This is a genomic window from Pseudonocardia phyllosphaerae, assembly GCF_046546475.1.
Classification (GTDB): domain Bacteria; phylum Actinomycetota; class Actinomycetes; order Mycobacteriales; family Pseudonocardiaceae; genus Pseudonocardia; species Pseudonocardia phyllosphaerae.
Genome location: NZ_JBKGXS010000001.1, coordinates 566,919 through 623,918 on the forward strand (window position 1 = coordinate 566,919; position 57,000 = coordinate 623,918).

A 57,000-nucleotide genomic window follows, 5' to 3' on the forward strand; every position below is an offset into this window, starting at 1 on the left:
GCTGGTCGCCGGGTGCGGCGTCGGCAAGGACGCCGTCGACGGCTCCGGCGGGCAGGAGTTCCGCTTCGTCGCCCCCGGCGGCCAGACCCGGATCCTCTACGACCCGCCGTCGAGCCGGCAGCCGATCTCCGACCTGCGCGGGGAGAGCCTGCTGCGGCCCGGGCAGCAGATCGGCCTGGCCGACTACCCCGGGAAGATCGTCGTGCTGAACATCTGGGGTTCCTGGTGCGGGCCGTGCCGCACCGAGGCCCCGGAGCTGCAGGCCGTGGCGAAGGCGGCCGCGAAGGACGCTGCGGTGCTGGGCATCGACGTCCGTGACGACCGCCAGGCCGCCACCGACTTCGTCACCGACCGCAACCTCGGCTACGACTCCATCTACGACGCCCCGGGCCGCACCCTGGCGCGCCTCGACGGCTATCCGCGCAACATCGTCCCGTCGACGATCGTGCTCGACCGCAGCCACCGGGTGGCGGCGGTGTTCCTGCTCCCGGTGGGCAGCTCGGACCTGCTCCCGCTGGTCCAGCGCCTGGCCCACGAGGCCCCGGCCCCCGATCAGGGCTGACGGCCCTTCTACCCTGGGAAACGATGGACGCCACGACCACCCTCGCGATGAGCGGCCCGCTGCTGCTCGCGGTGGCCGTGTCGGTGCTGGCGGGGCTGGTCAGCTTCGCCTCGCCGTGCGTCGTCCCGCTGGTGCCCGGCTACCTGGCCTATCTCGCCGGGCTGGTCGGGGCGCAGTCCCCGCCGGTCACGCCGATCGAGGCCCGCGAACGCGCCGCCGCGCGCCGCGCCCCGGCCGCCGCCGGCGCCGCGGCCTCCGACGTCCCGGCCCCCAACTCTCAGGTCCCGGACGCCCCCGCCCCGGACGTCCCCGCCCCGGCCGCTCCGGCACGGCGGGACGGTCGCTGGCGGGTCGCCGGGGCCGCGCTGCTGTTCGTCGCGGGCTTCACCGTCGTCTTCGGCGCGATCATGATCGGCGTCGTCCGGCTCTCCGACCTCCTGATCGACAACGAGACGCTGCTGCAGCGCATCGGCGGCGTCGTCATGATCGTCATGGGGCTGGCGTTCGCCGGTCTCGTCCCCGCCCTGCAGCGCGAGTACCGGCTGCACTGGACGCCGCGGGCCGGGCTGGCCGGTGCGCCGCTGCTCGGCGCGGTGTTCGGTCTGGGCTGGGTGCCCTGCATCGGCCCGACGCTGGCCGGGGTCGTCGCCGTCGCCGCCGGGACCGGGGGCGGCTCGCTGCGCGGCATCGTGCTGATCGTCGCCTACTGCGCCGGCCTGGGGATCCCGTTCGTCGTGATCGCCCTCGGTGCCGCCCGCGTCGTCGCGGCCCTGGGGTTCCTGCGCCGCCACACCCGCGCCGTCCAGCTCACCGGCGGGCTGCTGCTCGTCGTCGTCGGCGTCCTGCTCGTGTCCGGGCTGTGGAGCGAGATGCTGGTGAAGCTGCAGGTCGCCGCCGCCGGATTCACCCCGCCGATCTGATGTCCCGCCGATGAGCACCTCCCCACCCACCGCGCCGCCGCTGCCGCCCGAGACCGCCCCCGGCGGCGAGCCGCCCGCGGGCAGGCCCGGCCCCGTCCGGTCCGCGACGGCCTTCCTGCGTAACACCTGGCGCGGCCTCACGAGCATGCGCACCGCCCTGGTGCTCCTGTTCCTGCTGGCCCTGGCCGCGCTGCCCGGCGCGCTGATCCCGCAGCGCTCGCTCAACCAGCGCCTGGTCGACCAGTACTTCACCGACCACCCGTGGGCGGCCCCGGTCGTCGACGCGCTCGGTGGGTTCGAGGTGTTCGCGAGCCCCTGGTTCGCCGCGATCTACCTGCTGCTGATGATCTCGCTGGTCGGGTGCGTGCTGCCCCGCTCCGCGGAGTACTGGCGCGGGATGCGGGCGGCCCCGGTGCGCACGCCGCGCAACCTGGCCCGACTGCCGCACCACGCGTCGGGCACGCTCGCCGCACCACCCGAGCAGGTGCTGGACCGGGCCCGTGGCCTGCTGAAGGGCTGGCGGAAGGCCGAACGCGGTGGCGGCGAGGACGGCCCCGGCGACACGATCTCCGCCGAGCGCGGCTACCTGCGCGAGACCGGCAACCTGGTCTTCCACCTCAGCCTGATCGCGATCCTGGTCGGGCTGGCCGCCGGGAAGCTCTACGGCTACCAGGGCGACGTCATCGTCCGCGCCGACGGCGAGCAGTTCTGCAACAGCTCCATCCTCGGCTACGACTCGTTCCGCCCCGGGCTGCGCGTCGACGGCACCGACCTCGCCGAGTTCTGCGTGAAGGTCGACCGCTTCGACGGGACGTGGCTGCCGAACGGGCAGCCGTCGTCGTTCGCCTCGCAGATCGGCTTCCAGACCGCCGCCGACGTGCACGACGGCGCCACCGCATGGCGGCCCTACGAGCTGTCGGTGAACCATCCGCTGCGCACCGACGGCGACCGCGTCTACCTCACCGGCTACGGCTACGCGCCGCAGTTCACCGTGACCTGGCCGGACGGGCAGAAGCGCACCGGTGACATCCAGTGGCGCCCGGTGGACCAGAGCGGCACCCAGCTCGCCGAGGGCGCCACCAAGTTCGAACGGCCCGGCGTCGCGGACCCGGACGCCCGCCGGACCAGCCAGATCGCGGTCACCGGCACGTTCGCCCCGACCGGCGCGATCGACCCGCAGGGCACCCTGGTGTCGGTGCACCCCGACCTGCGCGCGCCGACCGCCGACGTGAACGTCATGCTGGGTGACCTGGGCATCGACGACGGCCGCGGACAGTCGATCTACTCGGTGGACCAGCGCAAGATCGACGACGGCGAGCTCCGCTCGGTCGCGAAGGCACGCCTGGGCATCGGGGACACCACGAGGCTCCCGGACGGCACGACCGTCCGGTTCGACGGCGTCACCCCCTGGGTGAACCTGCTGGTCGGCCACGACCCGGCCCAGGGCTGGGTGCTCGCCTCGGCGATCGTCATGCTGGCGGGGCTCACCCTGTCGCTGACGGTCAAGCGCCGCCGGTTCTGGGTCCGGGTCCGCCCGGACGGGACCGGGGGCAGCCATGTCGAGGTGGGAGGCCTGGCCCGGACCGACCGGGCCGGCTACGGCGAGGAGTTCGACCGGCTCTCCGGCGAGCTGCTCGAGACGACGAAGAAGGACGGTTGAGGGCGATGCTCGTCGATCCGGTGATGGCGCTGTGGAGCGACCGGCTCTTCCAGGCCGCGCTCGTGGTGCTGCTGATCGCGCTGGTGTTCGGTGCGCTGGAGTACGCGGCGGCCCGGGTCGCACGCGTCATGCCGGCCGCCGCGCCGGAACCGGCCGCGGTCGGCGCTTCCGGCGGCGCGGTCCCGGACGGGCCCGACACCGTGGAGGAGCCGCCGGAGACCGGCGACCGGCCGAAGCGCGCCCGCCCGGACCGCTACGGCCGGATCGGCGTCTCGCTGATGGTCCTGGCCGCGCTGCTGCACCTCGGCTCGATCGTGTTCCGCGGCCTCGCCGCGTACCGGTGGCCGCTGGGCAACATGTACGAGTTCTGCTCGGCGCTGTCGCTGATGGCCGTCGTCGGCTGGCTGGTGCTGGTGCGCAAGCACCCGTCGCTGCGCCCGGCCGGGGTGTTCGTGCTGACCCCGGTCGTGCTGCTGATGTTCCTCACCGGGACCGTGCTGTACCTGCAGGCCGCGCCGGTGCTGCCCGCGCTGCAGTCCTACTGGATCACCATTCACGTGACCACGATCACCATCGGGTCCGGTCTGCTGCTCATCCCGGGGGTCGCGAGCGTGCTGTTCATGCTCGCCCGCAACGGGAAGCCGGCCTCGTTCGCGGCGAAGCTGCCCTCGGCGGAGTCGCTCGACCGGTTGGCGTACCGGGTGACGGTGTTCGCGTTCCCGCTCTACACGTTCGGGATCATCACCGGTGCCGTGTGGGCCGAGGCGGCCTGGAACTCGTTCTGGAGCTGGGACCCCAAGGAGACGGTCGCGTTCGTCGCGTGGGTGCTCTACGCCGCCTACCTGCACGCACGCGCCACCTCGGGCTGGCGGACCTCGCGCGCGGCGTGGATCAACATCGCCGCGTTCGTCACGATCGTGTTCAACCTGTTCTTCATCAACATGGTCGTCTCGGGGATGCACTCCTACGCGGGTCTGTGACTCGTCTCGACCAGTGCGACGAGCCCGGCTAACGTCGTAGCACGTGAGCGACAACGGGACCGGCGAGCAGCCCGACGGATCGGTCGGCCGCTACGTGCGTGAGCGCTGGGGTGCGGCGGACGCGTCCGGACGGTCCTCAGGGCGCCGCCGCAGGGGCCAGGACACCGACGGACCGGCCGCGTCCACCGCGTCCACCGGCTCCGGGGCGACGCCGGAGGGCAGCGGCACCCGGCCGCCGTCCGCGGCGGAGCGGGCGGCCGCGGCCCCCGCACCCGGGCGGGCCGGGATCGGCACCGCCACCCCGCCGTCGGGATCGGCGTGGGGTGACGAGTGGGGCAGCGAGGTCCCCGAGGTCGACGACGAGCTGGTCGACGAGATCGACCCCTGCACGCCGCCGCGCGGCATCGACCTCTCGGCGGTGCAGCAGTCCCCGGACGCGGCAGCCACGGACCCCGCCGGTTCCGGGCAGAGCCACGATCAGGGTCGTGAGCAGAGCCGTGAGCACGGCCCCGGCCACGAGAACGGCTCCCGCCGCGAGAACGGTGCCGGCCGTGAGAACAGTGCCGGCCGTGAGAACGGTGCCGGCCACGAGAACGGCCCGGGTGCCCGGGTCGCCGAGCCGCCGGCGCCGCGCGCTGCGGGCCCGGGTGAGAAGCCGTCCCGCGCCGGCACGGGGGACGTCGGGCCGGACGACACCGGCCTCTACCACCCCGGCGGCTCCGCGGAGCCGTGGTGGAACACCTCCGTCCCCGACGACGACACCGGCGTCCTCTGGCGGCGCCCCGAGGCCGGTCCGGCCCCGGAGGACGCCCCGGCCTGGGCCGGTCCGCCCCGCAACGGGCGCCCGCGCGCACAGAACGGCGCCCCGCAGCAGGACACCCCGTCGGACTCGCACACTCCGGCGGACGGGCACACCCCGGAGCAGGGCGGACCGGTGAACGGCGCCGTGCCGCAGGACACCTCCGGGCACGGTCCCGCCCCGTACGACCCCGCCCCGTACGACCCGGCCCGGGACGACTCGTCGAGGCAGGATTCCGCCGGGCACGACCAGGCCCTGGGCGCCGGCGGCGTGTCCGCGGGTGCGGCGACGACCCTGGGCGCCGCAGCCGGTGGTGGCGCGGTCGCCGCGGGAGCGGCAGCACGCGGGACCGGTGACCCCGCGGGGCCCGACGCCCCTGCCCCGGAGGCCGCGGACCAGGCACCGGAGCAGTCTCCGCGCACCCGTCGTTCCGGCTGGAACACCGACGGCACCCCGCGTACACCTCCGGCGCCGCGCCCGCGCCGCACGACGCCGCCGGAGGCCCCGGAACCCCGATCCGCCCAGCACCGCCGCGGCGACGACCCGCACGCCCACGGCCTGGACCTCGCACGGTCCCGGCACCCGCACAACGCCCGCCGCGTCCCGCAGAGCGGCTGGCGCCGGTTCGTCTACGTGCTCACCCGCGGTCTGTGGAACCCGGGCGAGAGTCCCGCCGAGCTGCACCTGCGGGAGCTGGAGACGCGGGTCAAGCGGCCGCTGCCGACGTCGTACAAGATCGCGATGCTGAGCCTCAAGGGTGGCGTCGGGAAGACGACCGTCACCGCCACCCTGGGCGCGACGTTCGCCGCGCACCGGGGTGACCGGGTCGTCGCGGTCGACGCGAACCCCGACCGTGGCACGCTGAGCCAGAAGATCCCGCTGGAGACCACGGCGACCGTGCGTCACCTGCTGCGCGACGCTCCGCAGGTCCGCCGCTACACCGACGTCCGCGCCTACACCTCGCAGGGCGCGTCCAGGCTCGAGGTGCTGGCCAGCGAGCAGGACCCGGCCGTGTCAGAGGCGTTCAGCGAGGAGGACTACCGGCAGGCCCTCGACCTGCTCGAACACTTCTACAGCCTGGTGCTCACCGACTGCGGCACCGGCCTGATGCACTCCGCGATGTACGGGGTGCTGGGGCTGGCCGACCAGATCGTGATCGTCTCGTCGGGCTCGATCGACGGGGCGCGCAGCGCGTCGGCGACGCTGGACTGGCTGGACGCGCACGGCTACACGGCGCTGGTGCGCAACGCCGTCGTCGTCATCAACTCGGTGTTCCGGCGAGCCGGCGGCGGGGTCGACCTGGACCGCGTCGCGGAGCACTTCGCCGGGCGCTGCCGGGCGGTCGTGCGGGTGCCGTTCGACCCGCACCTGGAGGAGGGGGCGGAGATCGACCTCGACAGCCTCGAAGAGCCGACCCGTGCCGCGCTGCTGGAGCTGGCCGCGTCGGTGGCGGACGGGTTCCCGGTCTGAGGAGACCCGCCGGGCCGGGTGTCAGCCGCGCGGCTCCGGCGGCTCGTCCTGGTTGCGGACCCGCTCGCCGAGCTCGCGCAGGAACTCCGGGTCGTCGTCCGGGCCGGTGGCGCGGGGGCGCTCGGCGCGCTGACCCGAGGTGGGCCACGGGAGGTCCGGGCGGTACGAGGAGGCCTCCGAGGACATCTGCTCGGTCCGCAGCGTGCGAACCAGCAGTACGGCGACGACGGCGGCACCCACCAGCAAGATCAAGAACAACATCAGGCCACCTCCGCGGCCCAGACTAGCGAAGGTCACCCGTCGGGCGGGTGACGAACGGCCCGTCCCGCACGATCGTGGCGGTGACGGGCCGTCGGTGCGGCGCCGTACGACGACGCCGCGAGAGCGGTACCGAGGGTGGGCTCAGCGCATCTCGGGGGAGGCCTCGCTGGTCAGGTCGGCGAGCAGGCCGCGGACCTCGGACTCGCGGAACCGGCGGTGCCCGCCCGGGGTGCGGATGGAGCCGATCCGGCCGGCCGACGCCCAGCGGGTGACGGTCTTCGGGTCGACCCGGAACAGCGTGGCCACCTCGCCCGGGGTCAGCAGTCGCTCGGGGGCCTGCGTCGGAGCTGCCATTGGTGGTCCTCCAGGAAGTGCAGCGCGGTGGTGCCGGTGCCGCGCGGAGCGGTTGTCGCGCGGGGCGGTGCATCGCTCCGCGTTCCGGGCCATCGTGACACCACAGACCCCAGGTACTCGAACGGTTGTCCGGAGGTAAAGGGTTCTTAAAGGGCAAAACCGGCGAGCTGGCCGAACCGGACAACCGGGGAGGCATCGGGGCGATCTCGCGGCGCCGACCTGCAGATCTTCGACCGTACGCCGGGTGGCCTGCTCCGACCGTAGCAACGTCGCAGTGCTCCGGGGTGCGGCCCGCGGCCGCGTGTCCCGTCCGAAGGTAAAGGCTCCTGGGTGACGGGCCGCCGGTCCGGACGGCCCGCGCGCACCGGTCCGTACCCTGGTGGCATGTCCGCTCCGACCCCGCCGCAGGCTGCGGCCCGTGCCCGCTCGCGTGAGCCCGGGCTCGCCGCAGCGGTCGCGCTCTACACCCTGGCCCGGGTCGCGCTGGTCGCGGTCATCGCGCTCGTCCTGGTGCTCGCCGGGGTGCCGGCGCTGGTCGCGCTGCTCGTCGCGCTCGTCGTCGCGTTGCCGCTGTCGATGGTGCTCTTCCGCGGCCTGCGGGCGCGGATGGAGACGGCCGTCGCACAGGCCACGGCCCGGCGCTCGGCCGAGCGGGCGTCGCTGCGGGCCCAGCTGCGTGGCGACGCCGAGCCATCGGCCGGCACGTCGCCCGATGGTGCGGCCGGCTCCTCGGGTGAAGGTTCCGCGCCCGCCTCAGCCGAGGGCGAGACCGACGCCGGTGAGCACCGACCAGGCCAGTAGCAGCAGGCCGGTGTCGCGCAGGACCGGGATCAGTGCCGGGCCCTCCGCGCCGCCGAGCACGGTCCGCACCGGACGGACTGCCACCGGGATCGCGAGCAGGGCCAGCAGCGCCCCGATCCGGTCGAACGAGGCCCCCACCGCCAGCACGAACGGCACCGCCGCGAGCAGCAGGTAGAGCGTGCGGGTGCCGCGCTCGCCCAGCCGTACGGCCAGGGTCCGCTTCCCGACGACGCGGTCGCCGGGGATGTCGCGCAGGTTGTTCGCGACGAGCACGGCGCAGCACAGGAGCCCGACGCCGACCGCGCCGGCGACCGCCTCGGCATCGACCGTCCCGGCCTGGGTGAGCATCGTGCCGAGTACGGCGACGGGGCCGAAGAACACGAACACCGCGACCTCGCCGAGGCCGGCGTAGCCGTAGGGGCGTGCGCCGCCGGTGTAGTACCAGGCACCGACGATGCAGACCGCGCCGACGGCGATCAGCCACCACTGCCCGGACAGTGCCGTCAGTACGAGCCCGGCGACGGCGGCGACCCCGAAGCAGCCGAACGCGGCGTACTTCACCAGCGACGGCGACGCGGCGCGGGAGCCGACCAGTCGCTGCGGCCCGACGCGGTCGTCGTCGGTGCCGCGGATGCCGTCGGAGTAGTCGTTCGCGAAGTTGACGCCGATCACCAGCGCGACCGCGACGACGAGCGCGAGCAGTGCGGCTCCGGGGGCGACGACGCCGGCGCCGATCGCGGCGCCGGTTCCGACGAGTACGGGTGAGATCGCGGTGGGGAGGGTGCGCGGACGCGCCCCCTCGACCCACTCCGCCAGGGTGGCCACGCCCTCGAATCTAGCTCGCGGGGCGGTGTGTCCGGGCACACGCCGCCGCACCAGGTGCGACGACGTGTGCCCGGCTCGGGGGCGAAATGGGTGGTCAGGAGGCGCTGGACTGGGCGCGCTGCGCCGAACCCGGCTGGATCCGCGGGGCCGCCTGCTGCTCGCCGGCGGGGGTGTTCGCGGGGGACTGCGCGGGGCTCGTCGCGGGTGCCGGAGCAGCCGTCGCCGGAGCCGGTGCCGGAGCCGGAGTGGCGGAAGCCGCCGGGGCCGGAGTGGCGGAAGTCGCCGGGGCCGGGGCGGCCGCACCGCAGGCCGGCAGGTCGGCGGGCAGCTCGCGGACCGCGGAGGCCCGGACGTACTGCTTGTCGCCGATCTGTACGTAGCGCTGCGCCCCGGTGCCCTGCACGCACTCCAGCGGCACGTCCGCGGAGTCCGCCGCCATCCCGACGACCGATGCCCCGGTCCTCGGTGCGGACAGGATCGGCACGTCCGGCGAGCCCTCGGCGCGAATCGCCGACAGCCGCCGGCTCCCCGTCCAGAGGTAGTCGACCTGGACCTGGGAGTTGTTCTTCAGCCCCAGCGCGTCCCAGAAGATCCCGTCACCGAGGTCGATGCCGGCCGGGTTGGCGGGCTTGCGGCCGAACTGGTCGCGGCCGCCGTTGTGCCCGTCGCGGTAGGCGGCGGAGGCCTGCGGCATGCCCTGCGGCAGGTCGGCGAAGCGCTCGCGCGTGCGGCCCGCGTTCCAGTAGTCGTCCTGGGTGTTCCACGGCCCGATGTCCCAGACCGGGGCGAACGCGCAGCGTCCGTTCGGGGCGCAGATCTTGACCGAGTAGTCGCTCTTGCCGTCGGCGGAGAGCGCGCGGCGCGAGGGCAGCGCGACGAAGCGGTCCCGATCGGTGATCCGGTGTCCGTTGGCGGTGGTGCCGCCGACGAGGCCCTCGCGGGTGGCGAAGACCGAGAAGCTTCGTGACGCCGACTCGGTGTCGGGCACCGCCTCGGCCAGCGAGGCGGGGGCGGCGCTCAGCGTCACCGAGTGCACCGTCGGCGCGGGGCCGCCGGTCGAGGTCAGCACCAGCCGGCCCTGCACCTCGCGCGACGCGACGGGCAGCTCGGCCCGCGCCGGGCTCGCCGGGCCGGTGGAGGCCGCGGGGATCCACTCGGTCCAGGCACCGTCGGCGCGGCGGCCGCGGACGTCGACCGTGGCGGTGGAGCCGGGCGGCAGGTCGGCGTCGAGCGTGGAGTCGATCTCGCGGGTCGGTGCGTCGAGGTCGCGGGCGGGCAGCGTCAGCAGGCCGGTCGGCACGACGTTGGACGGGTCGGCCGAGCTCTCGGTGTCCCCGTTGGCGTCCGAGGCCGGCGCGCCGTGCGCGGTGCCCCGGTCGAACCGGGCGGAGCCGTCACCGACGACGATCCCGGTCCCCTCGCCCTTCGCCAGGTCCGGCTGCCAGGTGGTGTCCGGCTCGGCGGCACCCGCCACCGGAACCACCGCGGCCGCACAGAGTGCACCGGTCGCGGCCAGCAGGCCGATGCCCCGCAGACCGGCCCGCGTCATCCTGCGCATCTCCACAACCCCCGCGCTCGCTGTGACTCGTGTGACGACTGCGATTCAGGAGAACCGTGTGTCGGCAGTGGCAGAAGCACACTCGATGTACGGGCGGGGCGCAACGCACGCAGCGTGAACCGACCCCATGGTGTGTACGTCCGGTTCACCGCTCCGAGTGGTGACGGGTGAGGTCAGGTGACGTAGTCGTCGCGCAGAGCGACGAACCGCAGCTCAGGACGACGCTCGGTGACCGTTCGCGGCGGGCTCGCGGACCTTTGCGAGCAGCTCCGTGACCGCGGTCCGGTCCGGCTTCCCGATACCCCGCTCGGGCACCGCGTCGGCCCGGTGCAGCAGCCGCGGGACGGCGGCGCGGCCGCACGCGGAGCGGACGGCGTCGCGCAGGGTCTCCTCGGGGGCATCCCCGACGACCAGCGCGGCGACGATCTGGCCCCACTCGTCGTCGGGCAGGCCGACGGCGCAGGCCCCGCGCACGCCGGGCACGGCCAGCAGGGCCCGCTCCACCGCGGCCGGGGCGACCTTCTCCCCGCCGGTGTTGACGACGTCGTCGGCCCGGCCGAGCACGGTCAGCGTCCCGTCCGCGGAGACCGCGCCCAGGTCGCTGGTGCGGAAGCCGTCGGCGGTGAACGCTTCGGCCGTCGCCGCCGGGTCGCCCAGGTAGCCGGCTGCGACGACAGGGCCGCCGAGCACGATCCGGCCCGCTGCGGGGTCGTCGCCGTCGAGGGTGACGGTGACGCCGTCGAGCGGGACGCCGTCGTAGACGCAGCCGCCGCAGGTCTCGCTCATGCCGTAGGTGGTGACGATCCGGATCCCGGCGTCGAGGGCGCGGGCGTGCAGGCCGGGGTCGAGCGCGGCGCCGCCGACCAGGACGCCGTCGTAGCCGGCCAGCGCGTACAGCGGTGCGCTGCCGTGGTCGAGGATCCGGGCGAGCTGGGTCGGGACGAGGCTGGTGTAGCGGCGCTCGCCGTGCGCGAGCCGTCCGGTGGCGCGGGCGAAGCCCTCGGGCCGGAAGCCCTCGCGGACGTCCTGCACGACCGGTGGGCGTCCGGCCAGCAGCGAGCGCAGGATCACCTGGACGCCCGCGACGTGCTCGGCCGGCAGCGGCAGCACCCACGTCCCCGGCCCGCCGAGCCGGTCCTCGGTCGCCCGGGCCGACGCCCGCAGCGCGTCCGCGGTCAGCCCGACGTGCTTGGGCTCCCCGGTCGACCCCGAGGTGGCGACGACGACGGCCAGACCCTCCGGCAACCCGTCTGCCGCGGCTCGGACGACCGGCTCGGGCAGCGGCGGTTCGGCGTCGGGGTCGGGGCCGGTGATCCCGTCCGGGGCGGCGGTGCCGTCGGCGACCCGCACCGGGACGACGGCGGGGCCCCCGTCCAGAGCGGCCTCCAGGGCCGTGACCAGCTTCGCCACCGACTCGAGTGAGCCGTCCACCCCGACCGTCCGCACGCCGTCCTGCATGGGGATCAGCCTGCCACCCGCGCGGTGACCACTCACGCCGCGCCTGCCCGCACGAGCCCGGCCGTGCGTCGCGTGATCACGAATCGGGTGGGATCCCGGCCAACGGTGGCCGCATCCCTTCCAGAATCGTGATCACCCGCGTTCCGCGGAACGCGCTGCGGGGACGAGGCCCGGCGATGCCTCAGCGGGTGAGACGTTCCCGCCGCTCCGGGCTGCTCGCAGGTGGTGGCCGTGACCGCAAGTCGACACGGCGCATTCATCAGATGTGTCGAATGCGGGACGGGATCGGCAACGGCGTCGCCGCGCTGAGCGACAGTCCTCGTGAGAGCGGCGGCGCACGGCCGGCGTTCCACGGCGACGTGAGGAGTTCCCCATGACTGCGCCGACCACCGCGTCCACCGGGACCGCCGACGACACCACCCCCGCCCTGCGGGCCGTCCCCGAGATCACCGACGCGCCCGAGGTGCCGGCCCAGCGCACCCACCGCGGCGCCGTCCGGGGCCACCGCGCCGCCGCCGGTGAGCTGGCCGCGCTCGCATTCCAGCCGGTCGTGGCGCTGGTCCCGGTCTCGCGCCGGGTCGGCGCGGCGCCGGTCCCGCAGCCGCGTCCCGCACAGGACTGAGCCCGCCGCCGCGCGGCGAACCCTCGCCGCGCGGCGACCGCTCAGTGCTGGCGGGCGGCTCAGTAGTGCCAGGGAAAGGGCGACCAGTCCGGCTCGCGCTTCTCCAGGAACGAGTCCTTGCCCTCGATGGCCTCGTCGGTCATGTACGCCAGCCGTGTCGCCTCACCGGCGAACAGCTGCTGGCCGACCAGGCCGTCGTCGATCAGGTTGAACGCGTACTTCAGCATCCGCTGCGCCTGCGGCGACTTGCCGTTGATCTCCCGCGCCCACTGCAGCGCGACGTTCTCCAGCTCCGCGTGCGGCACGACCTCGTTCACCGCGCCCATGTGGTGCATCTGCTCGGCCGTGTAGGTCCGGCCCAGGAAGAAGATCTCCCGGGCGAACTTCTGCCCGACCTGGCGCGCCAGGTAGGCCGAGCCGAAACCGCCGTCGAACGAGCCCACGTCGGCGTCGGTCTGCTTGAACCGCGCGTGCTCGGCCGAGGCAAGCGTCAGGTCCGCGACGGCGTGCAGCGAGTGCCCGCCCCCGGCCGCCCACCCGTTCACCACGGCGATCACGACCTTCGGCATGAAGCGGATCAGCCGCTGGCACTCCAGGATGTGCAGCCGACCCGCGCGGCCCTTCTCCACGGTCTCGGCGGTCTCCCCGGACGCGTACTGGTAGCCCGTGCGCCCGCGGATCCGCTGGTCACCGCCGGAGCAGAACGAGCGCTTGCCGTCCTTCGGCGACGGCCCGTTGCCGGTCAGCAGGACGGCGCCCACGTCGGCGGTGGTCCGGGCGTGCTCCAGTGCGGTGAACAGCTCGTCGACGGTGCCGGGGCGGAACGCGTTGAGCACCTCGGGGCGGTCGAACGCGATCCGCACGGCGCCGGTGTCGACGGCGCGGTGGTAGGTGATGTCGGTGAAGTCGAACCCCTCCACCGGCTTCCACGCGTCGGGGTCGAAGATCTCGGAGACGGCCATGTGCCGACCCTAGAGTCCGGGCTCACCGACGCTCACCGCGTGGTGTCCCGGTCACACATCCATCCTGGTACGGACCGCGACCGTGGGGGGCGCCGGTATCCCGGGGTAGCGTCGAGCCCGCCCCGAGCTGCCGATAAGGAGTACGTGTGAGCACGGACAGCGCTGCGCGCCCCACCACCTCGAGCGCCACCGCGTACCGGGCCCTGGAGAACGACCTGCGTGCCGCGATCGGCGGCGAGGTCCGGTTCGACGCGGGCAGCCGCGCGATGTGGTCCGCGGACGCGTCGAACTACCGGGGGATCCCGATCGGTGTGATCGCCCCGCGCGACGCCGGCGACGTCGAGGCCGCCGTGGCGGTCTGCCGTGCCCACGACGTGCCGGTGCTCCCGCTCGGCTCGCGGACCTCGATCGCGGGGCAGTCGGTGAACACTGCCGTCGCGTTCGACCTCAAGACCCACATGGACGGGATCCTCGAGATCGACCCGGACGCGCGCACCGCGACCGTCCAGCCCGGCGCGGTCTGCGACGCCGTCCGCAACGCAGGCAAGCCGCACGGCCTCACGTTCGGCCCGGACCCGTCGACGCACAACCGCTGCACGATCGGCGGGATGATCGGCAACAACGCCTGCGGCTCGCACTCGGTGGCCTGGGGCAAGACCGTCGACAACGTCCGCTCGCTCGACGTCCTCACCTACCGCGGCGAGCGGCTCACCCTCGGCGGCGACGGCACCGAGACCGGCACCATCCCGGACGCGCTGCGCGCACTCGGCACCCGGCTCGCGCCGGACGTCGAGCGCGGCTTCCCGGACCTGACCCGCCGCGTCTCCGGCTACAACCTCGACCAGCTGCTCCCCGGGAACGTGAACCTGGCGAAGGCGCTGGTCGGCACCGAGGGCACCTGCGCCACGATCCTCTCGGCGACGGTCGACCTGGTCGAGTCCCCGCCGGCCCGCGCGCTGGCCGTGCTCGGCTTCCCGGACGCCTACCACGCCGCGGACAACGTGATGATCGTCCGCGAGCACTCGCCGCTGACCATCGAGGGCATGGACGCCGGCCTGATCGCGTCGCTGAGGGCGTTGCGCCCCAACGAGACCGCCAGCCGGATGCTGCCCGAGGGCAAGGGCTGGCTCTACATCGAGACCGGCGGCGCCGACCGCGGCGAGGCCGAGGCCGCCGCGCAGGCCGTCGCCGACGCGATGAAGGCCTACACCACCGGCGCCGTCGTCGTCTCCGAGCCGAAGGAGATGGCCGCGCTCTGGAAGATCCGCGAGGAGGGTGCAGGCCTGCTCACCCGGTCCCCGGAGGGCGGCGAGGCCTGGCCGGGCTGGGAGGACGCCGCCGTCCCGCCGGAGCGCTTCGGCGCCTACCTGCGCGAGTTCGACAAGGTGCTGGAGCGCCACGGCCGCAAGGGCATCTACTACGGCCACTTCGGCGACGGCTGCCTGCACGTCCGGATCGACTTCGACCTGCTCAGCAAGGCCGGGGTGCAGAACTTCCGGGACTTCATGACCGACGCCGCCGACGTCGTCGTCGAGCACGGCGGGTCGCTGTCCGGTGAGCACGGCGACGGCCAGGCCCGCGCCGAGCTGCTCCCGCGGATGTACCCGCCGGAGATCATCGCCGGGTTCGAGCGGTTCAAGGAGATCTGGGACCCGGACGACCGGATGAACCCCGGCCGCGTCGTCAACCCGGCGACGATGGACGAGAACCTGCGCGTCCAGCTGGGCATGCCCACCATGCCCGACGAGCCGATCCTCGCCTTCGGCCACGACCGTGGCTCCTTCCACCGCGCCACCCGCCGCTGCCTCGGCGTCGGCAAGTGCGCGGTCGACACCGGCTCGGGCGTCATGTGCCCCAGCTGGAACGTCACCCAGGAGGAGAAGTACTCCACCCGCGGCCGCGCCCGGCTGCTGTTCGAGATGGCCAACGGCGAGGTCATCACCGACGGCTGGCAGTCCGACGAGGTCGCCGAGTCGCTGGATCTGTGCCTGTCCTGCAAGGGATGCAAGTCCGACTGCCCGGTCGGCGTGGACATGGCGGCGTACAAGACCGAGTTTCTGGCGCACCGGTTCAAGAACAAGCTGCGCCCGCGCAACCACTACTCGATGGGTGCGCTGCCGCGCTGGATGCGGATCGTCGGGGCGCTGCCCGCCGTCGCCGTCGACGGGATCAACAAGCTCTCGCAGGTGCCGCTGCTGGCGAAGGTCGCCAAGAAGGCCGGCGGCATCGACCCGCAGCGCGCCATCCCGCCGATCGCGCGGGAGACCTACACGTCCCGGGCCAAGCGCGGCGAGATGACCTCCGCGGTGCCGGACCTGGGCATCGCGCCCGGCAGCCGCGGCAGGCTGATGCTGTGGACCGACACGTTCACCGACCACTTCGACCCGGACATCGCCGCCGACGCCGTCGCCGTGCTCACCGCGCTCGGCTACCGCGTCGAGCTGCCGCCCGGCAACGTCTGCTGCGGCCTGACCTGGGTCTCGACCGGTCAGGTCACCGCGGCCCGGCGGGTGCTGGCGCGCAGCCTCAACCGGATCGGCCCCGCGCTCGACGCCGGCGTCCCCGTCGTCGGGCTGGAACCGTCCTGCACCGCCGCACTGCGTTCCGACGCCGCCGAGCTGCTGCCCGACGACCCACGGGTGAAGCTGCTGTCCCAGCAGGTGTCGACGTTCGCCGAGCTGCTCGCCCGGCACACCGACGAGCTGGCCGTCGCCGCCGGTTCGGGCAACGGCGAGGTGCTCGTCCAGGTGCACTGCCACCAGCACGCCGAGCTGGGCAGCGAGCCCGACCGGGCGGTGCTCTCGGCGCTGGGCGTCGACGCGACCGTGCTCGATTCGGGCTGCTGCGGCCTGGCCGGCAACTTCGGCTTCGAGGACGGGCACTACGACGTCTCGATGGCGTGCGCCGAGCGGGCCCTGCTGCCCGCGCTGCGTTCCGCGGAACCGGCCGTCGACCTGCTGGCCGACGGCTACTCCTGCCGCACCCAGGTGCGTCAGGCGGGGGAGCGGGAGCCGGTGCACCTGGCGCAGATCGCGGTCAGGGCGTTGCGCGGAACACCGGCACGCATGCCGGGCCGCACGGCCGGGTAGACGATCGGCATGGCTGTTCCGACTATCAAGCTGAACGACGGCCGCGAGATCCCGCAGCTCGGGTTCGGCGTCTTCCAGATCGACAACGCGACCACCGCCGAGAAGGTGAAGGCCGCGCTGGACATCGGCTACCGGCACATCGACACCGCGCAGATGTACGGCAACGAGGAGGGCGTCGGCCAGGCGATCGCCGACTCGGGCATCCCGCGTGACGAGCTCTGGATCACCACGAAGCTGAACAACGACAGCCACGGCCGGAAGTCGGCTGTCGAGAAGCTCGACGAGAGCCTCCAGAAGCTCGGCCTCGACCACGTGGACCTCTACCTGATCCACTGGCCGAAGCCGCAGGACGACCGCTACGTCGAGACCTGGCAGGGCTTCGAGGACGCGCGGTCCGCGGGCAAGACGCTGTCCATCGGCGTCTCGAACTTCCAGGTCCCGCACCTCGAGCGGCTGGCGAAGGAGACCGACACGGTCCCCGTCGTCAACCAGGTCGAGTTCCACCCGCAGCTGGTGCAGCGCGAGCTGCGCGACTACCTGCGGCAGCACGACATCGCCGTCGAGGCCTGGAGCCCGATCGGCCAGGGCAAGGGGCTGTTGGAGAACTCCCAGCTCACCGAGCTGGCCGAGAAGGTCGGCCGCTCCCCGGCCCAGGTCGTGCTGCGCTGGCACATCCAGCTCGGGAACATCGTCTTCCCGAAGTCGAACAACCCGGAGCGGATGAAGGAGAACTTCGAGCTGTTCGACTTCACCCTCTCCGACGACGACATGGCCGCCGTCGAGAAGCTGCACACCGGCGAGCGGATCGGGCCGGACCCGGACACCTTCGGCTGAGGTCACCCGCACCGGCTCGACGGCCCGGCACCCACGCGGTGCCGGGCCGTCGTCGTGCAGCGCGGTCGCCGCAGGCAACTGCTCGCAGGCAGGAGTCGTCCGCCCGAGCTGTCACGCCGGGTAGGGAGCCTCCGTGCGTCCCCGGGCCAGCGCCACCGCCCACCAGTGCAGCAGGTCGAGGACGTTCTTCGCCGCGATCTGCGCAGCGGCCTCCGTGGGGCGCCCGTCGTCCCAGTGCAGCGGATAGTCGGCGAACGCCAGTCGGTCCCGAATCGGCACCGCATGCAGCTCGACCAGCACGTTCTCCAGGTGCAGCACGGCGTGCCTGCCACCGCTGCCACCGCCGTAGGACGCGAACGTGACCGGTTTCGCCGCCCACTGGGTGTAGTGCCAGTCGATCGCGGCCTTCAGGGACGCCGGGTAGCTGTGGTTGTACTCCGGCGTGACGAGCAGGACGGCGTCGGCCGCATCGAGCGCGCGGGTCAATGAAGTCATCCCGGGTGGACGCGGGTAGCTCGCGGCGTCCTTCGGTGAAGCCGCGGGCAGGACGAGTGGGACGTCGACGTCGGCCAGGTCGACCAGCTCGACGTCGAAACCGCCGTGCTCGCGGGCCCGCTCGGCGACCCACGACCCGGCGACATGGCCGAACCGGCCGTCTCGGACGCTGCCGACGAGGACGAGCAGAGTGGGAGCGCGGTCGGCCCCGGCTCCGGTGCTCACGATCTCGGTGTTCACCGATTCTGTGGTCATGGGATCGACGCTGGCGCGTACGGACGCGCCGGGGGAGACCATGCGCAGGATGGCCCCGGCGGGGCCACCCTCCGGGCGCCGCACCCTCGTACGCTCGGGGCGTGTCCGGTTCGCCGCTCGGTGACTTCCTGCGGTCGCGGCGCGACGGCGCCCGGCCGGAGAACTTCGGGCTGCCGGTCGGACCGCGCCGCCGGGCACCTGGCCTGCGACGCAGCGAGCTCGCCGTGCTGGCCGGGATGAGCGTCGAGTACCTGGTGCGCATCGAGCAGGGCCGCGATCGGAACCCGTCCGTGCCGGTGATCAACGCTCTGGCCGACGCCCTACGTCTCGACGACGCCGACCGTGACTACCTACGACGGCTCGCGAAGATCACCGAGGGCAGCGAGTGCATTGGGTTGCCGCCGCGCCGCGACGACGTTCGCGCCGGGGTGTGGAGCATGCTCGCGCTGCTCGAACCCGGCCTCGCTCTTGTGCTCGATCCGCTCGGTGCGGTCCTGGCGCACACGTCGTCGTTCGCGACGCTGGCGGCTCCATCCGGACTGCTCGACAGTGACCGCCCCGATCTCACCCGATACGTGCTGGCCGACCCGCGCGCCCGCGACGTGTTCCCGGATCGGGATCGCGTTGCTGACGAGCGCGTGGCGGAACTCTGGCTCGGGGCCACGTCCGCGCAGCTCGACCTGCTGCGCACCGACCTGCCGCCCGCGGCGCGCACGGACCTCGCGGGACGGCTGGGCCGCCACCCCCGCCGGGCCGGCGGGATGCTGCGCTGGCGACGCCCGGAGGGCGTCCTGCATCTGGACCGGGAGACCCTGGAGATCCGCGCCGATGCGGGGCAGCAGCTCCTCGTCCTCCTGCCCGCCGACGACGCGACCGCGGAGCTGCTTCGGCAGATCCTGGGCGGACGGCCGCTGCGTGCCGTGCCAGGGTCGCTGTGATGCAGGACACTCAGCGGATTCCGGGAGGGTACGGCGGTCATCCGCCCCCGTGCCGTCCCACGACCCGGGGAGCCGGGTCGACGAATCACCGCAGGTCCGTACGGTGGGAACCGATGTTGGCCATCACCGAGAACGCCGCCGAGGCGATCAAGTCCCTGACCACCGACGCCGAGCTGCCCGAGCAGGGCGGCCTGCGCATCACCGCGCCCGACCCGGAGCAGGGCCTGGAGCTGGCGCTCGCGCAGAGCGCCGACGGCCAGGACACCGTGCTGCGTGGCGAGGGCGTCGCCGTCTTCCTGGAGCCGTCCGCGGCCCAGATGCTCGACGACAAGGTGCTCGACGTGCAGCCCGTCCAGACCGAGGAGGGCGAGCAGGAGCTGCGCTTCGCCATCGTCGCCCAGGACGACGCGGTCGAGCCCGAGCAGGCCTGACACAGCCCGCACCACGAGTTCCGCGGCCCCGGTACGGATCCCGTACCGGGGCCGACGCACGTTCAGGCCTCGTGCACCGCGCCGTCGCGGACCTCCCAGCGTCGCGTCGCGCGCACCGTGTCGAGCATCCGGCGGTCGTGGGTCACGAGCAGCACGGTCCCGCCGAACGCGTCGACGGCCTGCTCCAGCTGCTCGATCGCGGGCAGGTCCAGGTGGTTGGTCGGCTCGTCGAGCACGAGCAGGTTCACGCCGCGGGCCTGCAGCAGCGCCAGCGCCGCCCGGGTTCGTTCACCCGGGGACAGCGACGCCGCCGTCCGCAGCACCTGGTCCGCGCCGAGCGAGAACTTCGCGAGCAGCGTGCGGACCTCGGACTCCGGCCAGTCGGGCACCTGCTCACCGAACGCGCGCAGCAGCGTCGCCTCGCCGAGGAACGCCCCGCGGGCCTGGTCGATCTCCCCGACCAGCACCCCGGACCCGAGCCCACCGGCCCCGGACTCCGGGTCGAGCCGGCCGAGCAGTCCGGCGAGCAGCGTGGACTTCCCGGCCCCGTTCGCCCCGGTGACCACGACGCGGTCTGCCCACTGCACCTGCACCGTCACCGGGCCGAGCACGAAGTCCCCGCGGCGCAGCACGGCCGCGTCGAGCCCGGCGACCACGGTCCCGGAGCGAGGCGCGGCGGCGATCTCCATCCGCAGCTCCCACTCCTTGCGGGGCTCCTCCACGACGTCGAGCCGCTCGATCGCCCGCTCGGTCTGCCGGGCCTTCGCCGCCTGCTTCTCGCTGGACTCCGCGCGCTGGGCGCGCACGTTCTTGTCCGGGTCCTTCGTCTTCCGCCGCGCGTTCCGGACGCCCTGGGCCATCCAGTTCCGCTGCATCACCGCGCGGTCCTTGAGCGAGCCGAGCTTGTCGGCGTACTCCTCGTAGGCCTCGCGGGCGTGCCGCCGGGCCGTGGCGCGCTCGGTCAGGTAGGCGTCGTAGCCGCCGTCGTAGACGCCGATGCACTGCTGCACCAGGTCCAGCTCGACGACCCGGTTCACCGTGCGCGCCAGGAACTCCCGGTCGTGGCTGACCAGCACCACCGGGGTGCCCGCGCGCCCGGCACCGGTGACGAAGCGCTCCAGGCGGGCGAGCCCGTCGAGGTCCAGGTCGTTGGTCGGCTCGTCGAGCAGCAGCAGGTCGTAGCGCGACAGCAGCAGCGCGGCCAGGTTCGCCCGGGCCGCCTGCCCGCCGGAGAGCCCGGTCATCGCCGCGTCCGGGCCCGCGCCGAGGCCGACCTCGTGCAGCACCTCGCCGGAGCGCTCGTCGAGGTCGGCGCCGCCGAGGGCGAGCCAGCGGTCCAGGGCGGCGGCGTAGCGGTCGTCGGCGCCGGGCCCGCCGGTCGCCAGGGCCTCGGCGGCGTCGTCCATCGCGGTCTGCGCGGCGGCGACGCCGGTGCGCCGGGCCAGGAACCCGGCGACGGTCTCGCCGGGCCGGCGGTCGGGCTCCTGCGGCAGGTACCCGACGGTCGCGTCCGGCGGGGCCAGGGTCAGCCTGCCCTGCTCGGGCGTGCGCCCACCGGCCAGCAGCGCGAGCAGGGTGGACTTGCCGGCGCCGTTGGCGCCGACCAGCCCGATGACGTCCCCGGGCGCGACGACGAGGTCGAGGCCGGAGAACAGCGGGCGGTCACCGTGGCCCGCGGCCAGGTCCGTGACGTGCAGGGTCGCGCTCATCTCGCGCGTCACGCTACCCGGGCGCGGCCACCGGTTTCCGTCCGCTCAGCCCCGTACGGCCGGGTCGGCGTCGAGGCGCCGGGTGCGGGTCTCGGAGTAGGTGGCGACGGCGATGATCGTCAGCACCGAGGACGCGGCGATGTAGGCCGCGATCGCGTACCCGGTACCGGTCGCGACCAGCAGCGACGCCGCGATCAGCGGTGCGAGGCCGCCCGCGAACACCGACGCCAGCTGGTAGCCGATCGAGATGCCGGAGTAGCGGACCTTGGTGCCGAACAGCTCGGACAGGAACGCGGCCTGCGGCCCGTACATCGCGCCGTGCAGCACCAGCCCGATCGTCACCGCGATCGCCGACAGCGCGAAGCTGCGGGTGTCGAGCAGGAAGAAGAACGCGAACGCCCAGATCCCGACGCCGGCGGCGCCGAACAGGTACACCGGCTTGCGCCCGACGCGGTCGGAGATCGCGCCCCACAGCGGCGTCGTCACCAGGTGGACCGCGGCGCCGATCAGCACCGCACCCAGCACGAACGACGTCGGCAGCCCCAGCTGCGTCTTCACGTACGTCGAGACGACGATCGTGAAGATGTAGTACGAGACGTTCTCGGCGAACCGGGCGCCCATCGCGGTGAGGACCTCACGCGGGTAGGAGCGCAGCACCTCCAGGATCGGGGCGCTCTCGCGTTCCCCGGCCGCGGCGCGGGCGGCCGCCTTCGCCTGCGCGTCGCGGAACACCGGGGACTCCTCGACGGCGAGCCGCACGTAGAGCCCGATCAGTACCAGCACCGCCGAGAGCAGGAACGGGATCCGCCAGCCCCAGCTCTGGAACGCGTCCTCCGGCTGGACCAGCGCCATGACCGCCAGCAGGCCGTTCGCCAGCAGCTGCCCGGCCGGGGCGCCTGCCTGCGGCCAGCTCGCCCAGAAGCCGCGGTGCTCGGGGCTGCCGTGCTCGGACACGATCAGCACCGCGCCGCCCCACTCGCCGCCGAGCGCGAAGCCCTGGATCACCCGCAGCAGCACCAGCAGCAGCGGGGCGAGCACCCCGATCGAGGCGTAGGACGGCAGCAGTCCGATCGCGAACGTGGACAGGCCCATCATCAGCAGCGACGCGACCAGCAGCTTCTTGCGGCCGATCAGGTCGCCGTAGTGACCGAAGAACAACCCGCCCAACGGCCGGGCGACGAACCCGACGGCGAACGTGCCCAGCGACAGCAGGGTGCCCGCGGCCGGGTCGGAGCCGGGGAAGAACGTCACCGGGAACACCAGGGTCGCGGCGACGCCGTAGAGGAAGTAGTCGTACCACTCCACGGTCGTGCCGAGCATGCTCCCGGCGACGACCTTCGCGATCGGTGTGTGCGGGCGTTCGGACGCCGACGACGCCGGCCGGGTGTCGCCCGGGCCGGTGTGGATCTCGGACACGCTGTCTCCCCCGGGACGGTGCTCGCGCGGCGGTGCGCGGCGCGAGCACCGTACGACGGGAGATGCCCGGTTTCACCCGTCTGTGACGGGATTTCGGGATCGGCCTCAGGCGTCCGGCGCGGTGTCCAGTGCCGGGTAGTCGGTGTAGCCCTCGGCGCCCCCGCCGTAGAACAGCTCCTGGCGCGGGTCGTTCAGCTCCGCGCCCTGCTCCCAGCGGGCGACCAGGTCCGGGTTGGCCAGGAACGGGCGGCCGACGGCCACCGCGTCGGCGACACCGTCGGCGACCAGGCGCTCCAGGGCGTCCCGGTCGGACTCGAGCCCGAACCCGGTGTTGAGCACGAAGGTGTTGGGCCACAGCGCCCGCAGCTTCCCGACGATCGGGTCGGTCGGCTCGGCGATGACGTGCAGGTAGGCCAGGTCCAGCTCCGCGAGCTGCGCGACCAGCGACTCGTAGACCGAGAGGTCGTCCTCGCTGATGTCGTTGAACGGGTGCCCGGGGGAGATCCGGATGCCGGTGCGGCCCGCGCCGATCGCCGCCGCGGTGGCCTGCGCGACCTCGACGACCAGCCGCGCCCGGTTCTCCGGGGAGCCGCCGTAGCCGTCGGTGCGGTGGTTGACGCCGTCGGCGAGGAACTGGTGCAGCAGGTAGCCGTTGGCGGCGTGCAGCTCGACGCCGTCGAGGCCGGCGTCGACGGCCAGGCGGGCGGCGTCGGCGTACTCGGTGACGATCCCGGGCAGCTCGCCGGTCTCCAGGGCGCGCGGCTCGGAGTGGTCCTGCAGCCCGGCCGCGGTGAAGATCTGGCCCGCGGCGCGCACCGCGGACGGCGCGACCGGGGCGACGCCGCCGTTGTTGTCGGTGTGCGAGATCCGGCCGGCGTGCATCAGCTGCACGACGATCTTCCCGTCGTTGCCGTGCACGGCGTCGGCGATCCGCGCCCAGCCGGCACGGTGGGAGTCGGCGTACACGCCGGGGGTGTTCGGGTAGGCCTGGCCGGCCGCGGAGGGCTGGCTGCCCTCGGCGACGATCATCCCGGCGCCGGTGCGCTGGGCGTAGTAGGTGGCCTGCAGCTCGTTCGGGGTGCCGTCGGCGTCGGCGCGGTTGCGGGTCAGCGGCGCCATCCAGACGCGGTTGCGCAGCGACCAGTCACCGACGGTCTCCGGCTCGAGGAGCGGGCTGTCGGCGGAGAGCGGAGTGGACACGGGACGGCCTTTCCCTCGGGTACGGGTACGTCACCTTTCAACGATCATGGCCGCGGGCCTCATCCCGGCCGCGGGTTGACGCGCGTCACGCCCGCCGGGTCCGTGGGCGGATCCCGTCCGGCGCGCCATATCGTCGGCGGGATGAACGGCTCCACCGCCCAGGCCCGCGTGATCGTCGACGAGCTCGTCCGCTCCGGCGTGACCGACGCCGTGCTGTGCCCGGGCTCGCGCAACGCGCCGCTGGCGTTCGCCCTGGCCCGGGCGGAGTCGCTCGGGCTGCTGCGCCTGCACGTCCGGATCGACGAGCGCACCGGCGCCTTCCTCGCGCTCGGTCTCGCGCTGGCCTCCGGGCGCCCGGTGCCGGTCGCGGTCACCTCGGGGACCGCGGTGGCGAATCTGCACCCGGCGGTGCTGGAGGCCTCGCATGCCGGGGTCGCGCTGCTTGCGCTCACCGCGGACCGGCCGCCGGAGCTCGTCGGGACCGGGGCCAGCCAGACGATCGCGCAGGCCGGGCTGTTCGGCGGCGCGGTGCGCGCCGCGGCGACCGCCGCGGTGCCGACCGACACCTCCGCGGCGTCGGTCGCGCGCTGGCGCTCCACGGTGGCCCGGGTGCTGGCCGCCGCGACCGGCACCGGGGGCGGCGCGCCGGGCCCGGTGCAGCTGGACCTGCCCTACGCCGACCCGCTGGTCCCCGACGACGCCCCGGCCGGCCCGCAGGTCACCGACGAGCAGGCGGGTCCCGGCCTGCTCGGCGACCTGCCCGCCGGGCGCGACGGCGGCGGTGCCTGGACCGCGGTGCCCCGCCCGGTCCGCGCGCTGCCGCCGCTGCCGCTGGACCCGGCCGCGCCCACCCTGGTGGTCGCCGGGTCGGGTGGTCCGGAGCCGGACCCCGGGCTGCTCGGCGGGGCGCCGCTGGCGGCCGAGCCGTCGTCGGCGTGGTGGCCGTACGCGACCCGCACCGCGCCGTGGCTGCTCGACCGGCCGGAGCTGCGGCCCACCCAGGTCGTGGTGCTGGGCAGGCCCACGCTGCACCGCGCGGTGAGCAGGCTGCTGGCCGACCCGGCCGTCGCCGTGTACGCCGACCCTGGCCCGGACGGCGCCCCGTGGACCGACGTCGCCGGCACCGTCCGCGCCGTCGGGGCGCTGCCCGCGCTCAGCCCGCCGGAGGCGTGGAGCCGGGCCTGGGCGGACGCCGACCGCACCCTCGGCGCGGCCCTGGACACCGCGCTGGACACCCCGGACGGTCCCGCGGCCGGGGCGCCGGGGCTGCGGCTGGCCCGCGAGGTCGTGGCCGCCCAGCCCGACGGCGCGCAGCTGGTGCTCGGCTCGTCGAACCCGGTCCGCGACGTCGCCCTCGCCGCGGCCCCGCGGGCCGGGCTGACCGTGCGGTCCAACCGCGGCGTCGCCGGGATCGACGGGACGGTGTCCACCGCCACCGGCGCCGCGCTCGCCCACTCCGGCGGCCCGACGGTGCTGCTGCTCGGCGACCTGACCCTGCTGCACGACACGACGGGCCTGGTCACCGGTCCGGCCGAGGCGCGGCCGGACCTCACCGTCGTCGTGCTCGACGACGACGGCGGCGGCATCTTCAGCCTGCTCGAACAGGGTGGCCCGGCGCACGCGCACGCCTTCGAGCGGATCTTCGGCACGCCCACCGGTGTCGACCTCGCGGGCCTGGCCCGGGCCGCGGGCTGGACCGTCACCGACTGGTCCGGCGACCCCGCCGAGCTGGCCGCCCGCCCCGGCTCCGGACGACGCCTGGTGCGCGTCGCGGCCACCCGCTCCGGCCTGCGCGACGCGCACGCGGCCCTGCGGGACGCCCTGCGGGACGCCTGAGCAGCAGGCGGGGAGGCGCGCTACCCGGCGAGGGCGTCGCGGACCGCGCGCATCTTGGCGGCGGCCTCGCACACCTCGGCGTCCGGATCGGAGTCGGCGACGATCCCGCCGCCGGCGAACAGCCGGGCGGTGTGCCCGGTCAGCTCCGCGCAGCGCAGCGCGATGCCCATCTCGCCGCCACCCTCGGCGTCGACCCAGCCGACCGGGCCTGCGTAGCGGCCGCGGTCCATGCCCTCGATCTCGGCGATCATCGCCATCGCGTCCGGGGTCGGGGTCCCGCCGACGGCGGCCGTCGGGTGCACCGCCTCCAGCAGCGTGAGCAGCGACACCGGGCGCTGCGGGTCGAGGCGGGCGCGGACGTCGCTCGCCAGGTGCGACACGTTCGGCAGGGTGAGCACCTGCGGGGCCTCGGGCACCTGCAGCTCCGCGACCAGCGGGCGCAGCGACGCGGCCAGGGAGTCCACGGCGTAGGCGTGCTCGCGGCGGTCCTTGGCCGAGGCGATCAGCGCCCCGCCGACGTCGTCGCCGGTGGTGGCGGGCCACATCGTCCCGGCCAGCACCCGGGACTCGAGGGTGCGCCCGTGCAGCCGCAGCAACAGCTCCGGGGTGGCGCCCACCAGCCCGTCGACGGCGAAGCTCCAGCACGTGGGGTAGCGCGTGGACAGACCGCGCAGCAGGAAGCGGGCGTCGAGCGGGGTGTCGGCGTGCGCGAGCAGGTCGTGCGCCAGCACCACCTTGTCCAGCTCGCCGGCCTGCATCCGCTCGACGGCCTCGGCGACGACCCCGCGGTAGCGGGTCGCGGACACCTCGTTGTCGGAGTAGCGCAGCCGCCCGCCCGGCCGGACCGGTGACGGGGCGGGCAGCGGGGCGTCGTCGAACTCGGTTCCCGGCGGCACGATCTCGGTGACCCAGGCCCGGTCCCCGCGGCGGCCCACGACCACCCGCGGGACGACGAGCGCGGACCCCGGCGAACCGGGGTCGAAGGTGAAGGAGCCGAACGCGACAGCGCCGGTGCCGGGCAGCCGGACGTCGTCGGTGACCGCGGAACCGGCGACCACCGCCCGCCACCAGGTGTCGGCGTCGGCGAACCGGGACCGGCCCGACCCGGTGAACCGGGCCGCGCATCCCCAGCCGACCAGACCGTCGCCCTCACGGACCCAGCTGAGCTCGCCGGCTCCGCCGGGCAGCACGTCCAGCAGGGGACCGTCGAGCTGCAGCGGCCGGGTGCGCACGCGTAAAGCGGTTGTGGGTGGAGCGAGGGTCACGTATCGAGGGTAGGCAACGCTTCCACGACGGTGTGCAGCGCCGGGGGAGGCACCGGCCACACCGGGTGTGGCCCATCGCTCCTACACTTCCGGCGTGACCACTCCGACCGGCGACGTGCTGACCGAGTCCCGGGCCGCGGCCGGGCGGGTGTTCGCCACGTTGCGCCGCCGGGTCCCCGAGATCGTGATCGGGATCGGCGTGGTCTGGACGCTGCTCTGCCTCATCGCCCTCGGTGCCGCCGCGCTGGACGACAACTCGATCTCCTCGCACCGGGTGACCACCTCGGCGACGGTGCTGGAGGGGTCCGACTACTGGCGCTCGGTGGTCCGTTTCGTCGACTCCGAGGGCCGCATGCAGACCCCCGGCAACGGCGTGTTCTACCCCAGCGGACTCACCCCGGGACAGAACATCTACGTCGACTACGACGAGACGAACCCGTCCAAGGTGCGCGTCTCCGGCCGGTCCGCGCTGGGCGGGATCCTGCCGACGGCCGGGGCGATCGTCGCAGGCTGGGTCGTGCTCGCGCCGCTCGCGGTGTACCTGCGCCGCCGCCGCGCCCGCCGCGGCTGAGCAACGTCCCCGGCGCCCGAGCAACGCCCGCGGCGCCCGGGAGCCGTCAGCCGCGCCAGAGCGCGCACACCTCCGCGGCCACCTCCGGTGCCGCGACGACCAGCCCGCCGGCGGGCATCGGCTCGCTGCGGCCGTCGCGGCCGAACACCAGCGCCCCGGCCTCGGCGGCCAGGCAGAGCGCCCCTGCGACGTCCCACTCGTGGTAGTGCTCCAGCACGGCCGCGACCGCGTGCCCCAGCGCGACCTGGGTGATCGCCAGCGCCGCCGAGCCCAGCACCCGGACCCCGGCGTGCGCCTCGCGGCAGCGCGCCACCACGCCGTCGCCGGGGTCCTCGGCGCACACCAGCGACCCGGCCAGCCGCGGGGCGGTGCGGGCCGGGACCGACAGGCCGTTGGCCCGGAAGCCGCGCCCGCGGGCGGCGGCGTAGATCTGGCCCCGGCCCGGGTCGGCGACGACGCCGACGGCGGGCCCGTAGGCGTCGACCAGCGCCAGGCTGTAGGCGCACCAGGGCAGGCCCGCCACGTAGTTCGCGGTCCCGTCGACCGGGTCGACGACCCAGCGCATCGGGGCCTCGCCCGCACCGGTGTCCGCGCCGAACTCCTCGCCGACGACCGGGAAGCCGGGGAACTCCGTGGCCAGCACCCGGCGGGTGTGCCGCTCCAGGGTCCGGTCGGTGTCGGTGACCCAGTCGAACGGGTTCGCCTTGACCGAGCGCCCGGCGGCGTCCCCGAGCTCGCGCCCGAGCGTCGCGGTGATCACCTCGGCGGCGTCGTTGGCGAGCCGGCCGGCCGTCTCGAGAGCACGGGAGAGCAGTGCCGAATCCACTGGGGCGGAATCCACCGGGGACCCCTGTCGGGAGGTGTGCGGGACGGCCGTCATGCACACCGAGTCTCGTGACCCCGGGTGTCCCGTCCGCGACCGCGAGATGACCACCGCGTACCGCCGCGGACAACTCGGACGACCAGGTGGGACGGGGTACCCGATGTTCGCCCACGGTTCTGCGTCCGATCATGCCGCGGACCCGGACCGGCGTTGCGCCGCAGCCACGGTGCAGCAGTGCGCGTCGCAATCGTCTCGGAATGTTTCCTGCCGGTGGTCAACGGAGTCACCAACTCGGTCCTGCGGGTGTGCGAGCACCTGCGGGCCGCCGGGCACGACGTGTGCGTCGTGGCCCCGGGAACGGGCGAGTCGACCGAGTACGAGGGCATCCCGGTGATCCGGATCCCGGCCGTCGAGCTCCCCGTCGTCAACTCGATGCCCGTCGGCGTGCCCAGCCGCCGGATCCTGCGCGCGCTGCGCGCCTTCCGCCCGGACGTCGTCCATCTCGCGGCGCCGTTCGTGGTCGGGGCGCGCGGGCTCGCCGCGGCCCGGAGGCTCGGCATCCCGACGGTCGCGATCTACCAGACCGACGTCGCCGGGTTCGCCTCCTCCTACGGCCTCGGCCTGACCGCGCGGGCGGCCTGGCGCTGGACCTGCCGGCTGCACGGTCTCGCCGACCGCACGCTCGCGCCGTCGAGCTGGGCGACCGGCGCGCTGCGCAGCCGGGGCGTGCCGCGGGTGCACCAGTGGGCCCGCGGCGTCGACACCCGGCGGTTCACCCCCTCCAAGCGCGACGAGGCCCTGCGCGCCGAGCTCGCCCCCGGCGGCGAGCGGCTGATCGGCTTCGTCGGCCGGCTCGCCCCGGAGAAGCAGGTCGACCGGCTCGCGACGCTGGCCGGGCTGCCCGGCACCCGCCTGGTGGTCGTCGGCGACGGCCCGAGCGCGGAGAGCCTGCGCGCCAGGGTGCCCTCGGCGGCGTTCCTCGGGCACCGCGGCGGCGAGGAGCTGTCCCGGATCTACGCCTCGCTGGACGTGTTCGTGCACACCGGCCAGGCCGAGACGTTCTGCCAGGCGGTGCAGGAGGCGCTGGCCTCCGGGGTCCCGGTCGTCGCACCGGACGCCGGCGGCCCGCGGGACCTGGTCCTGCCCGGGCGCACCGGCTACCTGGTCGCGCCGCGTCCCGACGGCGGCCTGCCCGGCGACCCGGCCACCGACGCCGCCGACGCCGACCTGGTGGAGGCCGTGCGCGCGCTGTGCGAGCCGGTGCGCAACCGCGCCTTCGGCCTCGCCGCCCGCCAGTCGGTGCTGCGCCGTACCTGGACCGCGGTCGGCGACGAGCTGCTGGCCCACTACAACGACGTCGTCCGCACCGGGCCCGCGGACCGGACCGCCGCCTGAGGTCCGGCCCGGCTAACCTCGACGGGTGTCCCGCGCCGAGCTCGACAAGGATCCGCACGACGTCGCCCGCATGTTCGACGGCGTCGCCCGGCGCTACGACCTGACGAACACGGCGCTGTCCGGCGGGCAGGACCGCTACTGGCGGATCCAGACCCGCAAGGCGCTCGCGCTGCAGCCGGGGGAGAAGGTCCTCGACCTCGCCGCCGGGACCGCGGTCTCCACCGTCGAGCTGGCCAAGGACGGCGCCTGGTGCGTCGCCGGGGACTTCTCGCTGGGCATGCTGCGTGCCGGTGCCCGCCGCGGCGTCCCCAAGGTCGCCTCGGACGCCTTGGCCCTGCCCTTCGCCGACGGCGTGTTCGACGCCGTGACGATCTCCTTCGGCCTGCGCAACGTGGCTGACACCGTCGCCGGCCTGCGCGAGATGGCGCGGGTGACCCGCCCGGGAGGCCGTCTGGTCGTCTGCGAGTTCTCCACGCCCACCTGGGCGCCGTTCCGGGCGCTGTACCAGGACGTCGTGCTGGCCCACGCGCTGCCGGCGATCGCGCGGACGGTCTCGTCGAACCCCGAGGCCTACCTGTACCTGGCGGAGTCCATCCGGGACTGGCCGGACCAGGCCGCGCTGTCGCAGAAGATCGCCGACGCCGGCTGGGAGCGCGTTGCCTGGCGCAACCTCACCTTCGGCGCCGTCGCGCTGCACCGGGCCTACAAGCCCTTCTGATCCCACACCCGTTGCGCCGCAGCGGATCCGGCGGCATCGCCCGATCCGCCGACGCGAAACGGTGACCTGCGTCCTACACTCGTGGGGCGTTCGTGAAGTTTTTCACAAGCGTGACCCACGACATGCACGGGCGAGGTTCGCGACCAGCGACGATGCCGTCCGGGTGTGACCTGGGCCCTCGCCGAGGTAAGGCTCGCCTGGGTCGTTCGTCACACCCCGGGCGACATAGGGTCGGTTGCGACAGCCTGTCGATCACCACCAACGACGGTGGCCGCGCGATCACAGAGGTGACGGATGCTCGACTCCTACCTTCCGCTCGTCCTGCTGTTCGCCCTGGCTGCGCTGTTCGCGGTGGGCTCCGTCGCCGCGGCCCCGCTGGTGGGCCCGCGGCGGTTCAACCGGGCGAAGCTGGACTCCTACGAGTGCGGCATCGAGCCGTCGCCGCAGCCGATCGTCGGCGGCGGGCGCGTCCCGGTCGCGTACTACCTCACGGCGATGTTGTTCATCCTGTTCGACATCGAGCTGGTGTTCATGTACCCGTACGCCGTCGTCGCCGACGCCGTCGGTGTCTTCGGGTTCGTGGCCATCACGCTCTACATCGCCACGATCGCCTTCGCGTACGCCTACGAATGGCGTCGCGGCGGGCTCGAGTGGAGCTGAGGCTTTCATGGGACTCGAGGAGAACCTGCCCAGCGGTGTGCTGCTGACCAGCGTGGAGAAGCTGGTCAACTGGACCCGGAAGTCGTCGCTCTGGCCGGCCACCTTCGGGCTGGCCTGCTGCGCCATCGAGATGATGACCACCGGCGCCCCGCGCTACGACCTCGCCCGGTTCGGCATGGAGGTCTTCCGGGCCTCGCCGCGCCAGGCCGACCTGATGATCGTCGCGGGCCGGGTGAGCAACAAGATGGCCCCGGTCCTGCGCCAGATCTACGACCAGATGCCCGAGCCGCGCTGGGTGCTCGCCATGGGCGTGTGCGCCAGCTCCGGCGGGATGTTCAACAACTACGCGATCGTCCAGGGCGTCGACCACGTCGTTCCGGTCGACATGTACCTGCCCGGCTGCCCGCCGCGGCCGGAGATGCTGATCGACGCGATCCTCAAGATCCACGCCAAGATCTCCGACGAGCCGCTCGGCCCGAAGCGGGCCGCGGAGCTGGCCGAGTCCGGGCACCGGACGCCGATGGTGCCGTCGTCGGTCAAGTTCGCGCCGAAGCACAAGCAGCTCGACGCGCTGAAGAACACCCCGACCGCGGACGTCCCGAACTACCTGGAGCCCGGTGCACAGCCCAAGCCGGCGATGAACGCGCTGGTCGCCGCCGAGGACGTCCACTCCGCCGCCGAGGACGAGACCGGAGCCCGCCGCGCGTCGGACGACCTGCCCTCACTGGCCGACGCCGCCAGGGGAGGTGATTCCCGATGACCCCGCCGAGCAAGTCCACCGGCCCCACGGAGCCGACCGGTACCTCCAAGGACGACGCCGAGCCCACCGGCGGCGCGCACTCGTCGTCGCAGGAGAGCGGAGCCGCGCTGGAGCAGCAGGAGGCCGGGGGCGGCGGCGACGCGCTGTCCGGCACCCGCCCGGCCGCGAAGATCACCGAGACCCGCAGCCGGTCCGGCATGTTCGGCGTGCGCGGCACCGGCGACACCTCCGGCTACGGCGGCCTGCGGCTGCCCGGGCACGCCCCGGCCCCGGCCGAGCGCCCGTTCGGCGGCTGGTTCGACGAGCTCGCCGACGAGCTCGGCGACGCCATGGACGAGCGCGGCATCCCGCGCGCGGCGATCGAGCAGGTCACGATCGACCGCGACGAGATGACCCTCTACGTCGTCCCGGACCAGGTGCTCGCGATCGCCCGCACGCTGCGCGACGATCCGGGCCTGCGGTTCGAGTTCTGCTCGTCGGTCTCGGCGGTGGACTACTCCGCGCCCGACGGCGAGCCGGTCGACCGGCCGCTGCACGTCGTGCTGCACCTGCTGTCGATGACCTACCGGCGCCGGATCCGCGTCGAGGCGGCGCTGGACCTGGAGAACCCGCACGTCGACAGCGTCGTCGAGGTCTACCCGACCGCCGACTGGCACGAGCGCGAGACCTGGGACATGTTCGGGATCGTCTTCGACGGCCACCCCGCGCTCACCCGGATCCTCATGCCCGACGACTGGGACGGCCACCCCCAGCGCAAGAGCTACCCGCTGGGCGGCGTCCCCGTGGAGTACAAGGGCGCGGAGATCCCGCCGCCCGACGAGCGGAGGGCCTACTCGTGACCGACACCCGAGCCGACGAGCCCACCACCACGACAGGCGGCCCCCTCCGCCAGGACCCCTACGCCGCCCCGGAGCGCGAGACCACCGAGGGCACCGTCTACACCGTCACCGGCGGGGACTGGGACACCCTGCTCGAGGCCGAGCACGACGACCGCATCGTGATCAACATGGGGCCGCAGCACCCGTCGACGCACGGGGTGCTGCGCCTGGTGCTGGAGCTGGAGGGCGAGACCGTCACCCAGGGCCGCGCGGTCATCGGCTACCTGCACACCGGCATCGAGAAGAACTGCGAGTACCGCACCTGGACCCAGGGGGTCACGTTCGTGACCCGCGCGGACTACCTGGCGCCGCTGTTCAACGAGGGCGCCTACTGCATGGCCACCGAGAAGCTGCTCGGGATCGAGGTCCCCGAACGGGCCGAGCACATCCGGGTCCTGCTCTGGGAGCTCAACCGGATCGGCTCGCACCTGGTCGCGCTGGCCACCGGCGGCATGGAACTGGGCGCGCTGACCGGCATGACCTCGGGTTTCCGCGAGCGCGAGGAGGTCCTGCACCTGCTGGAGTTCCTCACCGGGCTGCGGATGAACCACGCGTTCTTCCGGCCCGGCGGTCTCGCCCAGGACCTGCCGGAGGGCTGGCAGGAACGCGTCCGCGAGTTCCTCGGCGTCATGAACACCCGGCTGCCCGACTACGACCGCCTGCTCACCGGGCAGCCGATCTGGAAGCAGCGGCTGCAGGGCATCGGCTACCTGCCCGTCGACGGCTGCCTGGCGCTCGGCGCGTCCGGGCCGATCCTGCGCTCGGCCGGGCTGGCCTGGGACCTGCGCAAGCACATGCCGTACTCGGTCTACGACCAGTACGACTTCGAGGTCCCGACCGCGACCGAGGGCGACTGCTACGCCCGCTACCAGCTGCGCGTCGCGGAGATCCACGAGTCGCTGAAGCTCATGACCCAGGCCATGGCGAAGCTCGACGAGATCGGGCCGGGCCGGGTCATGGTCGACGACCCGAAGGTCGCCTGGCCGGCGCAGCTGTCCATCGGCAGCGACGGCATGGGCAACTCCCTCGAGCACGTCCGCAAGATCATGGGTCAGTCGATGGAGTCGCTGATCCACCACTTCAAGCTGGTCACCGAGGGCTTCCACGTCCCGCCGGGGCAGGCCTACGCGGCCGTCGAGTCCCCGCGCGGGGAGCTGTCGGTGCACGCGGTCTCCGACGGCGGCACCCGCCCGGTGCGCGTCCACCTGCGCGACCCCAGCTTCGTGAACCTGCAGTCCATGCCGGCGATGAGCGAGGGCGGCCAGGTCGCGGACGTCATCGCGGCCGTCGCCTCCATCGACCCCGTGATGGGAGGGTGCGACCGATGACGCTCCCGGGTGGCAATCCCGAGACGAACTCCCGCGTCCCCGCGGTGCCTGCCGAGCCGGACTTCTCCGCCGGGGTCCCCGCGCAGCCCTCGCCCGTGCCCGTCGAGTTCGACGAGCTCACCCGGCAGCGGTCGAAGGAGATCATCGCGCTGTACCCGGAGCCGCGGTCGGCGCTGCTGCCGCTGCTGCACCTGGTGCAGTCGGTGGAGGGCCACGTCAGCGAGGACGGGATCCGCTACTGCGCGGAGGTCCTGGAGCTGACCACGGCCGAGGTCTCCGCGGTGGCGACGTTCTACACGATGTACAAGCGCCGCCCGTGCGGTGAGCACCTGGTCAGCGTGTGCACGAACACGCTGTGTGCGGCGCTCGGCGGCGACGCCATCTACGAGCGGGTGGGCAGGCTGCTCGGCTCCGAGGGCCGTCCGCTGGGGCACGAGGAGACCGTCGGCGAGCCCGGCACACCCGGCTCGCTCACCCTCGAGCACGCCGAGTGCCTGGCCGCGTGCGACCTCGGCCCGGTGCTGCAGGTCGACTACGAGTACTTCGACAACCAGACCGTCGACTCCGCGGTGGAGCTGGTCGAGGCGCTGCGCCGCGGCGAGCGCCCGCAGCCCACCCGCGGCGCCCCGCTCACCGACTTCCGCAGCGCGGAGCTGGAACTGGCCGGGTTCACCGACGACGCGTCCGAGGTCGATACCACCGCCCGCGTCGAGGGCCCGTCGAGCGCGGTCGAGACCGTCCGCGGTGCCCGGATGGCCGAGGAGAACGGGTGGACCGCACCCGAGCTGCCTGCCACGCCGCCGCCGATGCCCGCGCCACCGGAGAAGAAGTGATCACATGACCTCTCCCGAGAACGCGAACCCCGAGGCCGGCGAGCCGGTGCGCAAACCGGACCCGGTCACGCCGGTGCTCACCCGGCGCTGGCTCGCGCCGCGCTCCTGGTCGATCGACGCCTACGAGCGCGACGGCGGCTACGCCTCGCTGCGCACCGCGTTCGCCGCACAGCCCGACCAGCTCATCCAGCTGGTCAAGGACTCCGGCCTGCGCGGCCGCGGCGGCGCGGGGTTCCCGACCGGCATGAAGTGGGGTTTCATCCCGCAGGACGACGGCAGCGGGTCCGGCCCCGGCGCCAAGCCGAAGTACCTGGTCGTCAACGCCGACGAGGGCGAGCCCGGTACCTGCAAGGACATCCCGACGATGATGGCCGACCCGCACAGCCTCATCGAGGGCTGCATCGTCACCAGCTACGCGATCCGCGCGCACTTCTGCGCGATCTACGTCCGCGGCGAGGCGCTGCACTGCATCCGCCGGCTGCGGGCCGCGGTCCGCGAGGCCAAGGAGCGCGGCTACCTCGGCCGCGACATCCTCGGCTCCGGCTTCGACCTGGAGATCGTCGTGCACGCCGGGGCGGGCGCCTACATCTGCGGCGAGGAGACGGCTCTGCTGGACTCGCTGGAGGGCCGGCGCGGCCAGCCGCGGCTCAAGCCGCCGTTCCCGGCCACGGCCGGGCTCTACGCCTGCCCGACCGTGGTCAACAACGTCGAGACCATCGCGTCGGTGCCGTTCATCGTGCAGGGCGGCTCGGACTGGTTCCGCACGATGGGCCGGGAGAAGTCGCCCGGGCCGAAGATCTACTCGATCTCCGGGCACGTCGAGCGGCCGGGCCAGTACGAGGCCCCGCTGGGCACCACGCTGCGCGAGCTCCTGGAGCTGGCCGGCGGGATGAAGGACGGCGGCACCCTCAAGTTCTGGACCCCCGGCGGCTCGTCGACGCCGTTGTTCACCGCCGAGCACCTCGACGTCCCGCTGGACTTCGAGGGCGCCGCCGAGGCCGGCTCGATGCTGGGGACGACCGCGGTGCAGGTCTTCGACGACACCGTGTCGGTGCCGTGGGCGGTCATGAAGTGGACCGAGTTCTACGAGCACGAGAGCTGCGGCAAGTGCACCCCCTGCCGGGAGGGCACGTACTGGCTGGCCCAGGTGCTGCAGCGGATGGTGCGCGGCGAGGGGACCTCGCAGGACGTCGACACCCTCGTCGACGTCTGCGACAACATCCTCGGCCGCTCGTTCTGCGCACTCGGTGACGGCGCCACCAGCCCGATCACCAGCGGCATCAAGTACTTCCGCCAGGAGTTCCTGGACCTCGTCGCGGCCCAGCCCGACGTGGCCCACCCGGACCAGCTGGCCGACGCCGAGCTCACGGGAGCCTCCGCATGACGCTCACCCCCGAGAAGAACACGACCGACGAGACCCCGGTCCCCGAGGGCCACGTCCGCCTCACGATCGACGGCCAGGTCGTCGACGCGCCCAAGGGCGAGCTGCTCATCCGTACCTGCGAGCGGCTCGGGATCGTCATCCCGCGGTTCTGCGACCACCCGCTGCTCGACCCGGCCGGTGCCTGCCGGCAGTGCCTGGTCGAGGTCGAGATGGGCGGGCGGCCGATGCCGAAGCCGCAGGCCAGCTGCACGATGACCGTCGCAGACGGCATGGTCGTGAAGACCCAGCACACCTCCGCGCGCGCCGACAAGGCGCAGCAGGGCGTGATGGAGCTGCTGCTGGTCAACCACCCGCTGGACTGTCCGGTCTGCGACAAGGGCGGTGAGTGCCCGCTGCAGAACCAGGCGATGGCGCACGGCCGCCCGGACTCGCGGTTCCTGGAGGAGAAGCGGACCTTCCCGAAGCCGCTGCCGATCTCCACCCAGGTCCTGCTGGACCGGGAGCGCTGTGTGCTCTGCCAGCGCTGCACCCGGTTCTCCGACGAGATCGCAGGCGACCGGTTCATCGACCTGCTCGAGCGCGGCGCGCACCAGCAGATCGGGATCGCCGAGGACCAGCCGTTCCAGTCCTACTTCTCGGGCAACACCATCCAGATCTGCCCGGTGGGTGCGCTGACCAGTGCGGCGTACCGGTTCCGGTCGCGCCCGTTCGACCTGCGCTCGACGCCCGGGACGTGTGAGCACTGCAGCTCCGGCTGCGACCTGCGCACCGACTCCCGCCGCGGCACCGTGCTGCGCCGTCTCGCGGGCAACGACCCCGAGGTCAACGAGGAGTGGCTGTGCGACAAGGGCCGCTTCGCGTTCCGCTATCTCGCCAGCCGCGGCCGGATCACCCGCCCGATGGTCCGCGGCGCCGACGGGGTGCTGGCCGAGGCGTCCTGGACCGACGCGTTGCGGATCGCCGCCGAGGGCCTGCTCGCCGCCCGGGACGCCCGCGGGATCGGGGTACTGCCCGGCGGCCGGCTGACCGTCGAGGACGCCTACGCCTACGCCAAGTTCGCCCGCGTCGTCGCCCGCACCAACGACGTCGACTTCCGGGCCCGCCCGCACGACGACGAGGAGCTGGACTTCCTCGCCGCGCACGTCGTCGGCACCACGCCCGAGGACGGCGTCACCTTCACCGGCCTCGAGGACGCCCCGGCGGTGCTCACCGTCGGCACCGAGCCCGAGGAGGAGGCCGGGATCGTGTTCCTGCGGCTGCGCAAGGCGTGGCGCAAGAAGGGCATGCGGCACTTCCAGGTCGGGCCGTTCACCACGGTCGGCGCGCAGAAGACCGGCGCGACGCTGTTGCACGCGGTGCCCGGGGCCGAGGCCGCCGTCGTCGCCGACCCGGGCGACGAGGTGCTCGACGCGCTGGCGCAGCCGGGCGCGGTGATCCTGGTCGGCGACCACGCGGCGCAGTCACCGGGGCTGTACTCGGCGGCGTCGGCGCTGGCGCAGCGGACCGGGGCGACGCTCGGCTGGCTGCCGCGCCGCGCCGGTGACCGCGGCGCGGTCGAGGCCGGTGCGTTGCCCACACTGCTGCCCGGCGGCCGCCCGGTCACCGACGCCGCGGCCCGCGCCGAGGTCGAGCGCGTCTGGGGCCTGGAGGAGGGCGCGCTGCCCGGCCGCCCCGGCCGCGCCGGCGACGCGATCCTCGCCGCCGCCGCGCGCGGAGAGCTGTCCGCGCTGGTCGTCGGCGGCGTGGACCCGCAGGACATGGCCGACCCGCGGTCCGCGCTGACCGCGCTGCGCGACGTCGGCTTCCTGGTCAGCCTGGAGATCCACGAGAGCGCGGTGACCGAGCTCGCCGACGTCGTCCTCCCGGTCGCGCCGGACGCCCAGCGGGCAGGCAGCTACCTCAACTGGGAGGGCCGCCGCCGGAGCTTCGGCATCGCGCTGGACGCGACCGGGGTGCTGCCGGACTGCCGGGTGCTCGACACGCTCGGCGTCGAGATGGACGCGGACCTGTTCACCCAGACCCCGGCGGCCGCCGCGGGGGAGCTGGAGCGGCTCGGCACCCGCCGCCCGGACGCCGCAGCGCCGGCCGTCCCGGCGGGCACGGCCCGGCGTCCCGGCTACGGCCAGGCGGTGCTCGCGACGTCGCGCAGACTGATCGACGACGCCAGCCTGATGATCGACGAGCCGGCGCTGGAGGGCACCGCGCGCCGCCCGTACGTCACGGTCAACGCGGCCACCGCGGAGCGGCTCGGCCTGGTCGAGGGCGACGACGCGACGGTCCGCACCGACCTCGGGGCGATCACCCTGCAGGTCGCGCTGGCCGACCTGCCCGACGGCGTCGTCTGGCTGCCGGCGCGCTCGCCCGGCTCGCACGTCCGGCCCACGCTCGGGGCGGGCCACGGTGACCTGGTCGGCGTCACGCCGGCCGGAAACGGAAGTGCCCGGTGATGTTCCCGCTGCAGGACCCCCCGGTGCCGGTCGAGGGGCTCACCCACACCCAGCAGCTGCTGGCCGACGACCCGATCTGGCTGGTCCTGATCAAGGTCGTCGGGCTGTTCGGCCTGGGCGTCGTGCTGACCCTGTTCATGATCAACTGGGAGCGCAAGGTCGTCGGCCGGATGCAGCACCGCCCGGGCCCGAACCGGACCGGCCCCGGCGGCTGGCTGCAGAGCCTCGCCGACGGCCTCAAGCTGGCGTTCAAGGAAGACATCATGCCGGCGATGGCCGACAAGAAGGTCTACTTCATCGCCCCGGTGATCTCGACGATCCCGGCGTTCGTGGCCTTCTCGGTGATCCCGTTCGGCGGCGAGGTGACGATCTTCGGTGAGCGCACCGTGCTGCAGCTCGTGGACCTGCCGGTCGGTGTGCTCGTGGTGCTGGCCTGCTCCTCGATCGGGGTCTACGGCATCGTGCTCGGCGGCTGGGCGTCCGGCTCGCCGTACTCGCTGATCGGAGCGCTGCGCTCGGCGGCGCAGGTCATCTCCTACGAGATCGCGCTCGGCCTGTCCGTGGTCGGCGTCGTGCTCTACGCGCGCTCGATGTCCACCCGCGACATCGTCGAGTCCCAGGCGGCCGGCTGGTACTTCTGGTTGCTGATCCCCAGCTTCGTGGTCTTCGTGATCTCGATGGTCGGGGAGACCAACCGGGCGCCGTTCGACCTGCCCGAGGCCGAGTCCGAGCTGGTCGGCGGCTTCCACACCGAGTACTCGTCGCTGAAGTTCGCGCTGTTCTTCCTGGCCGAGTACGTGAACATGGTGACCGTCTCGGCGATGGCGGTGACGCTGTTCCTGGGCGGCGGCATGTGGCCGTGGCCGCTGAGCTTCCTCAACGCCTACGGCTGGCTGCAGTTCCTCGCCTTCGTCGTCAAGATCCTGCTGTTCCTGTTCGTCTTCATCTGGCTGCGCGGCACGCTGCCGCGCTTCCGCTACGACCAGTTCATGAAGCTCGGCTGGAAGGTCCTGGTCCCGGTCATGCTGGCCTGGATCGTCGCGATCTTCGGTATCCGGGCGTTCGTCTCCACCGGCGGCAGCAACGTCACGCTGCTGCTGGCACTGATCGGGTTCGCCGTCGCCGTGGTGCTCGCGGTGGCGTTCCTGCTGCCCGACCGGCCGACCGAACCGGCGCCGGTCGAGCCGGCGTCGGACTACCCGGTGCCCCCGCTGGACCTCAAGGTCCCGGACTCGCCCCCGAAGCGTCGGAAGGCCGTGACGGCCGGAAAGGACGCGCAGTAGATGTTCGACTTCTTCAAGGGTTTCGGCGTCACCTTCTCGACGATGTTCAAGAAGGTCGTCACCGAGGAGTACCCGGAGGACTTCCCGCCCGCCGCGCCCCGCTACCACGGCCGCCACCAGCTCAACCGGCATCCCGACGGCCTGGAGAAGTGCGTGGGCTGCGAGCTGTGCGCGTGGGCCTGCCCGGCCGACGCGATCTACGTCGAGGGCGGTGACAACACCGACGAGGCCCGCTACTCGCCGGGTGAGCGCTACGGCGCGATCTACCAGATCAACTACCTGCGGTGCATCGGCTGCGGGCTCTGCATCGAGGCGTGCCCGACCCGGTCGCTGACGATGACGAACTTCTACGAGCTCGCCGACGACAACCGCCAGGACCTGATCTACACCAAGGAGCAGCTGATGGCCCCGCTGCTCCCGGGCATGGAGCAGCCGCCGCACCCGATGCGGCTCGGCGAGAACGAGCAGGACTACTACGTGTCCGGCCCGACCCTGGCGAAGGTCTCGAAGCAGGACGCCACCGGGGAGCAGGTCCGATGAGCGTGCTCGCCCAGGCCGCCGGGGAGGTGGGGGTCGGGGAGGCCGTCGCGTTCTGGATCCTCGGCCCGGTCGCGCTGGCCGGTGCGCTCGGCCTGGTCTTCGCCCGGCACGCGGTGCACGCCGCGCTGCTGCTGGTCCTGACGATGTTCTCGATCGCCGTGCTCTACATGATGCAGACGGCGCCGTTCCTCGGGTTCGTGCAGATCATCGTCTACACCGGCGCGGTGATGATGCTGTTCCTGTTCGTGCTGATGCTGGTCGGGCGGGACTCCAAGGACTCGGTCATCGAGGTGCTGCGCGGCCAGCGGGTCGCGGCGCTGCTGTTCGGCGTCGGGCTGGCGGTGCTGCTCGTCGGGGGTCTCGGCAACGGGCTGTCCCAGGTCGCCCCGGCCGGGCTGGCGAGCGGCGGCCAGGGCGCCAACGGCAACGTCCCCGGCCTCGGCCGGCTGATCTTCACGAACTACCTGCTGGCATTCGAGCTGACCGCGGCGCTGCTGATGGTGGCCGCGCTCGGCGCGATGGTGCTGACCTCGGCGCAGTCGCCGCAGCACGCGAAGCTGAGCCAGCGCGAGACCGTGCTGCGCCGGCTGCGCGGCGAGCACGCCCGCGTCTCGCCGCTGCCCGGCCCCGGCGTCTACGCCACGGCCAACTCGGTCGCCGTCCCGGCGCTGCTGCCGGACGGCTCGGTGGCCCCGGAGTCCCTGGCCGAGATCATCGAGTCGGTGGCGGTCGACGTCCCCGACACCACCACTCCCGACGCGCACTCGCTGACCGGCCGCCCGGCCCCCGACCGGACGATCGACGCAGGCGAGCCGAGCGCCACCGGCGGCCACGGGTCGCCCGGTGACGACGCGGGGGAGCGGCGATGAGCCCCGACTACTACCTGCTGCTGTCGGCGCTGCTGTTCAGCATCGGCGCGGTCGGCGTCCTCGTGCGGCGCAACGCCGTCGTGGTGTTCATGTGCATCGAGCTGATGCTGAACGCGGTGAACCTGTCGCTGGTGACGTTCTCCCGCATCCACGGCGAGCTCAACGGCCAGGTCATGGCGCTGTTCGTGATGGTCGTCGCCGCCTGCGAGGTGGTCGTCGGGCTCGCGATCATCACCGCGATCTTCCGCACCCGGCAGTCGTCCTCCGTGGACGACGCGAACCTGCTGAAGTACTAGGAGCGCACAACGGTGTCCCAGCTCCCCCTCACCCTCGCCCCGGCCGCACTCGCCCAGGGCCCTGCGCCGGCCTCCGGTGCCGCGTCGCTGGCCTGGCTGCTGGTCGCGCTGCCCGCGGCAGGCGCGCTCGTGCTGTTCGTCGCCGGCCGGAGGGCCGACCGGTGGGGCCACTGGCTCGGCGTCGCGACCGTGCTCGCCGCGTTCGTGGTCGGGCTGACGGTCTTCGTCGAGACCCTCGGGCTCGCCCCCGGTGCCCGGACCCGTGAGCTGAAGCTCTGGGAGTGGATCTCCTCGGGCCCGCTGTCGGTCGACTTCGGTCTGCGGCTCGACCCGCTGTCGCTGACGTTCGTCCTGCTCATCACCGGCGTCGGCGCACTGATCCACATCTACTCCGTGGGCTACATGAGCCACGACCCGCACCGGCGCCGGTTCTTCGCGGAGCTGAACCTGTTCGTCGCGGCGATGCTGGTGCTGGTCCTCGGCGACAACTTCGTGATGCTCTACCTCGGTTGGGAGGGCGTCGGCCTGGCGTCCTACCTGCTGATCGGGTTCTTCCAGGACCGGCCGGCTGCGGCGACCGCGGCGAAGAAGGCGTTCCTGATGAACCGGGTCGGCGACGTCGGCCTGGCGATCGCGATCTTCCTGATCTGGCTGAACCTGGGGACGCTGAGCTACTCCGAGGTGTTCGCCCGGATCGGCGAGGTCCCCTCCGGCACCGTCCTGGCGATCACCCTGCTGCTCCTGCTCGGTGCCTGCGGCAAGTCCGGCCAGTTCCCGCTGCAGGCCTGGCTCCCGGACGCGATGGAGGGCCCGACCCCGGTGTCGGCGCTGATCCACGCGGCCACGATGGTCACCGCGGGGGTCTACCTGATCGCCCGGTCCTCCCCGGTCTACGACCTGTCCGAGACCGGGCGCCTGGTCGTCGCGCTGATCGGGACGGTGACGCTGCTGCTCGGTGCGGTCATCGGCTGCGCCTACGACGACATCAAGAAGGTGCTCGCCTACTCCACGGTGAGCCAGATCGGTTACATGATCCTCGCCGTCGGGCTCGGTCCGGCCGGCTACGCGATCGCGATCCTGCACCTGCTCACGCACGGCTTCTTCAAGGCAGGCCTGTTCCTCGGCGCCGGCTCGGTCATGCACGCCATGAACGACGACGTCGACATGCGCCGCTTCGGCGGCCTGTGGCGGAAGATGCCGATCACCTTCGTGACGTTCGGCCTGGGCTACCTGGCGCTGATCGGCTTCCCGTTCCTGTCCGGGTACTTCTCCAAGGACGCGATCATCGAGGCCGCGTTCGGCCAGGAGGGCTGGCGCGGCTGGCTCTTCGGCGGGGCGGCGGCGGTCGCGGCCGGGCTCACCGCGTTCTACATGACCCGTCTGATGATCATGACGTTCTTCGGCGAGGCCCGGTGGAAGAACGTCCCGTCCACCGACGGCCGCGAGTACCACCCGCACGAGTCCCCGGTCACCATGACCGCCCCGATGATCGTGCTGGCGTTCGGCTCGGTGTTCGCAGGCGGGCTGCTGGCCGGGGTGCTGCCCGGCTGGCTGGCGCCGTCGCTCGGCGAGCGGCTCGAGCCCGAGGGCGGGGTGCTGCCGCACGCGCTGGTGCCCTGGCTGGTGGTCGCGCTGTCCGCGCTCGGCGTCGTGCTCGCGGTGCTGCTGGTCGGGCGGAAATCGGTGCCGGTCGAGCGCCCGCAGCGGGTGTCGCCGGTGGTCGCCGCGGCCCGGGCGGACCTGGGCGCCAACCGGTTCAACGAGGCGTTCATCGAGCGGCCCGGCCTGGTGCTCACCCGCTTCCTGACCTTCTTCGACGACCGCGGGGTCGACGGCGTCGTCAACGGCGTCGCCACCGGTTTCGGCGGCTCGTCGGGCCGGTTGCGCCGGCTGCAGACCGGGTTCGTCCGGTCCTACGCACTCTCCATGCTGGGCGGCGCGGTCGTCGTCGTCGCCGCGATGCTGGCCGTGAGGTTCGCCTGATGTCCCCTGCGTTCGTCCCCGACTCGGGCGGCAACCCGTTGCTGCTCTTCCTGGTGCTGCTGCCCGCCCTCGGCGCGGGCGCGCTGTACCCGCTGCGGCACAACGCGTCGCTGGCCAAGGTCGTCGGCATGGCCGTCGCGCTGGCCGAGCTGGTGCTCGTCGTCGTCGCCTGGGCGCTGTACTCCACGCCCGCGGCGCAGGGCGGCACCCGCTTCCAGCTCGAGTTCTCGGTGCCGTGGATCCCCGCGTTCGGCACGCACCTGGCGTTCGGCGTGGACGGGATCGCGCTGGTGCTGATCGGGCTCACCGCGTTCCTGGTGCCGATCCTGATGCTCGCCGCGTGGGGCGAGCGGCTGCCCGAGGGCCGCTCGGTCGCCGGGTTCCTGGGCCTGCTGCTGGCCGCCGAGGCGACGCTGATGGGCGTCTTCGGCGCCACCGACGTCTTCCTGTTCTACGTCTTCTTCGAGGCGATGCTCATCCCGATGTACTTCCTGATCGGTCGCTTCGGCGGGCCGCGACGGCAGTACGCGGCGGTGAAGTTCTTCCTGTACTCGCTGCTCGGCGGGCTGATCATGCTGGCGTCGCTGATCGGGCTGTACGTGAGCAGCGCCGCGCAGCTGGGGTACGGCACGTTCACCTGGGCCGAGCTGCAGTCGATCGCGGCGGGGACGCCGTCGTCGACCCAGATCTGGCTGTTCCTCGGGTTCTTCGTCGCATTCGCGATCAAGGCGCCGCTGGTGCCGTTCCACACCTGGCTGCCCGACGCAGGCTCCGAGGCGCCCGTGGTGGCCGCGGTGCTGCTCGTCGGTGTGCTGGACAAGGTCGGTACCTACGGCTTCCTGCGCTACTGCCTGCCGCTGTTCCCGGAGGCGTCGCGGACGCTGGCGCCGCTGGTGCTGGTCCTGGCCGTCGCCGGGGTGCTCTACGCGGCGCTGCTGGCCGTCGGTCAGACCGACATGGGCCGCTTCGTGGCCTACACCTCGGTGGCGCACTTCGGCTTCATCGGGCTGGGAATCTTCGCGTTCTCCACCCAGTCGCTGGCCGGTGCCGCGCTGTACATGGTCAACCACGGCCTCTCGACCGGGATGCTGTTCCTGCTGGTCGGGATGCTGATCGCGCGGGGCGGGTCGCGCCGGATCGCCGACTACGGCGGCGTCGCCGCGCTCGCGCCGGTGCTGGCGGGCTGCCTGCTCGTCGCCGGGATGAGCTCGCTGGCGCTGCCCGGCACGAACTCGTTCGTCTCGGAGTTCCTGGTGCTGGTCGGGTCGTTCCCCAACCGGCCGGTGTTCACGATCGTCGCGACCGTCGGGATCATCCTCGCCGCGCTCTACGTGCTCTGGTTCTACCAGCGCACGATGCAGGGCCCGGTCCGCGGCGACGCCGTGCTGGGCGCGCTGGAGCGCGGCGGTGCAGGCGGCCCGGGCGCGATGGCCGACCCCGGTGTCGTCGCGGCGAAACCCGCGGCCCGCACCGGGTTCCCGGACCTCTCCGCCCGCGAGATCGGCGTCCTCGCGCCGCTGATCGTCGCGATCCTGGTGCTGGGCTTCTACCCGGCGCCGCTGCTCGACCTGATCGACCCGTCGGTGACGGCGACGATGCACGAGGTCGGCCTGGCCGACCCGGTGCCCGCTGGAGGGATCGTCCGATGAGCACTCCGGTGCAGGTGCCGCCGATCGACATGCCCCCGATCGACTGGGGGGCGACCGCCCCGCTGTGGATCGTGTTCGCCGGGGCGTGCGTGTCGGTGCTGATCGAGGCGTTCCTGCCGCGCCACCAGCGCTGGCCGGTCCAGGTGGTGTGGACGCTGTTCACCATGGTCGTCGCGCTGCTCGCCCTGGCCGGCCGGGCGCTGGCCGGTCCGGCCGCGGTGACCACGTTCGGCGGGGCGCTCGTCGTCGACGTCCCGGCGCTGTTCCTGTGGGGCACGCTGCTGGTGCTGGCGATCCCGTCGATGCTGATGCTGGCCGACCGCTCGGTGGAGCCGGGCGGGGTGTTCGTCGCCTCGGCCGTCGAGCGGGCCGCGGCCCGCACCGGCGGCGGGGGCTCCGGCGCGGTGCCCGAGCACGTCGACCGGTCCTACGGCCTGCCCGGCCAGGCGCCGACGATGCAGACCGAGCCGTTCCCGTTCGTGCTGTTCGCGCTCGGCGGGATGATGGCGTTCGTCGCCTCCGGCGACCTGCTGACGATGTTCATCGCGCTCGAGGTCCTGTCGCTGCCGCTGTACCTGATGTGCGGGCTCGCCCGGCGCCGGCGGCTGCTGTCCCAGGAGGCGGCGGTCAAGTACTTCCTGCTGGGCGCGTTCGCCTCGGCGTTCTTCCTCTACGGCATCGCCCTGCTCTACGGCTACGCCGGCTCGATCCGGCTGGCGGACATCGCCTCGGCCACGGCCGGGACGCCGGTGTCGGACACGCTGCTGTTCGCCGGGCTGGCGCTGCTGCTCGTCGGGCTGCTGTTCAAGGGGTCGGTCGGCCCGTTCCACACCTGGACCCCGGACGTCTACCAGGGTGCCCCCACGCCGGTGACGGCGTTCATGGCGGCCTGTACGAAGGTCGCGGCGTTCGGCGCGATCGGCCGCGTGCTCTACGTGGCGTTCGGCAGCACGCACTGGGAATGGCGCGGCGTGCTGTGGGTGGTCGCGATCGCGTCGATGGTCATCGGCGCGGTGCTGGGGCTGACCCAGACCGACGTGAAGCGGATGATCGCGTACTCCTCGATCGCGCACGCCGGCTTCCTGCTTCTCGGTGCGATGTCGATCACACCGCAGGGCACCGCAGGGATGATCTTCTACCTGCTGGCCTACGGCTTCACGACGATCGCGGTGTTCGGCATCGTCTCGCTGGTGCGCGGCGCCGACGGCGAGGTGTCGGACATGGCGGCCTGGGCCGGTCTGGCGAAGCGCTCGCCGGTGGTCGCCGGGGTGATGACGTTCCTGCTGCTCGCGCTGGCCGGTATCCCGCTGACCAGCGGTTTCACCGCGAAGTTCGCGGTGTTCTCGGCCGCGTCGGCGGACGGGATGGCCCCGCTGGTGGTGATCGCGCTGGTGGCCTCGGCGGTGGCCGCGTTCTTCTACCTGCGGCTGGTCGTGCTCATGTACTTCCGGGAGCCCGAGGAGGGCGGACCGACCGTCGCGGTGCCCGGCGCGTTCACCACGGTGGCCATCACGCTGGGCACCGTGGCGACCCTTCTGCTGGGGATTCTTCCCACACCCGTCCTCGAATGGGCCGCCAGCGGCGCGTTCGCCGGCTGACGTTCGTAGGCTGTGGGGGTGGAGACACAGAGTGTGGCCGGGGTGCGGATGGCCGATCCGGGGCTGGCCGAGGCCACGGCGGACGGACTGAAGCGGGTCGAGGACCTTCTGCACCGCGAGGTGCACAGCGACTACGAGTTCGTCACCGAGACCTCGATGCACCTGATCGACGCGGGCGGGAAGCGGTTCCGTCCGCTGTTCACGCTGCTCGCGGCACAGGTCGGGCCGCATCCCGAGCGGGACGACGTGATCACCGCGGCCGCCGTGGTGGAGCTGATCCACCTGGCGACGCTGTACCACGACGACGTCATGGACGAGGCCGCGATGCGCCGCGGCGCGGAGTCGGCGAACTCCCGCTGGGACAACTCGGTCGCGATCCTCACCGGGGACTTCCTGTTCGCGCACGCGTCGCGGCTGGTGGCCGACCTGGGGCCGGACGCCGTCCGGATCGTCGCCGAGACCTTCGCGGCGCTGGTGACCGGTCAGATGCGTGAGACCCGCGGGCCGAAGCCGGGTGACGACGCGGTGGAGCACTACCTGCGGGTGGTGGGGGAGAAGACGGGTTCGCTGATCGCGACGTCCGGCCGCTACGGCGGCATGTTCTCCGGCGCCACCGACGAGCAGGTCGAGGCGCTGCGGCGGTTCGGTGACCTGATCGGGACCGCGTTCCAGATCTCCGACGACATCATCGACATCGCCTCGCCCGCGGACGACTCGGGCAAGACCCCGGGCACCGACCTGCGCGAGGGCGTGCACACGCTGCCGATGCTCTATGCGCTGCGCGACGCCGACGACTCCGCCGAGGCCCGCCGGCTGCGGGACCTGCTCGCCGCACCGATCACCGACGACGCCGAGGTCGCCGAGGCCCTGGACCTGCTGCGTTCCGGCAACGGGCTGGTTCAGGCCCGCGAGACCGTCGCCGGGTACGCCGACCGGGCCCGCGCCGAGCTCGACGTGCTGCCGGCCTGCCCGGCGATCGACGCGCTGCGGACGCTGACGGACTACACCGTCGAACGGGTGGGCTGAGCCCCGCGTCGCGGTTCCCGGAGGTGTACGCCTCCGATCCGTGATATCACCCACGGCGACGGGAGTGACCGTCGCCGACGGTCGCCGGGGGTGGCGTCCGGGTCCCGACCCGGGCGGACGGAGGTCCGGACATGAGCTGGGTATGGCTGCTGGCGATCATCCTGGTGCTGGTCGTACTGGTGCTGGTGGTGCTGCTCGTCCTGCGGTCGCGCCGGAAGCGCGCGGCGCAGGAGGCCCCCGCGCAGGACGGCGTGGCTCAGGGCGGAGCGGCACAGGCCGGCCCGGCGCAGGGTGGTGCCGCACAGGACAGTGCTGTGCAGGGCAGTGCGGCACAGGGCGGGGCGGTGCAGGACCGGGCCGGTCGGAACGACGGCGCGTGGCCGCGGTCGGTGGACCGCCCCGACGCCGGTGGCCGGGGTACCGAGGGTGCCTCGGACGACCCGCGGGTCGCCGGGACCGGGACGCACGTGCCTGCATCGCCCGGGGACACCACGACGGGGTCCGGCCGGTCCGGCGCCGCGACCGCGGGTGGGGTCGCCGCGGGCGGCGTCGCTGCCGCGGGAGTCGCCGGAGCCGCGTACGCGGCCGGGGACCGGGCCACTGATCGGGACTCCTCCGGTCAGGGAGCACCCGGAACCGGTGTCTCCGGTCCGGGGGAGCGCGATGTGCCCGCCGACCGTGGTGAGGCGCCCTACGGCACGGCACCCGGGGACCAGGGGAGCGGTGGCCGCTACGGCACCGCGCACGGTCTGCCCGACGCGGCCGGCACCCGTACCGATCGCGGACCGGCCGGCACGACGCCGACCGGAACCGGCACCGCCGTCCCGGGATCGCCCGGCGTCGGGGCGACCGGCGCCCGGTCGACCGACACCAGCGGCACCGTGTCCACGGGGAGCGGGCCCACCGGTACCGGATCCGTCGGAACCGCGGGAACCGGAACCGCGGGAACCGGGCCCACCGCCGGCACGACCGCAGGCACCGGCGCACCGGCCGGCGGCGGCGAGCAGGGCAGGACCGCGGACCGGGCCGCGGACCGCGGCTCGTCCACCGGCACGGCGGCGGTGGCGGGCGCAGCGGGCGCGGCGGGTCTCGCCGCCGGGCGCTCCGGCACCGCGAGACCCGACTCCACCGGCACGCGGGACACCACCGGTTCGCGCGACGAGACCGGTTCGCGTGACGTGCCCGGTCCGCGCGACGCGGCCGGTTCGCGCGACGCGGCCGGGCCGCGCGACACGGCCGGAACGTCGGACCCCTCCGGTGGGAGCGGCCGGCACGCGCTGCGCGGCGACGAGCCCGGCGCAGCGCCCGGAACCACGCAGTCCGGAACCACGCAGTCCGGCGCCACGCAGACCGATGACCCCGGGATCGTCCCGGCACGTCCGGCGGGCCCGTCCGACGACGTCAAGACCCCGCCGAGCGGCCTCCCGGTCCGCAAGCCCGGTGAGTTCCGGAGGGGACCGGCAGGCGCCACGACCCCCGGCGGCGGCGCGGTCGGCCCCGACGACGCCACCCCGCCCGGCGGGATCCCGCTGTTCGAGAAGCCCGGGACCGCCGGGTCCGGCACGTCCGGTGAGTCCCGGAGCGGGACCGGCACACCCGGTGAGTCCGGAGCGGGTACGGCCGCGGCGGCCGCCGGTGGAGCCGCCGCTGGCGGTTCGGCTCTCGCCGCGCTGGACTCCGGCCTCGTCGGCCCGGCCGGTCCGGCGGATCGCCAGGCGCCGTCGTCGACGACCGGTGGTCGGCGCAGCCCCACGACGTCCGGTCCCGACGAGCGTCCGACCACGGCTCCGGGCACCCCGTACGGGGCCGGCGCATCCGGTCCCGGGACCGCGGCCCAGCCGGGTTCCGCGACCGCGCCCGGCACCCCCTACGGCGAAGGAGCGACCGCGCCCGGCACCCCCTACGGCGAAGGAGCAGCCGGAGCCGGGACCACCCCGCCGCGAGACACCGGAACCGGGACGGCGAGCGGCCCCGGAACCGCCAGCGGTGCCGTGTCCGGAACGGGTGCCGACACGACCGCGACTCAGTCCCCGTCGGCCCAGTCCTCGTCGGCCCGGTCCTCGTCGGCCCGGTCCTCGTCGACTCAGCCCTCGTCGGCCCAGCCCTCGTCGGCTCAGTCCTCGTCGACTGGAGCCCCGTCGACGGCCGACGACACGCGTTCCGGCGCCACGTCGTCCTCCGGAACGGCTGCAGCACTCGGTACCGCAGCCGTCGGCGGTGCCGCGGTCGCCGGGGCCGCTGCGGCCGGTCGGACGTCCGGCGAGACGAGCACTGCCGGCACGGCCGGAACCGGGGCCACCGGCACCGGCACCGGTGACAAGAAGACCGGCGAGACGAGCGCAGGCGAGAAGAACACCGGCGAGAAGAGCGCCGGCGAGAAGAGCGCCGGCGAGAAGAGCGCTGCTGAGAAGAGCGCTGCTGAGAGGAGCGCAGGCGGGACGGACGCCGCACCGCAGGACACGGGCGTCACGCCCGGCGGAACGACCCCGGTCTCGACCGGGCAGGCCCCGGGGCCGATCCTGGCGGCCGGCACCACCCCGGCCGGGCAGGGCACCCCGGCCAGCACCGGCCCGTACCCCGGGTCCGTGGTCGCGCTGGAGGCGACCCCGCCGGCGTCGCACCCGGTGAAGGTCAACAGCGACTCGGGGCGCTTCCACACCGCGGACTCGCCGTACTACGTCCGTACCCGCGCCGACCTCTACTTCACCGACGCCGACGCGGCCACGAAGGCCGGGTTCACGTCCTGGAAGGAACGGCCGGGCGCCCGCACCCGCTGATCGCGTCTCCGAGGGGCACGTGGGAGCTGCCGGCGTACGCCCGGACAGCTCGCATGTGCCCCTCGACGCGTGCAGGGGCGCCGGAGACGCTTCAGCTGCTGAGGTAGTTCCGGGGCAGGGGTGCCCCGCGAACCCGCCCGAGCCGCCGCCGGACGTCACGCGGCGCCGCCGGCCCGTGGCTCGAGCGCTAGACGATGGTCCAGGTGTCCGGGCCGTTGAGCAGCGCCTGCAGGTCGGCGTCCGGACGCGCGTCCTTCGCCTCCTGCACCTGGGCGCGCACCGCGTCGTCGTAGGTCGTGCGCGGCACGTCCCGGAACACCCCGGTGACGGTGTGCTGCAGGTCCTGGTCCGAGAGCCGCGACAGCGCGAACGACAGCTCCAGGTCCTTCGCGTCGTGCACGACGATCTCCGACGGGTCCACCGACGCGGTGTCGACGACCTTCAGCCCGAACCCGTCCCGGACGACGGCGTGCGAGCCCCGGCCGTCGGAGTCCTCGGCGCCGAAGGTGATGGGCTCGCCGTCGACGACCGGGATGAGGCGGTTCTCGTTCTCGCCCTTGCGGAGCACGTCGAAGCTGCCGTCGTTGAAGATCGGGCAGTCCTGGAAGATCTCGACCAGCGCCGACCCGCGGTGCTCGGCCGCGGCCTGCAGCACCGACTGCAGGCTCTTGCGGTCCGAGTCCAGCGCCCGCCCGACGAAGCTCGCCTCGGCGCCCAGTGCCAGCGAGATCGGGTTGAACGGGTGGTCCAGCGACCCCATCGGCGTCGACTTGGTGACCTTCCCGACCTCCGACGTCGGCGAGTACTGGCCCTTCGTCAGCCCGTAGATCCGGTTGTTGAACAGCAGGATCGTCATATTGACGTTGCGGCGCAGCGCGTGGATCAGGTGGTTGCCGCCGATGGAGAGCGCGTCGCCGTCACCGGTCACGACCCAGACCGAGAGGTCCGGACGCGTGGTCGCCAGCCCGGTCGCGATCGTCGGCGCACGCCCGTGGATGGAGTGCATGCCGTAGGTGTCGAGGTAGTACGGGAACCGCGAGCTGCAGCCGATCCCGGAGACGAAGACGGTGTTCTCCCGCTTGATCCCCAGGGTCGGCAGGAACTGGCGCACGGCGGCCAGCACCGCGTAGTCACCGCAGCCCGGGCACCAGCGGACCTCCTGGTCGGAGGTGAAGTCCTTGGCGGTCTGCTTGGCGTCGGTGGTGGGGACGCCCTCCAGACCGCCGATCGACGGCAGCCCCAGCTCGGTCGCGCTCATGCCTGCGCTCCAGTCGTCTCCGTGGTGGCTCCGAGCCCGGCGCGGGACTCGGGATGGTTGCCCGACAGGTAGTCGAGGAACACGTCCTGCAGCTCCTCGGCCCCGAACGGCAGTCCGGCCACCTTGGTGTAGCTCTTCACGTCCACGAGGTGCTCGCCGCGCAGCAGCAGCGCCAGCTGCCCGAGGTTCATCTCCGGGCACAGCACGGTGGGATAGCCGCGCAGCACCTCGCCGAGGTTCGCCGGCATCGGCTTGAGGTTGCGCAGGTGCACGGTCGCCACCGAGTGCCCCAGCGCGCGGACGCGGCGGGCCGCGGCGTTGATCGGTCCGTACGTCGACCCCCACCCGACGACGAGCAGCTCGGCGTCGCCGTCCGGGTCGTCGACGACGACGTCCGGCACCTCGATCCCGTCGATCTTCGCCTCGCGCAGCCGGACCATCCGGTCGTGGTTGTCCGGGTCGTAGGAGATCGCGCCGCGCCCGTCGGCCTTCTCCAGCCCGCCGACCCGGTGCTCCAGCCCCGGCGTGCCGGGCAGCGCCCACGGCCGCGCCAGGGTCTCGGGGTCGCGCAGATAGGGCCAGAAGTCGCCGGAGCCATCGGGGGCGTTGGGCTCGGTCGCGAAACCGGGGTCGACGGTCGGCAGCGTGTCGACGTCGGGGATCTTCCACGGCTCGGAGCCGTTCGCCAGCGCGCCGTCGGAGAGCAGCATGACCGGCGTCCGGTAGCGCACCGCCATCGCCGCGGCCTCGACGGCGGCGATGAAGCAGTCCCCTGGCGTGCACGGCGCGATCACCGGCAGCGGGGCCTCGCCGTTGCGCCCGTGCAGCGCCTGCAGCAGGTCGGCCTGCTCGGTCTTGGTCGGCAGCCCGGTGGACGGGCCGCCGCGCTGCACGTCGATGACCAGCAACGGGAGCTCGAGGGCGACCGCCAGCCCGATGGTCTCGGTCTTGAGCGAGATGCCGGGCCCGGACGTCGTCGTCACACCGAGGGCACCGCCGAACGCGGCACCCAGCGCGGCGCCGACGCCGGAGATCTCGTCCTCGGCCTGGAACGTCGTCACACCGAACGCCTTGTGCTTGGACAGCTCGTGCAGGATGTCCGACGCCGGGGTGATCGGGTAGCTGCCCAGGAACACCGGCAGCCCGGTGCTGCGGCCCGCGGCGACGATGCCGTACGCGAGCGCGGTGTTGCCGGTGATCTGCCGGTAGGTGCCCGGGTCGAGCCGGGCCGGCGCGACCTCGTAGGTGACGGCGAAGGCCTCGGTCGTCTCGCCGTAGGCGTGCCCGGCGCGGAACGCCAGGATGTTGGCCTCGGCGATGTCGGGCTTCTTCGCGAACTTCTCGCGCAGGAACCGCTCCGTCGACTCCGACGGCCGGTGGTACATCCAGGACAGCAGCCCGAGCGCGAACATGTTCTTCGCCCGCTCCGCGTCCTTCTTCGACAGCCCCGTCTCCTCCAGCGCCCCGCGGGTCAGCGTCGACATCGCCACGCCGTGCAGCGCGTAGGCGTCGAGCGAGTCGTCCTCCAGCGGGTTCGACTCGTAGCCGACCTTGGCCAGGTTCCGCTTGGTGAACTCGTCGGTGTTGACGATCAGGACGCCGCCGTGCGGCAGGTCGGCGATGTTGGCCTTGAGCGCGGCCGGGTTCATCGCGACCAGCACGTCCGGCCGGTCGCCGGGGGTCAGGATGTCGTAGTTCGCGAAGTGCAGCTGGAACGAGCTGACCCCGGGCAGCGTCCCGGCGGGGGCCCGGATCTCGGCGGGGAAGTTCGGCAGCGTCGACAGGTCGTTGCCGAAGTTCGCGGTCTCGGAGGTGAAGCGGTCGCCGGTGAGCTGCATGCCGTCGCCGGAGTCCCCGGCGAACCGGATGACCACCCGGTCCCGCTGGACGACCTCGGAGTCGCGTGCCTCGACGGGGGTGTCACTGGTCGTCATCGGCAGGTCTGTCCCCACGTTCGTCGACTTCTCGGGTGATACCCGAGGCTAACCCTCGGTGGACGGCCGTGCCGGGGAGCGACCGCAGATCGCATGACCTGCGTCACACCTCATTTCCGGCTGATCTTCTTCTGCAGCGCCTCGACCCGCTCCGCGAACGCCTGCGAGTGCACCGACTCCGCCTGCGCCCGCACCTCGACGTCGGTGGCGTCGGCATGCGCGTCGAGCCGGGAGGTGATCCGCATCGTCGCCTTGGTGCCGACGATCAGGTCGCGCGGCGCCGAAGCGGCCCGCCCGGCGAGCTCGCGGGCACCGGCCAGCAGCTCCTCGTCGCTGTCGTAGGCGCGCCAGGCCAGCCCGGTCCGCTCGGCCTCCCGGGCGTCGAGCACGTCGCCGAACAGCGTCATCGCCGCGGTGCCCTGCGCCCCGAGCGCGCGCTGCGCCATCCAGGTGAAGCCGCCGCCGGGGTGCAGGCCGAGCTGCATGAACCGGACGTCGAAGCGCGCCGTCGGTCCGGCCAGCCGGACGTCGCAGGCCAGTGCCAGGTTGATCCCCGCGCCGACGGCGGCGCCGTTGACCGCGGCGAGCGTCGGCAGCGGGCAGGACGCGATCGCGAGGAACCCGGCGTAGACCTTCCGCAGCGTCGCGGTGTCGGCCTCGCGCAGCTCACCGAGGTCGCCGCCCGCGCAGAACGCCGGCGGCTCACCGGTCACCACGATCGCGCCGACGGTGGAGTCCGCGGCGGCGGTGTCGACGGCGTCGACGAGCTTCTGCGACAGCTCCAGGTTCAGCGCGTTGCGCCGTGCCGGGTTCGACACGGTGAGCACCGCGACGCCGTCGGTGATCTCGGTCCGGACCTCGATGTCGCTCATGCCCGCGATCATCCACGCCGGGTTAACCTGCCGCACGTGACGGGTGCACAGGGGTCGGTTCCGCGACCGGACGGTGCCGCCCCGCTCCCACGGCACCACCCCGACTGCTTCGCCTGCGGGGATCTGCCCGGCGGGCTGCGGCTGCGGTTCGCCGACCCCGGCCCGGACGACGCCGGCCGCTCGGCCGTGACCGGCACGTTCACCGTCGGCGAGGCCCACCAGGGCGCCCCCGGACTGGCGCACGGCGGGACGCTCGCCGCGACGATGGACGAGCTGTTCGGGGCGCTGCAGCACCACCTCGACGAGGTCTACGTGACCGCCGAGCTCACCACCCGCTACCGCGCCCCGGTGCCGCTGCACGCGACGCTGCAGCTGCGGGCGTGGATCGAGTCCCGCGAGGGCCGCAAGCTGTGGGTCGCCGGGGAGGGCCGGCTCGGGGAACCCGGTGGCCCGGTCGCGGTGACGGCGACGGCGCTGTTCCTCGCCGTGCCGCTGAGCCACTTCGCGAGCCACGCGGCGCAGGGCACCGACTTCTCCGTCGTCGGGCGCGGTTCCGCACGTCACGCCGGGGAACGCGGCGGCGATCCCGTCCGTTCTCCCGGCGACGACCCCCAGCCCCGCACGGGAAGGTGAACACGGCGTGCACGGCCATCTGAACGGACTCAAGACCGCCGTCCTGCTCGGCGTGATGAGCGCGCTGATCCTGGCCGTCGGCGGCCTCGTGGCCGGCCGCACGGGTCTGGTCGTCGCGCTGCTCGTCGCGTTCGGCATGAACGGCTGGGCCTACTTCAACTCCGCCAAGCTGGCGCTGCGCTCGATGCATGCGCAGCCGATCACCGAGGCCGAGTACCCGCAGCTGTTCGGCATGGTCCGGGAGCTGAGCGGGCGGGCGCGCCAGCCGATGCCGTCGCTGTTCATCAGCCCGACCGAGGCGCCGAACGCGTTCGCGACCGGCCGCAGCCCGCGGCACGCCGCGGTGTGTGTGACGACCGGGCTCATGCAGCTGCTCGACGAGCGCGAGCTGCGCGCGGTGATCGGGCACGAGCTCAGCCACGTCTACAACCGCGACATCCTGATCTCCTCGGTGGCCGGCGCGCTCGCCTCCGCGGTGAGCTTCCTGGCCAACATGGCGATGTTCGCCAACATCTTCGGCGGCGGTGACGAGGACCGGCCCAACCCGATCGCCATGATCCTGGTGGCGATGCTGGGGCCGCTCGCGGCCGGCGTCGTGCAGATGGCGGTGAGCCGGTCGCGGGAGTACCAGGCCGACGTGTCCGGGGCCGAGCTGTCCGGCGACCCGCTCGCGCTGGCGTCGGCGCTGCACAAGCTGCAGTACGGGACGGCGGCGGCGCCGCTGCCGCCCGAGCCACGGATCGCCGCCCAGTCGCACCTGATGATCGCGAACCCGTTCCGGCCGGGGGAGCGGATGGCGAAGCTGTTCTCCACGCACCCGCCGATCGACGACCGCATCGCGCGCCTGCAGGAGATGGCGCGCCGGTGACCCTCACCCCGGCCGAGTACCGGTCCTACGACGCCGTCGGGCTGGCCGGGCTGGTCGCCGCCGGTGAGGTGAGCGCGTCCGAGCTGGTGGAGGCGGCGCTGGAACGCGCCGCCGAGACCGACCCGCAGATCAACGCGATCCGGCTGCCGCTGCCCGACTCCGCCCGGGCGCGGGGCCGCGGCCCGCTGACCGGCCCGTTCGCCGGGGTGCCGTTCCTCGTGAAGGACCTCGGCCAGCACATCGCCGGGGTACCGACGGCGAGCGGGTCGCGCGCGCTGGTGTCCTACCCGCGGCCCGAGCACTCCACGGTCGTGCGGCGCTGGCTCGACGCCGGCCTGGTCGTCGTCGGCCGGACGACGACACCCGAGTTCGGCGCCCGCGCGGTCACCGAACCGGTGCTCGGCGGCCCGACCCGCAACCCGTGGGACCTGGCCCGGACGCCCGGTGGCAGCTCCGGCGGGTCCGCCGCGGCCGTGGCGGCGGGGATCGTCCCGGCCGCCGGGGCGAGCGACGGCGGCGGCTCGATCCGCATCCCGGCCGCGGCGTGCGGGCTGTTCGGCCTGAAGCCGGGACGCGGAGTGGTGCCGTCCGGGCCGGAGGCCGACGAGGGGTTCCACGGCGCGTCGGTGCACGGCGTGCTGTCGCGGACGGTGCGCGACACCGCCGCCCTGCTCGACGTCATGGCCGGCCCGTCGCCGGAGAGCCCGTACCGGGTGCAGCCGCCGTCGCGACCGTTCGCCGACGCTGTCCGCACCGACCCGGCACCGCTGCGGATCGGGCTGTCGACGGCCTCACCGCTCGGCGGACACGTGGATCCGGAGGCGGTCGCCGCCGTGCACGAGGCCGCGGAGCTGCTCACCTCGCTCGGGCACGTCGTCGAGGAGGCGGCCCCGGCCGTCGACGGGCGCGCACTGGCG

Annotated in this window: 49 protein-coding genes (2 of these 49 running past the window's edge); 34 read left to right on the top strand and 15 right to left on the bottom strand. The window is 73.5% G+C overall.

From position 1 onward, the window contains the following. The 5 genes in view from ACLE50_RS02665 to ACLE50_RS02685 are tightly spaced (at most 43 nt apart) and all read left to right on the top strand, a layout consistent with a single transcriptional unit that may run on beyond the window. Nucleotides 1-562: the 3' portion of a TlpA family protein disulfide reductase gene (locus ACLE50_RS02665; RefSeq protein ID WP_410941720.1), read on the top strand. Its footprint begins 38 nt before the window's first position; 562 of the gene's 600 nt are visible here — the last part of the coding sequence; its start codon lies beyond the left edge, outside the window; the stop codon is at nt 560-562. Nucleotides 563-585: 23 nt separating this feature from the next. After that, nucleotides 586-1,482 (top strand): cytochrome c biogenesis CcdA family protein, encoded by an 897-nt coding sequence (locus tag ACLE50_RS02670; protein ID WP_410941721.1) that lies wholly within the window; start codon nt 586-588, stop codon nt 1,480-1,482. A gap of 10 nt (nt 1,483-1,492) precedes the next feature. Beyond that, on the top strand, nt 1,493-3,142 hold the full coding sequence (gene resB / locus ACLE50_RS02675) for a cytochrome c biogenesis protein ResB (protein WP_410941722.1): 1,650 nt from the start codon (nt 1,493-1,495) through the stop codon (nt 3,140-3,142). 5 nt (nt 3,143-3,147) lie between these two features. Next, nucleotides 3,148-4,122, top strand: coding sequence for a c-type cytochrome biogenesis protein CcsB (gene ccsB, locus ACLE50_RS02680; protein WP_410941723.1), 975 nt, complete (start codon nt 3,148-3,150; stop codon nt 4,120-4,122). 43 nt (nt 4,123-4,165) lie between these two features. Next, nucleotides 4,166-6,391: a nucleotide-binding protein gene (locus ACLE50_RS02685; RefSeq protein WP_410941724.1), complete on the top strand. Its 2,226-nt coding sequence runs from the start codon at nt 4,166-4,168 to the stop codon at nt 6,389-6,391. Between the two features lie 21 nt (nt 6,392-6,412). Here ACLE50_RS02685 and ACLE50_RS02690 read toward each other — a convergent pair whose 3' ends face one another. Both ACLE50_RS02690 and ACLE50_RS02695 read right to left on the bottom strand, forming a co-directional pair. Further along, a complete protein-coding gene (locus tag ACLE50_RS02690) occupies nt 6,413-6,652 on the bottom strand; it encodes a hypothetical protein (RefSeq protein WP_410941725.1) in 240 nt (79 codons plus the stop codon). Between the two features lie 141 nt (nt 6,653-6,793). After that, a complete protein-coding gene (locus ACLE50_RS02695) occupies nt 6,794-7,006 on the bottom strand; it encodes a BldC family transcriptional regulator (RefSeq protein WP_410941726.1) in 213 nt (70 codons plus the stop codon). Nucleotides 7,007-7,390: 384 nt separating this feature from the next. Between ACLE50_RS02695 and ACLE50_RS02700 the strand changes: the two genes are divergently transcribed. Then, nucleotides 7,391-7,807, top strand: a complete 417-nt coding sequence (locus ACLE50_RS02700; protein WP_410941727.1) for a DUF4229 domain-containing protein — start codon at nt 7,391-7,393, stop codon at nt 7,805-7,807. Here the strand turns inward: ACLE50_RS02700 and ACLE50_RS02705 are convergent. The 3 genes from ACLE50_RS02705 to menE all read right to left on the bottom strand — a co-directional run bounded on the left by ACLE50_RS02705 (nt 7,760) and on the right by menE (nt 11,648). Further along, entirely contained in the window at nt 7,760-8,632 is an 873-nt protein-coding gene (locus tag ACLE50_RS02705) for a 1,4-dihydroxy-2-naphthoate polyprenyltransferase (protein ID WP_410941728.1), read from the bottom strand. The two genes, ACLE50_RS02700 and ACLE50_RS02705, sit on opposite strands and share 48 nt — an antisense overlap. Nucleotides 8,633-8,726: 94 nt before the next feature. Further along, nucleotides 8,727-10,190, bottom strand: coding sequence for a hypothetical protein (locus tag ACLE50_RS02710; RefSeq protein WP_410941729.1), 1,464 nt, complete (start codon nt 10,188-10,190; stop codon nt 8,727-8,729). Between the two features lie 213 nt (nt 10,191-10,403). After that, on the bottom strand, nt 10,404-11,648 hold the full coding sequence (gene menE / locus ACLE50_RS02715; RefSeq protein WP_410941730.1) for an o-succinylbenzoate--CoA ligase: 1,245 nt from the start codon (nt 11,646-11,648) through the stop codon (nt 10,404-10,406). 373 nt (nt 11,649-12,021) lie between these two features. Here menE and ACLE50_RS02720 point away from each other — a divergent pair, with 373 nt between their 5' ends. Further along, nucleotides 12,022-12,270 (top strand): hypothetical protein, encoded by a 249-nt coding sequence (locus tag ACLE50_RS02720; protein ID WP_410941731.1) that lies wholly within the window; start codon nt 12,022-12,024, stop codon nt 12,268-12,270. 59 nt (nt 12,271-12,329) lie between these two features. On the opposite strand, the gene ACLE50_RS02725 is transcribed toward ACLE50_RS02720, so the two are convergent. Beyond that, on the bottom strand, nt 12,330-13,232 hold the full coding sequence (locus tag ACLE50_RS02725) for a 1,4-dihydroxy-2-naphthoyl-CoA synthase (RefSeq protein ID WP_410941732.1): 903 nt from the start codon (nt 13,230-13,232) through the stop codon (nt 12,330-12,332). Between the two features lie 146 nt (nt 13,233-13,378). Between ACLE50_RS02725 and ACLE50_RS02730 the strand changes: the two genes are divergently transcribed. After that, complete coding sequence (locus ACLE50_RS02730) at nt 13,379-16,321, top strand: FAD-binding and (Fe-S)-binding domain-containing protein (RefSeq protein WP_410941733.1); 2,943 nt, start codon at nt 13,379-13,381, stop codon at nt 16,319-16,321. Between the two features lie 9 nt (nt 16,322-16,330). Further along, entirely contained in the window at nt 16,331-17,155 is an 825-nt protein-coding gene (locus tag ACLE50_RS02735; protein WP_410941734.1) for an aldo/keto reductase, read from the top strand. A gap of 111 nt (nt 17,156-17,266) precedes the next feature. On the opposite strand, the gene ACLE50_RS02740 is transcribed toward ACLE50_RS02735, so the two are convergent. Then, nucleotides 17,267-17,905, bottom strand: coding sequence for an NADPH-dependent FMN reductase (locus ACLE50_RS02740; RefSeq protein ID WP_410941735.1), 639 nt, complete (start codon nt 17,903-17,905; stop codon nt 17,267-17,269). Between the two features lie 101 nt (nt 17,906-18,006). On the opposite strand from ACLE50_RS02740, the gene ACLE50_RS02745 reads away from it, so the two are divergent. After that, nucleotides 18,007-18,843, top strand: coding sequence for a helix-turn-helix domain-containing protein (locus ACLE50_RS02745; RefSeq protein ID WP_410941736.1), 837 nt, complete (start codon nt 18,007-18,009; stop codon nt 18,841-18,843). Nucleotides 18,844-18,956: 113 nt separating this feature from the next. Further along, complete coding sequence (locus ACLE50_RS02750) at nt 18,957-19,274, top strand: adhesin (protein WP_410941737.1); 318 nt, start codon at nt 18,957-18,959, stop codon at nt 19,272-19,274. A gap of 62 nt (nt 19,275-19,336) precedes the next feature. Here the strand turns inward: ACLE50_RS02750 and ACLE50_RS02755 are convergent, their stop codons facing one another. The 3 genes from ACLE50_RS02755 to ACLE50_RS02765 all read right to left on the bottom strand — a co-directional run bounded on the left by ACLE50_RS02755 (nt 19,337) and on the right by ACLE50_RS02765 (nt 23,599). Beyond that, on the bottom strand, nt 19,337-20,983 hold the full coding sequence (locus ACLE50_RS02755; RefSeq protein WP_410941738.1) for an ABC-F family ATP-binding cassette domain-containing protein: 1,647 nt from the start codon (nt 20,981-20,983) through the stop codon (nt 19,337-19,339). A gap of 45 nt (nt 20,984-21,028) precedes the next feature. Next, entirely contained in the window at nt 21,029-22,303 is a 1,275-nt protein-coding gene (locus ACLE50_RS02760; protein WP_410942251.1) for an MFS transporter, read from the bottom strand. A 201-nt stretch (nt 22,304-22,504) separates the two neighbouring features. After that, nucleotides 22,505-23,599, bottom strand: coding sequence for an alkene reductase (locus ACLE50_RS02765; protein WP_410941739.1), 1,095 nt, complete (start codon nt 23,597-23,599; stop codon nt 22,505-22,507). A 141-nt stretch (nt 23,600-23,740) separates the two neighbouring features. On the opposite strand from ACLE50_RS02765, the gene menD reads away from it, so the two are divergent. Beyond that, the gene (menD, locus tag ACLE50_RS02770) at nt 23,741-25,435 is read left to right on the top strand and encodes a 2-succinyl-5-enolpyruvyl-6-hydroxy-3-cyclohexene-1-carboxylic-acid synthase (RefSeq protein ID WP_410941740.1); all 1,695 of its coding nucleotides are present in this window, start codon (nt 23,741-23,743) and stop codon (nt 25,433-25,435) included. A 20-nt stretch (nt 25,436-25,455) separates the two neighbouring features. Here the strand turns inward: menD and ACLE50_RS02775 are convergent, their stop codons facing one another. Then, entirely contained in the window at nt 25,456-26,700 is a 1,245-nt protein-coding gene (locus tag ACLE50_RS02775) for an isochorismate synthase (RefSeq protein ID WP_410941741.1), read from the bottom strand. A gap of 94 nt (nt 26,701-26,794) precedes the next feature. Here ACLE50_RS02775 and ACLE50_RS02780 point away from each other — a divergent pair, with 94 nt between their 5' ends. Beyond that, nucleotides 26,795-27,271: a DUF3592 domain-containing protein gene (locus tag ACLE50_RS02780; protein WP_410941742.1), complete on the top strand. Its 477-nt coding sequence runs from the start codon at nt 26,795-26,797 to the stop codon at nt 27,269-27,271. 46 nt (nt 27,272-27,317) lie between these two features. Here ACLE50_RS02780 and ACLE50_RS02785 read toward each other — a convergent pair whose 3' ends face one another. Then, nucleotides 27,318-28,151, bottom strand: coding sequence for an inositol monophosphatase family protein (locus ACLE50_RS02785; protein WP_410941743.1), 834 nt, complete (start codon nt 28,149-28,151; stop codon nt 27,318-27,320). 177 nt (nt 28,152-28,328) lie between these two features. Between ACLE50_RS02785 and ACLE50_RS02790 the strand changes: the two genes are divergently transcribed. From ACLE50_RS02790 to ACLE50_RS02875, 18 genes are all read left to right on the top strand, one after another. After that, nucleotides 28,329-29,489, top strand: coding sequence for a glycosyltransferase family 4 protein (locus tag ACLE50_RS02790; RefSeq protein WP_410941744.1), 1,161 nt, complete (start codon nt 28,329-28,331; stop codon nt 29,487-29,489). A gap of 25 nt (nt 29,490-29,514) precedes the next feature. Next, nucleotides 29,515-30,207, top strand: a complete 693-nt coding sequence (locus ACLE50_RS02795; RefSeq protein ID WP_410941745.1) for a demethylmenaquinone methyltransferase — start codon at nt 29,515-29,517, stop codon at nt 30,205-30,207. 294 nt (nt 30,208-30,501) lie between these two features. Continuing rightward, nucleotides 30,502-30,867 carry an NADH-quinone oxidoreductase subunit A gene (locus ACLE50_RS02800; protein WP_410941746.1) on the top strand — a complete coding sequence of 122 codons (366 nt, stop codon included), beginning with the start codon at nt 30,502-30,504 and terminating at the stop codon, nt 30,865-30,867. Between the two features lie 7 nt (nt 30,868-30,874). Beyond that, the gene (locus tag ACLE50_RS02805) at nt 30,875-31,627 is read left to right on the top strand and encodes a NuoB/complex I 20 kDa subunit family protein (RefSeq protein WP_410941747.1); all 753 of its coding nucleotides are present in this window, start codon (nt 30,875-30,877) and stop codon (nt 31,625-31,627) included. Continuing rightward, nucleotides 31,624-32,466, top strand: a complete 843-nt coding sequence (locus ACLE50_RS02810; RefSeq protein ID WP_410941748.1) for an NADH-quinone oxidoreductase subunit C — start codon at nt 31,624-31,626, stop codon at nt 32,464-32,466. Before ACLE50_RS02805 ends, ACLE50_RS02810 begins: the two co-directional genes overlap by 4 nt. Further along, nucleotides 32,463-33,833, top strand: coding sequence for an NADH-quinone oxidoreductase subunit D (locus ACLE50_RS02815; RefSeq protein WP_410941749.1), 1,371 nt, complete (start codon nt 32,463-32,465; stop codon nt 33,831-33,833). The genes ACLE50_RS02810 and ACLE50_RS02815 overlap by 4 nt, the downstream gene beginning before the upstream one ends. Next, the gene (gene nuoE / locus ACLE50_RS02820; RefSeq protein WP_410941750.1) at nt 33,830-34,666 is read left to right on the top strand and encodes an NADH-quinone oxidoreductase subunit NuoE; all 837 of its coding nucleotides are present in this window, start codon (nt 33,830-33,832) and stop codon (nt 34,664-34,666) included. The genes ACLE50_RS02815 and nuoE overlap by 4 nt, the downstream gene beginning before the upstream one ends. Before the next feature lie 4 nt (nt 34,667-34,670). Further along, nucleotides 34,671-36,050 carry an NADH-quinone oxidoreductase subunit NuoF gene (nuoF, locus tag ACLE50_RS02825; protein WP_410941751.1) on the top strand — a complete coding sequence of 460 codons (1,380 nt, stop codon included), beginning with the start codon at nt 34,671-34,673 and terminating at the stop codon, nt 36,048-36,050. Beyond that, nucleotides 36,047-38,497: an NADH-quinone oxidoreductase subunit G gene (locus tag ACLE50_RS02830; RefSeq protein ID WP_410941752.1), complete on the top strand. Its 2,451-nt coding sequence runs from the start codon at nt 36,047-36,049 to the stop codon at nt 38,495-38,497. The genes nuoF and ACLE50_RS02830 overlap by 4 nt, the downstream gene beginning before the upstream one ends. Beyond that, nucleotides 38,497-39,780, top strand: coding sequence for an NADH-quinone oxidoreductase subunit NuoH (nuoH, locus tag ACLE50_RS02835; protein ID WP_410942252.1), 1,284 nt, complete (start codon nt 38,497-38,499; stop codon nt 39,778-39,780). Before ACLE50_RS02830 ends, nuoH begins: the two co-directional genes overlap by 1 nt. Continuing rightward, nucleotides 39,781-40,320: an NADH-quinone oxidoreductase subunit NuoI gene (nuoI, locus tag ACLE50_RS02840; RefSeq protein WP_410941753.1), complete on the top strand. Its 540-nt coding sequence runs from the start codon at nt 39,781-39,783 to the stop codon at nt 40,318-40,320. Further along, complete coding sequence (locus ACLE50_RS02845; RefSeq protein WP_410941754.1) at nt 40,317-41,189, top strand: NADH-quinone oxidoreductase subunit J; 873 nt, start codon at nt 40,317-40,319, stop codon at nt 41,187-41,189. Before nuoI ends, ACLE50_RS02845 begins: the two co-directional genes overlap by 4 nt. Continuing rightward, a complete protein-coding gene (nuoK, locus tag ACLE50_RS02850; RefSeq protein ID WP_410941755.1) occupies nt 41,186-41,485 on the top strand; it encodes an NADH-quinone oxidoreductase subunit NuoK in 300 nt (99 codons plus the stop codon). The genes ACLE50_RS02845 and nuoK overlap by 4 nt, the downstream gene beginning before the upstream one ends. 87 nt (nt 41,486-41,572) lie before the next feature. Further along, nucleotides 41,573-43,468: an NADH-quinone oxidoreductase subunit L gene (nuoL, locus tag ACLE50_RS02855; RefSeq protein ID WP_410942253.1), complete on the top strand. Its 1,896-nt coding sequence runs from the start codon at nt 41,573-41,575 to the stop codon at nt 43,466-43,468. Further along, on the top strand, nt 43,468-45,117 hold the full coding sequence (locus tag ACLE50_RS02860; protein WP_410941756.1) for an NADH-quinone oxidoreductase subunit M: 1,650 nt from the start codon (nt 43,468-43,470) through the stop codon (nt 45,115-45,117). Before nuoL ends, ACLE50_RS02860 begins: the two co-directional genes overlap by 1 nt. Next, complete coding sequence (nuoN, locus tag ACLE50_RS02865) at nt 45,114-46,715, top strand: NADH-quinone oxidoreductase subunit NuoN (protein WP_410941757.1); 1,602 nt, start codon at nt 45,114-45,116, stop codon at nt 46,713-46,715. Before ACLE50_RS02860 ends, nuoN begins: the two co-directional genes overlap by 4 nt. A 48-nt stretch (nt 46,716-46,763) precedes the next feature. Further along, entirely contained in the window at nt 46,764-47,741 is a 978-nt protein-coding gene (locus ACLE50_RS02870) for a polyprenyl synthetase family protein (protein ID WP_410942254.1), read from the top strand. Nucleotides 47,742-47,872: 131 nt separating this feature from the next. Further along, nucleotides 47,873-50,518 carry a sunset domain-containing protein gene (locus tag ACLE50_RS02875; protein WP_410941758.1) on the top strand — a complete coding sequence of 882 codons (2,646 nt, stop codon included), beginning with the start codon at nt 47,873-47,875 and terminating at the stop codon, nt 50,516-50,518. 187 nt (nt 50,519-50,705) lie between these two features. Here the strand turns inward: ACLE50_RS02875 and ACLE50_RS02880 are convergent, their stop codons facing one another. The 3 genes from ACLE50_RS02880 to ACLE50_RS02890 form a co-directional block, all read right to left on the bottom strand. Beyond that, entirely contained in the window at nt 50,706-51,776 is a 1,071-nt protein-coding gene (locus ACLE50_RS02880; RefSeq protein WP_410941759.1) for a 2-oxoacid:ferredoxin oxidoreductase subunit beta, read from the bottom strand. Continuing rightward, nucleotides 51,773-53,710, bottom strand: coding sequence for a 2-oxoacid:acceptor oxidoreductase subunit alpha (locus tag ACLE50_RS02885; protein WP_410941760.1), 1,938 nt, complete (start codon nt 53,708-53,710; stop codon nt 51,773-51,775). The genes ACLE50_RS02880 and ACLE50_RS02885 overlap by 4 nt, the downstream gene beginning before the upstream one ends. A gap of 110 nt (nt 53,711-53,820) precedes the next feature. After that, nucleotides 53,821-54,582: an enoyl-CoA hydratase gene (locus ACLE50_RS02890; protein ID WP_410941761.1), complete on the bottom strand. Its 762-nt coding sequence runs from the start codon at nt 54,580-54,582 to the stop codon at nt 53,821-53,823. 36 nt (nt 54,583-54,618) lie between these two features. Between ACLE50_RS02890 and ACLE50_RS02895 the strand changes: the two genes are divergently transcribed. The 3 genes in view from ACLE50_RS02895 to ACLE50_RS02905 are tightly spaced (at most 7 nt apart) and all read left to right on the top strand, a layout consistent with a single transcriptional unit that may run on beyond the window. Continuing rightward, nucleotides 54,619-55,215, top strand: a complete 597-nt coding sequence (locus tag ACLE50_RS02895; RefSeq protein ID WP_410941762.1) for a PaaI family thioesterase — start codon at nt 54,619-54,621, stop codon at nt 55,213-55,215. A 7-nt stretch (nt 55,216-55,222) separates the two neighbouring features. Beyond that, nucleotides 55,223-56,083 (top strand): zinc metalloprotease HtpX, encoded by an 861-nt coding sequence (htpX, locus tag ACLE50_RS02900; protein ID WP_410941763.1) that lies wholly within the window; start codon nt 55,223-55,225, stop codon nt 56,081-56,083. Next, nucleotides 56,080-57,000, top strand: the 5' portion of a protein-coding gene (locus tag ACLE50_RS02905) for an amidase (protein ID WP_410941764.1). It continues 582 nt past the right edge of the window; only the first 921 of its 1,503 coding nucleotides appear in the window; the start codon lies at nt 56,080-56,082; the stop codon falls past the right edge of the window. The genes htpX and ACLE50_RS02905 overlap by 4 nt, the downstream gene beginning before the upstream one ends.

Bases quoted from the DNA above. Each gene is read 5' to 3' on its own strand.
- ACLE50_RS02875 (WP_410941758.1), top strand. From the start codon at position 47,873: ATGAGCTGGGTATGGCTGCTGGCGATCATCCTGGTGCTGGTCGTACTG.
- resB (WP_410941722.1), top strand. From the start codon at position 1,493: ATGAGCACCTCCCCACCCACCGCGCCGCCGCTGCCGCCCGAGACCGCC.
- ACLE50_RS02800 (WP_410941746.1), top strand. From the start codon at position 30,502: ATGCTCGACTCCTACCTTCCGCTCGTCCTGCTGTTCGCCCTGGCTGCG.
- ACLE50_RS02700 (WP_410941727.1), top strand. From the start codon at position 7,391: ATGTCCGCTCCGACCCCGCCGCAGGCTGCGGCCCGTGCCCGCTCGCGT.
- ACLE50_RS02860 (WP_410941756.1), top strand. From the start codon at position 43,468: ATGTCCCCTGCGTTCGTCCCCGACTCGGGCGGCAACCCGTTGCTGCTC.
- ACLE50_RS02695 (WP_410941726.1), bottom strand. From the start codon at position 7,006: ATGGCAGCTCCGACGCAGGCCCCCGAGCGACTGCTGACCCCGGGCGAG.
- nuoE (WP_410941750.1), top strand. From the start codon at position 33,830: ATGACGCTCCCGGGTGGCAATCCCGAGACGAACTCCCGCGTCCCCGCG.
- ACLE50_RS02880 (WP_410941759.1), bottom strand. From the start codon at position 51,776: ATGAGCGCGACCGAGCTGGGGCTGCCGTCGATCGGCGGTCTGGAGGGC.
- ACLE50_RS02740 (WP_410941735.1), bottom strand. From the start codon at position 17,905: ATGACCACAGAATCGGTGAACACCGAGATCGTGAGCACCGGAGCCGGG.
- ccsB (WP_410941723.1), top strand. From the start codon at position 3,148: ATGCTCGTCGATCCGGTGATGGCGCTGTGGAGCGACCGGCTCTTCCAG.
- ACLE50_RS02830 (WP_410941752.1), top strand. From the start codon at position 36,047: ATGACGCTCACCCCCGAGAAGAACACGACCGACGAGACCCCGGTCCCC.
- menD (WP_410941740.1), top strand. From the start codon at position 23,741: ATGAACGGCTCCACCGCCCAGGCCCGCGTGATCGTCGACGAGCTCGTC.
- ACLE50_RS02890 (WP_410941761.1), bottom strand. From the start codon at position 54,582: ATGAGCGACATCGAGGTCCGGACCGAGATCACCGACGGCGTCGCGGTG.
- ACLE50_RS02720 (WP_410941731.1), top strand. From the start codon at position 12,022: ATGACTGCGCCGACCACCGCGTCCACCGGGACCGCCGACGACACCACC.
- ACLE50_RS02690 (WP_410941725.1), bottom strand. From the start codon at position 6,652: ATGTTGTTCTTGATCTTGCTGGTGGGTGCCGCCGTCGTCGCCGTACTG.
- ACLE50_RS02760 (WP_410942251.1), bottom strand. From the start codon at position 22,303: ATGCTCGGCACGACCGTGGAGTGGTACGACTACTTCCTCTACGGCGTC.
- ACLE50_RS02805 (WP_410941747.1), top strand. From the start codon at position 30,875: ATGGGACTCGAGGAGAACCTGCCCAGCGGTGTGCTGCTGACCAGCGTG.
- ACLE50_RS02750 (WP_410941737.1), top strand. From the start codon at position 18,957: ATGTTGGCCATCACCGAGAACGCCGCCGAGGCGATCAAGTCCCTGACC.
- menE (WP_410941730.1), bottom strand. From the start codon at position 11,648: ATGCAGGACGGCGTGCGGACGGTCGGGGTGGACGGCTCACTCGAGTCG.
- ACLE50_RS02735 (WP_410941734.1), top strand. From the start codon at position 16,331: ATGGCTGTTCCGACTATCAAGCTGAACGACGGCCGCGAGATCCCGCAG.
- nuoH (WP_410942252.1), top strand. From the start codon at position 38,497: ATGTTCCCGCTGCAGGACCCCCCGGTGCCGGTCGAGGGGCTCACCCAC.
- ACLE50_RS02670 (WP_410941721.1), top strand. From the start codon at position 586: ATGGACGCCACGACCACCCTCGCGATGAGCGGCCCGCTGCTGCTCGCG.
- ACLE50_RS02845 (WP_410941754.1), top strand. From the start codon at position 40,317: ATGAGCGTGCTCGCCCAGGCCGCCGGGGAGGTGGGGGTCGGGGAGGCC.
- ACLE50_RS02755 (WP_410941738.1), bottom strand. From the start codon at position 20,983: ATGAGCGCGACCCTGCACGTCACGGACCTGGCCGCGGGCCACGGTGAC.
- ACLE50_RS02870 (WP_410942254.1), top strand. From the start codon at position 46,764: ATGGCCGATCCGGGGCTGGCCGAGGCCACGGCGGACGGACTGAAGCGG.
- ACLE50_RS02710 (WP_410941729.1), bottom strand. From the start codon at position 10,190: ATGCGCAGGATGACGCGGGCCGGTCTGCGGGGCATCGGCCTGCTGGCC.
- ACLE50_RS02785 (WP_410941743.1), bottom strand. From the start codon at position 28,151: ATGACGGCCGTCCCGCACACCTCCCGACAGGGGTCCCCGGTGGATTCC.
- nuoN (WP_410941757.1), top strand. From the start codon at position 45,114: ATGAGCACTCCGGTGCAGGTGCCGCCGATCGACATGCCCCCGATCGAC.
- ACLE50_RS02810 (WP_410941748.1), top strand. From the start codon at position 31,624: ATGACCCCGCCGAGCAAGTCCACCGGCCCCACGGAGCCGACCGGTACC.
- nuoF (WP_410941751.1), top strand. From the start codon at position 34,671: ATGACCTCTCCCGAGAACGCGAACCCCGAGGCCGGCGAGCCGGTGCGC.
- ACLE50_RS02725 (WP_410941732.1), bottom strand. From the start codon at position 13,232: ATGGCCGTCTCCGAGATCTTCGACCCCGACGCGTGGAAGCCGGTGGAG.
- nuoK (WP_410941755.1), top strand. From the start codon at position 41,186: ATGAGCCCCGACTACTACCTGCTGCTGTCGGCGCTGCTGTTCAGCATC.
- ACLE50_RS02885 (WP_410941760.1), bottom strand. From the start codon at position 53,710: ATGACGACCAGTGACACCCCCGTCGAGGCACGCGACTCCGAGGTCGTC.
- nuoI (WP_410941753.1), top strand. From the start codon at position 39,781: ATGTTCGACTTCTTCAAGGGTTTCGGCGTCACCTTCTCGACGATGTTC.